This is a genomic window from Trebonia kvetii (genome assembly GCF_007827045.1).
In the GTDB taxonomy this organism is placed as follows: Bacteria; Actinomycetota; Actinomycetes; order Streptosporangiales; family Streptosporangiaceae; genus Trebonia; species Trebonia kvetii.
The window spans coordinates 229,753-286,510 of the sequence record NZ_RPFW01000001.1 but is presented as its reverse complement, the minus strand read 5'-3'; the positions used below and the strand labels follow the sequence as shown (position 1 = coordinate 286,510).

General features: G+C 70.1%; 40 protein-coding genes and 1 pseudogene (1 of these 41 cut by a window edge). 27 read left to right on the top strand and 14 right to left on the bottom strand.

Annotation, left to right across the window (positions count from 1 at the left end):
- Positions 1–132: 132 nt before the first annotated feature.
- The 3 genes from EAS64_RS01170 to EAS64_RS01160 all read left to right on the top strand — a co-directional run bounded on the left by EAS64_RS01170 (position 133) and on the right by EAS64_RS01160 (position 2,996).
- The gene (locus EAS64_RS01170; RefSeq protein WP_145850850.1) at positions 133–1,284 is read left to right on the top strand and encodes a reverse transcriptase/maturase family protein; all 1,152 of its coding nucleotides are present in this window, start codon (positions 133–135) and stop codon (positions 1,282–1,284) included.
- 599 nt (positions 1,285–1,883) lie between these two features.
- Complete coding sequence (locus tag EAS64_RS01165; protein WP_145850849.1) at positions 1,884–2,468, top strand: hypothetical protein; 585 nt, start codon at positions 1,884–1,886, stop codon at positions 2,466–2,468.
- A 66-nt stretch (positions 2,469–2,534) separates the two neighbouring features.
- Positions 2,535–2,996: a hypothetical protein gene (locus EAS64_RS01160; protein ID WP_187365605.1), complete on the top strand. Its 462-nt coding sequence runs from the start codon at positions 2,535–2,537 to the stop codon at positions 2,994–2,996.
- Between the two features lie 1,714 nt (positions 2,997–4,710).
- Here the strand turns inward: EAS64_RS01160 and EAS64_RS43175 are convergent.
- Entirely contained in the window at positions 4,711–5,364 is a 654-nt protein-coding gene (locus EAS64_RS43175) for a BON domain-containing protein (RefSeq protein ID WP_187365604.1), read from the bottom strand.
- Positions 5,365–5,668: 304 nt separating this feature from the next.
- Positions 5,669–6,259 (bottom strand): HdeD family acid-resistance protein, encoded by a 591-nt coding sequence (locus EAS64_RS01145; protein WP_145850847.1) that lies wholly within the window; start codon positions 6,257–6,259, stop codon positions 5,669–5,671.
- A gap of 251 nt (positions 6,260–6,510) precedes the next feature.
- On the opposite strand from EAS64_RS01145, the gene EAS64_RS01140 reads away from it, so the two are divergent.
- The 5 genes from EAS64_RS01140 (at position 6,511) to rny (ending at position 10,760) form a co-directional block, all read left to right on the top strand.
- Positions 6,511–7,089: a hypothetical protein gene (locus EAS64_RS01140; protein WP_145850846.1), complete on the top strand. Its 579-nt coding sequence runs from the start codon at positions 6,511–6,513 to the stop codon at positions 7,087–7,089.
- A 152-nt stretch (positions 7,090–7,241) separates the two neighbouring features.
- Positions 7,242–7,364, top strand: coding sequence for a hypothetical protein (locus EAS64_RS46620; RefSeq protein ID WP_281283168.1), 123 nt, complete (start codon positions 7,242–7,244; stop codon positions 7,362–7,364).
- 54 nt (positions 7,365–7,418) lie between these two features.
- Positions 7,419–7,817 carry a hypothetical protein gene (locus EAS64_RS01135; protein ID WP_145850845.1) on the top strand — a complete coding sequence of 133 codons (399 nt, stop codon included), beginning with the start codon at positions 7,419–7,421 and terminating at the stop codon, positions 7,815–7,817.
- Positions 7,818–7,985, top strand: a complete 168-nt coding sequence (locus EAS64_RS43170; RefSeq protein WP_187365603.1) for a hypothetical protein — start codon at positions 7,818–7,820, stop codon at positions 7,983–7,985.
- Between the two features lie 1,149 nt (positions 7,986–9,134).
- Positions 9,135–10,760, top strand: a complete 1,626-nt coding sequence (rny, locus tag EAS64_RS01130; RefSeq protein ID WP_145850844.1) for a ribonuclease Y — start codon at positions 9,135–9,137, stop codon at positions 10,758–10,760.
- Positions 10,761–10,837: 77 nt separating this feature from the next.
- On the opposite strand, the gene EAS64_RS01125 is transcribed toward rny, so the two are convergent.
- Complete coding sequence (locus tag EAS64_RS01125) at positions 10,838–11,893, bottom strand: methyltransferase domain-containing protein (protein WP_145850843.1); 1,056 nt, start codon at positions 11,891–11,893, stop codon at positions 10,838–10,840.
- Positions 11,894–12,139: 246 nt separating this feature from the next.
- Between EAS64_RS01125 and EAS64_RS01120 the strand changes: the two genes are divergently transcribed.
- Positions 12,140–12,445: a YdhR family protein gene (locus EAS64_RS01120; RefSeq protein ID WP_187365602.1), complete on the top strand. Its 306-nt coding sequence runs from the start codon at positions 12,140–12,142 to the stop codon at positions 12,443–12,445.
- A 29-nt stretch (positions 12,446–12,474) separates the two neighbouring features.
- Positions 12,475–14,448 carry a winged helix-turn-helix domain-containing protein gene (locus tag EAS64_RS01115; protein WP_145850841.1) on the top strand — a complete coding sequence of 658 codons (1,974 nt, stop codon included), beginning with the start codon at positions 12,475–12,477 and terminating at the stop codon, positions 14,446–14,448.
- Positions 14,449–14,461: 13 nt separating this feature from the next.
- Here EAS64_RS01115 and EAS64_RS01110 read toward each other — a convergent pair whose 3' ends face one another.
- Positions 14,462–15,796 carry a class II 3-deoxy-7-phosphoheptulonate synthase gene (locus EAS64_RS01110; protein WP_439333577.1) on the bottom strand — a complete coding sequence of 445 codons (1,335 nt, stop codon included), beginning with the start codon at positions 15,794–15,796 and terminating at the stop codon, positions 14,462–14,464.
- 149 nt (positions 15,797–15,945) lie between these two features.
- Here EAS64_RS01110 and EAS64_RS01105 point away from each other — a divergent pair, with 149 nt between their 5' ends.
- Positions 15,946–16,644, top strand: a complete 699-nt coding sequence (locus EAS64_RS01105) for an alpha/beta fold hydrolase (RefSeq protein WP_145850840.1) — start codon at positions 15,946–15,948, stop codon at positions 16,642–16,644.
- A gap of 123 nt (positions 16,645–16,767) precedes the next feature.
- Positions 16,768–19,506, top strand: a complete 2,739-nt coding sequence (locus EAS64_RS01100) for an ATP-binding protein (RefSeq protein ID WP_145850839.1) — start codon at positions 16,768–16,770, stop codon at positions 19,504–19,506.
- A 26-nt stretch (positions 19,507–19,532) separates the two neighbouring features.
- Here the strand turns inward: EAS64_RS01100 and EAS64_RS01095 are convergent, their stop codons facing one another.
- A complete protein-coding gene (locus tag EAS64_RS01095) occupies positions 19,533–21,584 on the bottom strand; it encodes a prolyl oligopeptidase family serine peptidase (RefSeq protein ID WP_145850838.1) in 2,052 nt (683 codons plus the stop codon).
- A 59-nt stretch (positions 21,585–21,643) separates the two neighbouring features.
- Here EAS64_RS01095 and miaB point away from each other — a divergent pair, with 59 nt between their 5' ends.
- The 3 genes from miaB (at position 21,644) to EAS64_RS43165 (ending at position 25,400) form a co-directional block, all read left to right on the top strand.
- Complete coding sequence (gene miaB / locus EAS64_RS01090; protein WP_281283167.1) at positions 21,644–23,104, top strand: tRNA (N6-isopentenyl adenosine(37)-C2)-methylthiotransferase MiaB; 1,461 nt, start codon at positions 21,644–21,646, stop codon at positions 23,102–23,104.
- Positions 23,105–23,115: 11 nt separating this feature from the next.
- A complete protein-coding gene (gene miaA, locus EAS64_RS01085; protein ID WP_145850836.1) occupies positions 23,116–24,018 on the top strand; it encodes a tRNA (adenosine(37)-N6)-dimethylallyltransferase MiaA in 903 nt (300 codons plus the stop codon).
- Between the two features lie 392 nt (positions 24,019–24,410).
- A complete protein-coding gene (locus EAS64_RS43165; RefSeq protein WP_187365601.1) occupies positions 24,411–25,400 on the top strand; it encodes a phage tail tip lysozyme in 990 nt (329 codons plus the stop codon).
- Between the two features lie 233 nt (positions 25,401–25,633).
- Here EAS64_RS43165 and EAS64_RS01075 read toward each other — a convergent pair whose 3' ends face one another.
- Positions 25,634–26,869, bottom strand: a complete 1,236-nt coding sequence (locus EAS64_RS01075) for an amidohydrolase family protein (RefSeq protein WP_145850835.1) — start codon at positions 26,867–26,869, stop codon at positions 25,634–25,636.
- Between the two features lie 375 nt (positions 26,870–27,244).
- On the opposite strand from EAS64_RS01075, the gene EAS64_RS01070 reads away from it, so the two are divergent.
- Complete coding sequence (locus EAS64_RS01070; protein ID WP_145850834.1) at positions 27,245–30,265, top strand: hypothetical protein; 3,021 nt, start codon at positions 27,245–27,247, stop codon at positions 30,263–30,265.
- Between the two features lie 253 nt (positions 30,266–30,518).
- Here EAS64_RS01070 and EAS64_RS01065 read toward each other — a convergent pair whose 3' ends face one another.
- The 4 genes from EAS64_RS01065 to aceB all read right to left on the bottom strand — a co-directional run bounded on the left by EAS64_RS01065 (position 30,519) and on the right by aceB (position 36,526).
- Complete coding sequence (locus EAS64_RS01065) at positions 30,519–31,976, bottom strand: (Fe-S)-binding protein (protein ID WP_145850833.1); 1,458 nt, start codon at positions 31,974–31,976, stop codon at positions 30,519–30,521.
- A gap of 94 nt (positions 31,977–32,070) precedes the next feature.
- The gene (locus EAS64_RS01060; RefSeq protein ID WP_222848911.1) at positions 32,071–33,351 is read right to left on the bottom strand and encodes an FAD-binding oxidoreductase; all 1,281 of its coding nucleotides are present in this window, start codon (positions 33,349–33,351) and stop codon (positions 32,071–32,073) included.
- 33 nt (positions 33,352–33,384) lie between these two features.
- Positions 33,385–34,812 (bottom strand): FAD-linked oxidase C-terminal domain-containing protein, encoded by a 1,428-nt coding sequence (locus tag EAS64_RS01055; protein WP_222849089.1) that lies wholly within the window; start codon positions 34,810–34,812, stop codon positions 33,385–33,387.
- A gap of 115 nt (positions 34,813–34,927) precedes the next feature.
- A complete protein-coding gene (aceB, locus tag EAS64_RS01050) occupies positions 34,928–36,526 on the bottom strand; it encodes a malate synthase A (protein WP_145850831.1) in 1,599 nt (532 codons plus the stop codon).
- Positions 36,527–36,775: 249 nt separating this feature from the next.
- Between aceB and EAS64_RS01045 the strand changes: the two genes are divergently transcribed.
- From EAS64_RS01045 to glmS, 6 genes are all read left to right on the top strand, one after another.
- The gene (locus tag EAS64_RS01045; RefSeq protein ID WP_342781996.1) at positions 36,776–39,151 is read left to right on the top strand and encodes a HelD family protein; all 2,376 of its coding nucleotides are present in this window, start codon (positions 36,776–36,778) and stop codon (positions 39,149–39,151) included.
- Positions 39,152–39,224: 73 nt separating this feature from the next.
- The gene (locus EAS64_RS01040) at positions 39,225–39,761 is read left to right on the top strand and encodes a hypothetical protein (RefSeq protein WP_145850830.1); all 537 of its coding nucleotides are present in this window, start codon (positions 39,225–39,227) and stop codon (positions 39,759–39,761) included.
- Between the two features lie 59 nt (positions 39,762–39,820).
- Complete coding sequence (locus EAS64_RS01035; RefSeq protein WP_145850829.1) at positions 39,821–40,774, top strand: patatin-like phospholipase family protein; 954 nt, start codon at positions 39,821–39,823, stop codon at positions 40,772–40,774.
- A gap of 120 nt (positions 40,775–40,894) precedes the next feature.
- Positions 40,895–41,293, top strand: coding sequence for a hypothetical protein (locus EAS64_RS01030; protein ID WP_145850828.1), 399 nt, complete (start codon positions 40,895–40,897; stop codon positions 41,291–41,293).
- A 451-nt stretch (positions 41,294–41,744) separates the two neighbouring features.
- Entirely contained in the window at positions 41,745–42,044 is a 300-nt protein-coding gene (locus EAS64_RS01025) for a hypothetical protein (RefSeq protein WP_145850827.1), read from the top strand.
- 50 nt (positions 42,045–42,094) lie between these two features.
- A complete protein-coding gene (glmS, locus tag EAS64_RS01020) occupies positions 42,095–43,945 on the top strand; it encodes a glutamine--fructose-6-phosphate transaminase (isomerizing) (protein ID WP_145850826.1) in 1,851 nt (616 codons plus the stop codon).
- Positions 43,946–44,039: 94 nt separating this feature from the next.
- Here glmS and EAS64_RS01015 read toward each other — a convergent pair whose 3' ends face one another.
- From EAS64_RS01015 to EAS64_RS01005, 3 genes are all read right to left on the bottom strand, one after another.
- Positions 44,040–46,031, bottom strand: a complete 1,992-nt coding sequence (locus EAS64_RS01015) for an ATP-binding SpoIIE family protein phosphatase (protein WP_246115482.1) — start codon at positions 46,029–46,031, stop codon at positions 44,040–44,042.
- A 356-nt stretch (positions 46,032–46,387) separates the two neighbouring features.
- Positions 46,388–47,251, bottom strand: a complete 864-nt coding sequence (locus EAS64_RS01010; RefSeq protein ID WP_145850825.1) for an LmeA family phospholipid-binding protein — start codon at positions 47,249–47,251, stop codon at positions 46,388–46,390.
- Positions 47,252–47,425: 174 nt separating this feature from the next.
- Positions 47,426–48,694: an LmeA family phospholipid-binding protein gene (locus EAS64_RS01005; RefSeq protein WP_145850824.1), complete on the bottom strand. Its 1,269-nt coding sequence runs from the start codon at positions 48,692–48,694 to the stop codon at positions 47,426–47,428.
- 301 nt (positions 48,695–48,995) lie between these two features.
- Here EAS64_RS01005 and EAS64_RS01000 point away from each other — a divergent pair, with 301 nt between their 5' ends.
- The 3 genes from EAS64_RS01000 to EAS64_RS00990 all read left to right on the top strand — a co-directional run bounded on the left by EAS64_RS01000 (position 48,996) and on the right by EAS64_RS00990 (position 54,140).
- Complete coding sequence (locus EAS64_RS01000; RefSeq protein WP_187365600.1) at positions 48,996–51,395, top strand: FHA domain-containing protein; 2,400 nt, start codon at positions 48,996–48,998, stop codon at positions 51,393–51,395.
- A 122-nt stretch (positions 51,396–51,517) separates the two neighbouring features.
- The gene (locus EAS64_RS00995; RefSeq protein ID WP_222848910.1) at positions 51,518–52,954 is read left to right on the top strand and encodes a DHA2 family efflux MFS transporter permease subunit; all 1,437 of its coding nucleotides are present in this window, start codon (positions 51,518–51,520) and stop codon (positions 52,952–52,954) included.
- Between the two features lie 34 nt (positions 52,955–52,988).
- Positions 52,989–54,140 (top strand): dipeptidase, encoded by a 1,152-nt coding sequence (locus EAS64_RS00990; protein WP_246115481.1) that lies wholly within the window; start codon positions 52,989–52,991, stop codon positions 54,138–54,140.
- Here the strand turns inward: EAS64_RS00990 and EAS64_RS00985 are convergent.
- Positions 54,138–55,268: pseudogene (locus tag EAS64_RS00985) on the bottom strand (ISAzo13 family transposase); the annotation flags it as partial. The gene EAS64_RS00990 and the pseudogene EAS64_RS00985 sit on opposite strands and share 3 nt — an antisense overlap.
- A 183-nt stretch (positions 55,269–55,451) precedes the next feature.
- On the opposite strand from EAS64_RS00985, the gene EAS64_RS00980 reads away from it, so the two are divergent.
- The gene (locus tag EAS64_RS00980) at positions 55,452–56,615 is read left to right on the top strand and encodes a glycerate kinase (RefSeq protein ID WP_145850821.1); all 1,164 of its coding nucleotides are present in this window, start codon (positions 55,452–55,454) and stop codon (positions 56,613–56,615) included.
- A gap of 119 nt (positions 56,616–56,734) precedes the next feature.
- A protein-coding gene (locus EAS64_RS00975; protein ID WP_145850820.1) for a MurL-like N-terminal domain-containing crosses the window boundary here: on the top strand, positions 56,735–56,758 show its 5' end (the start). Its footprint extends 1,347 nt past the window's final position; 24 of the gene's 1,371 nt are visible here — the first part of the coding sequence; it begins with the start codon at positions 56,735–56,737; its stop codon lies beyond the right edge, outside the window.

The window sequence follows — 56,758 nt, the reverse complement described above, 5'->3', positions numbered from 1 at the left end:
GCGCAGCCCGGCCCCTGCCGGGCCTCATGAACGGAGCATCGACGTTATGCTCAGCGTTCACCAGACCGCACGACCCTCACCAGCGACAACGCGCTGGCACTGCGCATAACCCAGCACTGCGCATAGGGCGGGATCGCGTCGCCCGTCCTCTCGAATGTCTACCTTGACCGGCTTGACCAGTGGATCGAGCATCGGCTGCTGCCCGAGTACAACCTCGGCCGCCGCCGTCGGCCCAACCCGGACTACGAGGCCGTGGAGAACGCGATCGCGCGGGCGAAGAGGCACGGGGACCGGGCGGAGGTGCGCAGGCTCAGCCTGCGCCGCCGCCAGCTTCCCAGCCAGGATCCCGCCGACCCGGGCTACCGGCGGCTCCGTTATGTCCGTTACGCCGACGACTGGCTGCTGGGGTTCGCCGGGCCCAGGCACGAGGCAGAGGAGATCAAGTCGAAGATAGCGGTGTTCCTGCGCGATGAGCTGAAGCTGGAACTGTCGCCGTCCAAGACCCTGATCACGCACGCCGCCAGCCAGGCAGCGCGCTTCCTCGGCTACGAGATCAAGGCCCAGCACTCCGACACCAAGATCACCCGCAACCGGCGGGCGGTCAACGGGGCGATCGGCCTGTTCGTGCCCAGGGACGTCATCAGGCAGAAGAGCGCGCTCTACATGAGCGGGGGAAGGCCAGCGCAGCGCGGCGCGCTGCTCCACGACGACGACTTCACGATCGTCGCGAAGTACCAGTCCGAGTACGCGGGCCTTGTCCAGTACTACCTGCTGGCCCAGGATGTCTTCCGCCTGGGCCGCCTGCACTGGGTCATGGAAACCTCGCTGCTCAAGACGCTCGCGGGCAAGCACCGCTCGACGGTCGGCAAGATGGCCAGGAAATACAGGGCCATTACTGTCACCCCCGCCGGGCCGCGCAAGGTCCTGCAAGTGACCATTGAGCGCGACAGAGGCAGGAAGCCACTGGTCACCCGCTTCGGCGGGATACCCCTGCGGAGAGTGCGCACGGCCGTTCTCACCGACCAGCGGCCCGTCATGGCCAGCGCCAAGCGGAACGAGCTGATCCACCGGCTCCTCGCCGGGCGCTGCGAACTCTGCGAGGGCACGGCGGGCCTTGAGGTCCACCACATCCGCAAGCTAGCAGATCTCGACAAGCCAGGACGACGGGAGAAACCCCCATGGATGCACCTCATGGCCAAGCGACGACGCAAGACCCTGGTCATCTGCCGCCGCTGCCACGAGGACATTCACGCTGGCCGGGCGACCACGCCCTACCCGAAATGACCACTGGAGAGCAGGGTGCGAGGAAACCCTACGTCAACGGTTGGGGAGAAAACGGTTGGGGAGAAATCGTGGGGGTCTGCGCCGGGCGGGGTTTGCGAGCGCCAGCCGGCGTCGTTATCATTCCGTTACCAAATTTCTGATCACGTAGAGCAACCATTCAGGCACTCCCTGGCGTCCTCACACATGACTGAGGCTCGCTAGGGGGTTGGGGCCCGTCCTGAAGTCCGGGGCCTCCCCCAAGATGCGGCTGCCCGTCAAAACCGGCACCCGGTTCGGCATGCGCCATTGTCCCGCACCCCGAACCAAAACTACAGCAAGACGCACGTCAGAAAACTAGCGAAACGGAAGGGGTTAGCAAAATGACGAGCTACTACTCCTACTACGATCCCTATTCGGGCTACTACTACTACTACGATCCCTATTCGGGCTACTACTACTACTACTAGGTCTAGTTCTTAGCCGCAGGATTGAGATTCGGCTGCGGCCTGGAGCGCTTCTCGGGACCGTTCGCCACGGCCACGGAGGTCGCGATTTGCTTAGGTGCTTTAGCTGCACCTGACAAAGCCCATTCAGCATCCATCCCGGGAGGAGGTTCTCAGGTGAGTAACGCGGGAGAAGGTTCTCAGGCGAGCAAGGCGGGAGAAGGTTCTCAGGCGAGCAAGGGAGGTGGGCAAGGCGGTCGCCAACAAGGCGGTCGCAAAGGAGAGCGGTCACCGTACGACGAGTACCGTGAAATGGCGCAGAGTGCGGCCACGCGCCAGCAGGAGCGTTTCGAAGCGTCCAAGCAGCGTTTCGAAGCCTCCACGGGCATTCGCCTCAAGTACGCCTTGAGCCTGCAGCAGATCGACGCGGAGCTCCAAGCCGCTCGGCGGCGAGCCACGACATCCTTCACACAGCGCCTCGAATCAGTGCATCAGCAGCGCCTTGATCAAGAGCGAAGGGCTTACGAGGAATACCTGAAAGAACTTGGAAGCGATGGTGATGACCGCGAGAAGCGGCTTTACGACGCATCGCTCAAGTTGCTACGCCACCAGGTGGATGCCGCTTACCAAGAGCAGTCGGGGTATGGCGATGCTCAGGCCGAATATCTGACAGCTCTCCGCGAAGCCGAAGCCCCTGCCCAGGAGAAAGCATGGCAAGAGGCGGCCGAGTGCTTTAAGCAACTACTCGAAGTCGAAGCGTAGGTCGTAGGTGTTACTCCTAGCGAACGAGTCGTAGGTGTTACTTCTAGCGAACGAGAGGTGATTTTCATGCCTTTTGGCACTCCGGGCTTCGGTCCCGGCGGCCCGGGCATGCTCGGCCCCGGTCCGTTCGGCCCCGGCCCCGGTCCGTTCGGCCCCGGTCCCGGTCCGTTCGGCCCGGGCATGCTCGGCCCCGGTCCGTTCGGCCCCGGCGGCCCCGGTCCGTTCGGTCCCGGTCCCGGCCCGTTCGGCCCGGGCATGCTCGGCCCCGGTCCGTTCGGCCCCGGTCCCGGCCCGTTCGGCCCGGGCATGCTCGGCCCCGGCCCGTTCGGTCCGTTCGGCCCCGGCGGCCCCGGCCCGTTCGGCCCCGGCGGCCCCGGCCCGTTCGGCCCGGGCATGCTCGGCCCCGGCCCGTTCGGTCCGTTCGGCCCCGGCGGCCCCGGCCCGTTCGGCCCCGGCGGCCCCAGTCCGTTCGGCCCGGGCATGCTCGGCCCGGGTCGTCCCGGCCCGTTCGGCCCCGGTCCGGCCTAGGAATCGCCACCATCCACCATGGCAACGCCCTCTGACCCGCTGTCTCTACCTCGGGAGGCGGGCCGGAATGGCTCGCGGAGGCCGTATCGAGTGCCAGAAGTGCCCCCAACCGGGGCACTTCTGGTGTGCGTCCGGCATGACCAGTCGCTCGGGGTGTAACCCCGGCTCGCGCCAGCGTGACCAAGAAGCTCGCCTGCGCCCTGTCAAACCCGTGATCGTGACCCCGAGGAAGCGGCGCGTCTGCTCGCCATGTGGGTCGATCACTTCGCGGCACGTGCAAGCCGAGCTCCGCCTGGTCCGCTCGCCGCCTCGTGCTCGTGTCTGTTCGCGAGCTCCACCGCTGGGCCGAGCACAACGCCGCCCGCACCCCCGAGCCGGCTCGGTGAAGCCGGTTATCCTGACCGGCTTCTTGTCCGCCAGGAAGTCCGAGCAGTCGAGGTCACCGACCCGCGGCAGGCATAGGCTGTAGGCCGGCTCACAGCTTCCCTCGGACCCAATCGTCGGTTGTGGGCGGTGTCTGCGGTGATGATGGTTATCGTGCCGCCGATCGGGACGGCGCCGTAGCCCGGGCAGACAGAGCCGGGCCAGTTGCGGCCGAGCTTGGTCAGCTCGGCGGCGAGCTGCCTGGCCTCGGCCGGGGTGAGCCGGGTCATCGCCGGGTCGGCCCACTCGCCGTCCGCCGCGGAGGTGGTCCAACACCCCGCCAGCGTCTGCCCCGCGTCCCCTGCGCGTTCTGCCTGGCGCTCAGCTCAGCTACGTTCCAGCAGGTAGAGACCAGGAGCGGGATTGCCCTCCGGAGCCGTGAGCGCAGCCCAGCTCCCCCTGCCGGCCCAGCTGCCAGGCCGGCTAATTTAGCCTGACCGGCACTCACCGGGCCCCTCCTTGATCAGCGCTGCGCACCGACGAAGCAGCGGCCCTTCCCATCACCGGCGGTTATGCTGTCCGCCCGGCTCAACCGGTACTACGGCCGCCTCCGACGCCCACCCGGCCAGCGATCCACTTCCCGGGGTCACCGGTTATAGGACGCCACGCTCCGGCAGCAAAATCCGCAGGCTGCCGGGCCGGGGAGGGCCTCCCCAGTTCCCGCCGCCACCATCGATACGTTCCGCGCCCCATACGCCGGGGAGTCCTTCGCGGCTGCGCTTCCAGGCTCTGCACCGCTTCCATGGCCTTCGCCCTGATTTCGGGGGCTCGGCACTCCCTGCTCCCGCCCTTGCGGGCGGGACCTCTAACGACGCCGCAGGCTTCGCGTCATGCTACGGACCGCATCATCGCTCCCCCTTACAGGGCTTTTGACGCTGGGCTCCGACCCGGCCCGTTTCCAGACCGAGCCGCCAGCCTGCTACCGGGCCTCCTGGCAGCTACCCGGACCGGACTTCCACCGGCAGGCGACGACGAGCTTACGAACAGCAAGATCCGCTGTTAAATCGCAGCTTCACCTCCCGCTCTGCTGGGCGCACGAAAGCCCGAGGCTACGGCACCCGTGCTCGCCGCAGCCGGCGGCAAGAACGGGCGCCGGATCCACCTCGTTCCCGTCCGGCCACGCCGCGTCGGCGTTCGCCTATGCCGTTGGCCGGCACCTGCCGCGGCTGGCTTGTAGGTCGCGGTGAAGTCGGCCTCGGTCACGCAGGCCGAAGAGGAAGCCGCCGGCGAAGCAGACGACAAGTAGCGGACCGGCCCGTACGGCCAGGGGCGCCGCCTTACCGAATTCCAGTCAGCCGGTGACTTGGAGCTCGTCGACGACGGCGGCGACGCCGTGTGCCATCCACGTGGCGCCGACCACGGCGTCCCGCTCGGCCCGGGTCCGGACATGGCCGGTAAGAATGACCGTGCTCCCGCTGGTGTCGACCAGCACGTCACTGTCATCAGGAACCATCGCGCTGCGGTCGAGGGCCTTCTCGACGACCTGCTTGATCTCGGCCCACTCGACGCCGGAGACGACGCCGATTTCATTCCTGACATTACGGACGCCGATCAGCCCGCTGACCACCTTCTCGACGGCGGTGCGCTGACTGAGGTACTGCACCGTGCCGGTCAGCGTGAGGTTGCCGTTCCTGGCGGTCGCCTCGACGCCCTCCGGCACCGTCGCATCGGCTGCGAGCGCGTTGTTCGCAGCGGTCGTCAGCATGGCGTCATCACGGGCGGCGCCAAGCGGCAGGACCACTTCCAGGTGGTTATGGACGGCGGTCACCCCGGCAACGCGCCAGGCCGCCTGAGCCGCACCCAGATACTGGGGATAACTCGGCACGGTGCCGGTAAGCGCCACCTCACCGTCGATGTTCTTGACAGAAATATCTGTGGCGTCGACGAGCGGATCGTAGCCGAGCTCCGTTTCCACGGCCTCGCGGACGTCCCTGGTCTTTCCCATGTGTGGCTCCCTTCTGTGCGGATGAAAGTACCGCGGCGCCCCGCCGGCCCACGAGAGGACCAAGTCCTTGCCGAACGTGACCTTAGTTCCATGCCGTCCACGCGACTCACGGGCTGGGGGGATGGTGTGCCGTAGCGGTGGCGGAAGGCAAGGTAGGCCGGCAGCCCGGCCAGGAGGGGAAGCCAGTACGAGGCGACCCGGTAGGCGAAGGTGGCGTGGAGGGTGGAGGGAGGGATGCGGGTGACGGCGCCGACGGCCTTGCCGTCGGCGCTCTGAGGATCCTCGTGCCGTGGCCGGTATCGGCTCAGGCCGCTTGCCTGTGTGAGTGCCTGAAGCTCCAGTGCTGGGCCTTCGTGGTCTCGTCCCGCTCGGTCTTTTCGTCATGGCGCAGATCGATGCCGGCCACCAGTCCCGCCGCCCCGTAGATCAGGCTGAACAGGCCGAACAGCAGGGCAAGGGTGAACGCGCCGATCCGCGGGTGGGCGAAGAGCACCACGCCGAACGCGATCGAGACCAGCCCGCCCAGGATGTACATCGCCCGGGTCCCGGCGCCCTCGCCGTAACGGAACCCGGCGAAGAACTCGAACAGGCCGGCGGCGACGGCCCAGGCGGCCACGACCAGCACGAGCACCAGCGCGGTGGGTCCCGGCCACACCAGGGCCAACAGCCCGGCCCCCGCACAGACCAGTCCGAGCAGCAGATGGCCGATGACCGGGCCCGCGCGGGTGCTGGTGAAGGCCACCACGACCTCCAGCCCAGCGGCCATGAACGCGTACACGGCGAAGAGGATGACCAGCGCGAGGATAGTAATGTTGGGCCAGGCCAGCGCCAGGATCCCGACGGCGATGGCCAGTATGCCCCGCACGATCAGGGAGGTGCTGAGTGACTTGAACATGACAGCGTTCCTTCCGTTCGTCCCTTTCCATTCCACGGGACAGCGATGCCGCATGATCCGGCAGAGGCTTTGGTCCCCTCCTCCGGTGACCTGCGGACTCTGGCGGCCTTTCTGTCCCGGGCTTGACAGGACTTTGTGCCCTTGATACGCCCCCGCGATACCGCCTGAAGTAAGCAGAAAGGCAGGAGCGACCGGAAGGAGCGCGCGTGCTGCACGTTGAGGTGGATCAGGTTACGGGAGACCCACTCCGGTTGGGTGAAGCGATCGGCTACATAACGAGCGAGGTCCGTCCGGTTCTGGAGCAGCAGCGAGGCAGCCTCGGGACGTTGCTGCTCATTGACCCGGAGGCGGGCGCCATGAGATTCGAGTCGTTCTGGGCATCGAACGGCGCGCTCGCTGACAGCGAGGACATGATCATCGCCAGCGTCCGCGAAGCCGCCCCGCGGGCCGGGGGGAAGGTCACCCGCGAACGCTATGAGGTCCAGGTGTTCGAGCGGGACGCGCCGTTGCGTGGCGGCCAGGGAGTGCGGGTGACACCGATGAAGGTCGTGCCGTCGAAGCTGGCTAACGTCGAAGACGCTGTCGCCTGGTACGGGGACACGGTGGTTCCCCAGCTCGCGGATACTGGCGGTTTCCGCGCCGCGCTGCTGTACGTCGACTGGGCTTCGGGCACTGTGATCAGCACAATCGTGTGGCAGGACCCGGATGCGCTGGCCACGAGCCGGAGCGCGGCGAGGGCGGGCGAGATCGCCGCCGCGGCGGCACTAGGCGGGGTGATCGGCGCCTCCGCGGAATACCGGCTGGTTTACGGCTCGGCGCGGGCAGCGTAACGGCCGCGCCATGGTGGACCTTTCGCAGTTCCGCCATGCGCCATGCCTGCGCCTGAGACTCGGCCGACACGCCTACCCACACGTTGGGCGGCCAAGGCAGGGCAAAACATCCGGGCCAGCCGGCGTGGCCTCTTGGTCACAACGCCGTGTCGGTGAAGAACAACAGCGGCAACACCGTCACGGCGGGCAGCGGGGCGAACAACCCGGTAGGCCTGGAGTCGGGACCGGCGGGTCATACCAGCATCAGCGAGGACTGGATGCTGACCGTCCCGTAGCTTCACCGGCTCGGGCGCGATGAACAACAGCTACAGCCTGAACGTGCAGCCCGCATGATCAGCATTCTCGTAGCGGGGGCGGCGGTGGTTACGGCCACCGCCGCGCCTCCCACGTTCGGCATCAGCGTCAGCCCGGCGGTCGTCACCGGCCCACCGTCCTCGGTGACCACGTACACCGTCAACGACGCGGGCAAGTCGCCCCTCACGGTGCGGGTGCAGGCCGTTGAGGAACGTCCGGTTAAGGGGGGCGGGTGGACGCCTTACGGGGAGTTCGACCAGGCGACGGTCTCACCGGAACGGTTCACCCTTGAGCCGGGCCGGTCGAAGGCCTTCAAGGTCACCGTCCGCGCGACGGACGGGTACGCGCACCACATCGCGGTCGCCGCTGAGGTCGAGGGGCAGGCGGTGAAGCGGGGTGCAGCGGTCCTGCCTACCGTGGCGGGGATCTACTAGGTGACCGGGAAGGCGAACCCGCTGTGGGCGACGCCGAAGGCGCTACCTGCACGGCAACCACCAGCACCGCCGTTCCCGTGGCTCTCCATCGGGCTCGGTGTCCTCGGTGCCGCTGTCCTCGCGGGGCTGGTGCAGGCGGCAAGGAAGCTACGCATCACCAGGAGGTAAGCACCATGGACGACTTCAAGGCACAGCAGGGCGCGCTTATCGACGCGGCAGCCGACCTGATCGAGCACACCAGCGGGCACGGTGCCTCCCGACGTGGCCGCTGCGGCGGGCCGCCCGGTGGAAGACCTGCTCGCGGAGGCAGCAGGTATGGACCGCGAGACGGTGTGCACCGTCATCGAGCGCAGCTCGCACCCGTAGACCGGGCCCGGTAGCTGCGCTGGCTCCCTGCTCCCCAGCTACCAGGCCCCCCCCGGACGCCCGGTTCGGTGCGCTGCTCGATCTCAGCCCAGATCGCGGGGTCAATCACGGGTTTACCTCGCGATCGTGATTTGGTCTGTCGTCTGACCCGGCGTGAATCCCAGAGGGACACGCCTAGGCTCTCGTGCGGCGGCGTTCCATGACTGCCATGACTGCCATGCGTCGTAGGCGTAGGCGTAATTATTCCAGGGGAACATGGCGGTTTCCTTCCGTTCAAAACTTGCAAGCGGGCGAACCGCTCGCTTGCAAGCATTTCACAGCGTCTCCTGGTTTCGTCGTGTATCAGCTACTAAGCCCCCGGACGCCCGGTTTGCCCCACCCGGCAGACCGGGCGTCCCCATTTCTGCGGCGCGCGTAGAGCCGTCATAGGCGGTCGGAGCCTGGTGTCCGGGTGTCCGTTACATCCCCCCGGAGGGTCGGCCCGCCACAGAGGCTTACAGGGCGACGGTTGATGCGGGCGGCCGGGGTGCGTGTGCGGCGGATCACCCCGGTTCGGTGTAACGAATAATCGGCACGTATGTCGTTAGATCACGGCAGAGGCACGCTCAGATCACGGCTGAGCTGCAAAGACTGTCCTACCAGGGGCTTTGCGCCCCAGCCCGTATGTTACGGGTTTGTCACGTACGTTGTAGACAAGGGGGTTAGTCAACGCTTAACCTCACGGCAGTAGGGCGTTATCTGGCGCCGGACGGATGACCCGCACCGCCCGACCCCCGAGACCAGTGCTGGCGAGTACCGTCGGCCACGCCGTGCCCGCCACGCACGGCGTCCGGCAGGCAATCGCGCGCGGCGAGTGCAGTGCCTGGCAAGCACTGTGCCCGCAGCACGGCACGGCCAGTCGCCCCACCTGACAACGCCAGGGTCCGCTGCGGCGGAACGGAAGGGGTGACCGTGAGCGGCGCAGACGCGCTGTTGGTGATCGGGCTGATTGCCTTGGCCCTCGCGTTCGGCGCGTTCGTCATCGTCCTACGGCGGATTCCGGCCCGCACCCAGCCTGCCGTCGAACCCAATCAGCTCGCGGACCAGCAGGCGGAACGGGCTACCGGGCAGGCCCAGGCGGAGGCCGAGCAGGTCAGGTCCCGCGCACAGGCCGACGCCGACAAGATCCTCAGCAGGGCCGCCGAGGCGGCCGAGCAACTGGCAAGGCAGGCCGAGGACGGCCGCCGCAAGGCGGAAGACGAAGTCAGCGCGATCAAGGACGAGATACGCCAGCTGCGCGGCGACCTGGAACGACGCGAGCAGCGGATCGGCGAGCGGGAACAGCGTCTCGACGACGAGAGCCGTCGCCTCGAGGCGCGTGGGCAGACCCTCGACGCGCGCAGGAACGAGATCGAGGAGCGGGCGAAGGCACTTACCGACGCCGACGCGAGGGCGAAGGCCGAGCTTGAGCGGGTCGCCGCCCTCACCGCCGACCAGGCCAGGGCAGAACTCGTCGCCGCGATAGAGAATCAGGCCAAGCGCGAGGCGGCGGTCTCCGTCAGGGACATCGAGGCCACCGCGCGGACCGAAGCGGACAAGCGGGCACGCAAGATCGTGACGCTTGCCATCCAGCGGGTCGCCGTGGAGCAGACCAGCGAGTCGGTCGTCTCGGTGATGCACCTGCCCGGCGAGGAGATGAAGGGCAGGATCATCGGCCGCGAGGGCCGCAACATCCGTGCCTTCGAGTCGGTGACCGGCGTCAACCTGATCATCGACGACACGCCGGAGGCGGTGCTGCTGTCCTGCTTTGATCCGGTGCGCAGGGAGATCGGCCGCCTCACCCTGGAGCGCCTGGTCGCCGACGGCAGGATCCACCCGCAGCGCATCGAGGAGGCCTACGAGCGCGGCAAGGCCGAGATCGAGCAGATCTGCCAGCGGGCCGGCGAGGACGCGATGACCGGCCTCGGCATCACCGACATGCACCCCGAGATGATCAGCCTGCTCGGCCGCCTGCGCTACCGCACCTCCTACGGCCAGAACGTCCTCGGCCACCTCATCGAGTCCGCGCACATCGCCGGCATGATGGCGAGCGAGCTAGGACTCAACCCGGTCCTGCTGCGCCGCTGCGCGGTCCTGCACGACATCGGCAAGGCGCTCACCCACGAGGTCGAGGGCAGCCACGCCCTGATCGGCGCCGAGATCGCCCGCAAGTACGGCGAGTCAGAAGACGTGGTGCACGCCATTGAGGCCCACCACAACGAGGTCGAGGTCCGCACCGTGGAAGCGGTCCTCACGCAGGCCGCGGACTCCATCAGCGGCGGCCGCCCTGGTGCCAGGCGCGAGTCCCTGGAGATGTACGTCAGGCGGCTTGAGCGCCTGGAGCAGATCGCGGCGGAAAAGGAAGGCGTGGAAAAGGTCTTCGCCATGCAGGCCGGCCGGGAGATCCGCGTCATGGTCAAGCCCGAGCAGGTCGACGACATCCAGGCCCAGGTAATCGCGCGCGACATCGCCAAGCAGGTCGAGGAAGAGCTCACCTACCCCGGCCAGATCCGCGTCACCGTCGTCCGCGAATCCCGCGCCACCGAATTCGCCCGCTGATCCCGTTTTGGGCCGAGCTATCGAGTGAGTGCCGTCGGGCCGGCCAGCGCCGGCCCGACGGCACTCACACGGCCGCGTTATGGCCGGAGCTCGAGGACGACGTTGACCGGCGTCTGGGTGACCTCACGGAACTGGCTGAAGCCAGCGTCCTCGGCCAGTTGCCGGACTACCGCGGGACCAGCTTGGGCGCCGAGTGCGACCCCGCCGGGCTGGGCAAGCGCGGCCGGCGTGCACTGGAACGTGGACGCGGCGTAGCTGAGCGCGGCCATCGGGCTGGCCAGGTTCGCCGCGTAGTCGTCGGCCGCGTTCGGTTCGACGACAAGGACGGCGCCGTCGGGCGCGATCGCCTTGCGTGCGTGGGCAAGCGCCGCGGCCGGGTCGCCGAGGTCGTGCAGGGTGTCGAGCAGGCAGATCAGGTCGAACCCGTCGGCCGGGTAGCTGGTCGCGTCGAGCGGCTCGAACCGGATGCGGCCGCCGAGGCCGGCCTGGTCGGCCCGCTGCCTGGCGACCTGGATGGACCGGTCGTGGAAGTCATAGCCGTGCACGGTCGCCTGCGGGTAGGCACGCGCCAGCAGGATGGCCGCCACGCCGTGCCCGCAGCCGACGTCGGCGATCCGGCCGCCGGCGGCCAGCGTGTCGGCCACGCCGGGCAGGGCGGGGACCCACTCGGTGGTCAGGCTGGCGGTGTAGCCGGGACGGAAGAACCGCTCGGTGCCCTCGAAGACGGCCGGGTGTTGCTCGTGCCACGGGATGCCCGCGCCGGTGCGGAACGCCTCGGCGAGGCGGTCGATGCCCGCGAACCAGCCGCGGGTGATGGTCGCGCCGCCCGCCAGGAAGGCCGGCGACGCCTCGTTCGCGAGCACCAGGGCGGCCTCGGCAGGCAGCACGTACCGGCCGTCGCCCTCCCGGTAGGTGAGGAATCCCGCGGCGGCCTGCTGAGACAGCCACTCCCTCACGTAGCGGGCCGCCGTGCCGGTGCGGGCGGCGAGTTCGTCCTGGGTGGCGGGCCCGCCGTCGGCGAGTGCCCGGTATAGCCCGAGCTGGTCGCCGACCGCCACCATGGCGGTGGTGGCCGCGCCGGTCATTGCGCCGAGCAGCCGCTGCACGTTCTGCTCGATCAGTTGAGTGTCCATCGGGAAACCTCCGCGACGTGGATAGATGATCATGCCTGCCGCCGACGCTAGGCCGCGGACGGCCAGCCCGGCTGAGCCGAACATGAGGCGAACCTGAGCCGCCCGGCTCAGGTTCGCCTCAGCTTGGGCTCACCGACGCCGCCCATGTCCTGCCTACGGTGGCCACGTCAACTGGTGACGGGGGCTGCGGGGAGGCGCACAGCGCCTCCCGGCACCCGCACGAACACGAACGAAAGGCAGCGCCACATGCATATCCAGGTGATCACCTTCAAGCTCGATGGCATCGACGAGGCGGCGTATCAGGCGCACGTGGAGCAGAGCGCTCCGGCGTTCGCCGCCATGCCCGGTCTGCGTGCGAAGATCTGGCTGGCCAACGAGCAGACCAACACCTACGGTGGTATTTACACGTGGGACGACGTCGCCGCGATGAAGGCTTACCAGAGCGGGAAGATCTTCCAGGGGTTGCAGGCGAACCCGCACATGATCGACGTGGCTGTGCGGGACTTCTCGGTTCTGGCCGGGCCTACGAGGGTGACCCGAGGCGGGTACTGACAGATGAGCGAAGCACGGCCGGACGGGCGATGAGCGGGACCCTGCGGACATTGCTTGGCGCCAGGGCGGCCGCCGTGGTCGGCCGGCAGGCGGAGCGGGCGGTGCTGCTCGAACTCCTCGACCGTGACCGCCCGCTGGTCGTGGCCGTGCATGGCATCGCGGGGACCGGGAAATCCGCGCTGCTCGCCGCCTTCGCCGAGGACGCGCGAGCATGCGGCGGCGCGGCCATCGTCAGCCTGGACTGCGGCGGCATCGAGCCGACCGAGCGCGGCTTCCTCGCCGCGCTCGACCGCGCGATCGGGGGGTTGCGGGCCGGATCGCCCCGGGAGGGGCGGCCGGTGGCGACGGTTGCCGACGCCGCCGCCGCGCTCGGCGGCCTCGGCGACCGGGTGGTGCTGGTTCTCGATACCTACGAGCAGCTCCGGTTGCTCGACACCTGGCTGCGGCAGGAATTCGTGCCCGGCCTTGGGGACAACACCAGGCTGGCGCTGGCCGGCCGTGAGCCGCCGGTCGCCGCCTGGATCAGTGATTTCGGGGACCTGCTGACCACGGTGGCGCTAGCGAACCTGGCACCCGCGGATGCCGAGGCGCTGCTGCGCCGCGAAGGGGTCAGCGCCGCCGCCGCCGCTCGGATCACGCGCTTCACCCATGGCCACCCGCTCGCGCTCAGGCTTGCCGCGTCGGCGCGGGGCGCGCGCCCGGATCTCACCGTCCCCGACGCCGCGGTCGCCACCGTTGTCACCGAGCTCGCGCGGGTCTATCTCTCCGGCCTGGACCAGCCGACCAGGGCCGTTCTCGACGCCGCCTGCACGCTGCGCCGGCCGACCCTGTCGCTCCTCGGTGCCCTGCTGCCGGATGTGCCACCGCACGAGGCCTACGACCTGCTGCGCCCGCTGCCGTTCGTGGAGTTCGGGCCGGACGGTCTTGTGCTGCATGACACCGTACGCGAAGTCGTCGCGGCGCTGCTGCGGGTCAACGATCCGCCGGCCTACCGCGCCCACCGGATCGCGGCCTGGCGCCAGCTGCGGCGCGAGTTGCGTACCGCTCCGCCGACGGACCTGTGGCGCTACACCGCCGACCTGCTCTACCTCATCGAGAACCCGGCCGTGCGGGAGGCGTTCTTCCCGACGGCCAGCCATCAGTACGCGGTCGAGCCAGCCCGGCCGGCCGATGCGGCCGAGATCACCGCCATCGCCCGTGTGCACCAGCCAGCCGGGGCAGTCGCCATGATGCGGTCCTGGTGGGACACGATGCCGTCCGCGTTCCGCGTCGCGCGGGACTCCGACGGGACCCCCGTCGCGTACCAGTGCCTGTGCGAGGCGACCTCTGTGCCGGCCTCGCTCCTCACAGCCGATCCGGTCGTCGTCGCATGGCGCGAGCACCTGCGCGCCAATCCGGTGCCGCGCGGCCAGCAGGTGCTCTTCCTCCGCCACATGCTGGCCGCCGACGGCGGCGAAGCCACGACGCCGGCCCTCGCCGCGCTGATTCTCGACCTCAAGCGGCGCTACCTCGAGATGCGGCCCAGGCTGCGGCGCATCTATTCGCTCGCCGCCGATCCCACCGCGCGGCTGGCCCAGTTCGCGCCGCTCGGCTTCGCGCAGCTCCCGGACGGCGCCGCCGAGATCGGCGGCACCACCTTCCATGCCCTCTACAACGACTTCGGGCCGTCCTCCATTGACGGCTGGCTGACCGACGTCGCCGCGCGGGAAATGCTCATCGAGGACGACGGCCTGCTCGATCCCGACCGCCGCCAGCTCATACTCGACGGCACCCGCGCCGATCTCACCAAGCTGGAATTCGACGTCCTGCAGTACCTGTATGAACGCGAAGGGCGGGTCGTCGACCGGGCGGCGCTGCTGCGCGATGTATGGGGCTACGACTGGAACGGCGGCAGCAACGTCGTCGAGGTCGTGATCAGCGCCCTGCGCCGCAAACTCGGCGCCAGCTCGGGAAGCCTGCAAACAGTGCGCGGCGCCGGCTACCGCTTCACCGCCCCGCCCTGACCCATGTAATTCATCATCCGTTTATGGGAAGTGCAGGGCTGAGGTGGTGGCGGTACAAGCCCGCGACGCGGAAGGCCAGGTCCAGGGACTGGCTGCGGTTGAGCCGGGGATCGCAGGTGGTCTCGTAGCGGTAGCTCAGGTCGCTCTCCGCGATGCGGTGGCCGCCGCCGACGCACTCGGTGACGTCGTCGCCGGTGAACTCGATGTGGATGCCGCCGGGGTGGGTCCCGAGCGCGCGGTGCACCTCGAAGAAGCCGGCGACCTCGTCGAGCACGTCGTCGAAGTTCCTTGTCTTCATGCCGCTAGCCGATTCCACCGTGTTGCCGTGCATCGGGTCGCACACCCAGACCACCGGCGCCCGGCTTGCGGACACCTTCTCGACCAGCGCGGGCAGCGCCTCGCGGATCCGCCGCGCGCCCATCCGGGTGGTCACGGTCAGCCTGCCCGGCTCTTCGTCCGGATCGAGGATCTCGGCCAGCTCGAGCACGTTCTGCGCGGTGGCGTTCGGGCCGACCTTGACGGCGATCGGATTGCGGATCCGGCTGGCGAACTCGACGTGCGCGCCGCGCGGGTCGCGGGTGCGCTCGCCGATCCACAGCAGGTGGGCCGACAGGTCGTAAACATGCCCGTTCCGAGAGTCGACCCTGGTCAGCGGTCGCTCATAGTCAAGCAGCAGCGCCTCGTGGCTGGAGTAGAACTCCACCGCGCGGAACTCCCTTGGGTCGGCACCGCAGGCGTGCATGAACGTGATCGCCCGCTCGATGTCGTCCGCGAGCTGCTCGTAGCGCTGTCCCGCCGGGCTGCCTGCCACGAAGTCCTGGTTCCACGCGTGCACCTGGCGCAGGTCGGCGAAGCCGCCGCTGGCGAGTGAGCGGCACAGGTTCAGCGTGGCCGACGCGCAGTGGTACGCCTCGAGAAGCCGGCCGGGGTCAGGCGTGCGGTCCGCACGAGTGAACTCGATGCCGTTGACCGCGTCGCCTCGGTAGACCGGAAGCTCTAGGCCGTCGCGCACCTCGGTCGCGGCCGACCGTGGCTTGCCGAACTGGCCCGCCATCCGCCCGATCTTCACCACGGGGACGCTTGCCGCATAGGTCAGCACGACCGCCATCTGCAGCAGCGTCTGGAACTTGCCCCGGATGCTGTCCGCCGTCGACCCGGCGAACGTCTCCGCGCAGTCACCGCCCTGCAGCAGGAAAGCCTCGCCGCGCGCGACCGCGGCCAGCCGGCCTTTCAGCTGGTCGCACTCGGCGGCGAGCACGAGCGGCGGCAGGGCCTCCAGGCTGCGCGCCACCGCGTCCAGGCGGTCACGGTCGGGCCACTGGGGTTGCTGAAGCGCGGGCAGGCTCACGAAGTTCAGGGTATGTGGACCGACAACGCTCTTCCGGCTATTGGCGCCCGGCGCGTCGCCAACTGAGTCATCCGACTTATGCGATGTCCCGGTGCGGCGGCTTACCGTTCTGGCATTCGCCCAGGTCACCGACAGAAAGAAGGATCGGAATGGGTAGCTCAGCAGCACGGAATGTCGTACTTGTGCACGGCGGATTCGTTGATGGTTCCGGCTGGCAGGGCGTGTACGACGCGCTCAGCCGTGACGGGTTCCGGGTCGCCGTCGTGCAGAACCCCACGTTGTCACTGGACGGCGACGTGGCAGCCACCAAGCGGATTCTCGACGCCCTGGACGGGCCGGCCGTGCTCGTCGGCCACTCCTACGGCGGCGCCATCATCACCGAGGCCGGCACCCACCCGAACGTGGCGGCGCTGGCCTACATCTGCGCGTTCGCGCCGGACGCGAACGAGTCGGTCAACACGCTCATCGCGGGCTTCCCCACCGACGGGCCGCAGCCGCCGATCCTGCCGCCCAAGGACGGGTTCCTGCTCCTTGACCGGGAGAAGTTCCACGGATCGTTCGCCGGCGACCTGCCCGACGACCTGGCCGCCTTCATGGCCGACTCCCAGGTCCCGTGGGGCGTGGACGCCCTCGGCGGGGTGGTAACCGACCCGGGCTGGCGCGCCAAGCCCAGCTGGTACCTGGTCACTGCCGAGGACCGGATGATCCCGCCGTCGGCGCAGCACGCCATGGCCTCGCGGATCGGGGCGACCGTCTCCGAGGTAGCGGCGAGCCACGCCGTCTACGTGTCACAGCCAGACGCGGTGGCCAAGGTCATCGTGGAGGCCGCGGCCGGCACCACGCACTAGCCGGGACCGCGCCGGATGCCCTGCCGCCCCTGACCGTGACCGTGGCCTCCTGGCCCGTCACGGCCAGGGGCGGTAACCTCCCGGACGTCGTCAGTTAACCTGAAGTTCGTTATATTGGCGGACGTGCGTACTCCTGCCTTGCCGCTCTACGGGCGGGATGACGAACTGGCCCGGCTGCGCGACTTGATCGACCACGTGCCAGAACGCGGCGGCGCGCTCGTGCTGCGCGGCGAGGCTGGCATCGGGAAGTCGGCGCTGATCTCGCAGGCCGCCGTGCGGGCGCGCGAGCGCGGGCTTACCGTCCGGACTGCCACGGGAGTGCAGTCCGAGGCGCGCTTCGCCTTCGCCGGCCTGCATCAGCTGCTGCTCCCCTTCCTCAATGCGCTTGACCGGCTCCCCGCACCCCAGCGCCGGGCATTGGAGATGGCCTTCGGCATGCGGGACGCACCAGACGACAGAGCACCTGACGTCTTCCTGATCGCGCTCGGCGCGCTCGGAGTGATCACCGAGGTGGTCGACACCGCTCCGCTGCTGCTCGCGGTGGATGACGCGCAGTGGCTTGACCAGCCGTCCTGCGAGGTGCTCGGGTTCATCGGGCGCAGGCTCGACGTGGAACCGGTGATCGTCCTGCTCGGCGTGCGGGAGGGAGTGGGCGGTTCGGCCGACGTGATCGGCCTGCCCGAGCTGCGGGTACCCCCGCTGGCCGGAGCGGCGGCGGACGCACTGCTCAGCTCGCACGCCGAACACCTCCCAGCCGATCTGCGCGCCAGGCTGCTGCGCGAGGCGGCGGGGAACCCGCTCGCCCTGATCGAGCTGCCCAAGGCGTTCGCCGGTCAGGACGGCAAGCGGCCATCCCCGCAGAACCCGCTGCCGCTGACCGCCCGGCTTGAAGAGGTATTCGCGGCGCGGCTCTCCGACTTCCCGCCCGGTACCAGGACGCTTGTGCTCCTCGCGTCCCTCGACGACAGCGGCGAGACGAGCGATCTGCTGCGGGCGGCGGAACTGATACTTGAGCATTCCCTGGGCGCCGAGGCCTTCCACCCGGCGGTGGCCGGGGGCCTTGGCGTTGCTGAGTCCGGCCGCTTTCGCTTCAGGCACCCGCTGATGCGCTCCGCCGTCCAGCAGGCCGTGACCGCGGCGGAGCGCCGCCGGGGACATGCCGCGCTCGCCGAGATACTGGCCGGCCGGCCGGACCGGAGCATCTGGCACCGGGCCGCCGCGGCGGACCGGACCGACGAGACCGTGGCGGCCGACCTGGCCGCGCTGGCCAGGCGCGCTGAACTACGCGGCGGCGGCGACGTGGCGGTCTCGGCCCTAGACCTGGCCGCCAGCCTCAGTGACCAGCCCAGGCAGGGACAGCGACGGATTCAGGCCGCGTGGCTGGCATTCCAACTCGGCCGCCGGGAGGACAGCCTGCGGCTAGCACGCCAGGCCCAGCAGCTTCCGCTTGCCGCGTACGAGCGGACGCTGGTCGCGTACCTGCTTGAGCTCCTTGGCGGCAGCTGGTCGGGGCCGGACAGCATCCGGAGCTTTCTCGCGGTCGCGGAAGACCTGGCCGCCGCCGGCGACAAGGCGCGGGCACTGCGAATGATCGGCATGGTGTCGCTGCGGCTCTACTTCGCCAACCCCGACGATGAGACGCGGCGGCGCGCGGTTGCCGTCGCGGGCCAGGTCACGGCGTCACGGGATGATCCGTTCTTCCTGGAAATCCTTGCCTATGCCGACCCGGTAGGCCAGGGCTGCGAGATCATCGGCCGCCTCGCCGCGCTCTCGCCCGCGAGCATGACCGACCCCGATGAACTGATGGCCGCGGGCGGCGCGGCCTCAGCGGCCTGGGCAGACGACCTGGCCGTGCCGTTCCTGCGCGAGGCGAGTGAGGCGAGCCGTGCCGCCGGACAGCTCGCCAGCCTCACCAACGCACTCGCGCTCGAGGCCTGGGCGTACCTGCGCCGCGGCGACCTGCGGGCGGTCGCCCCTGCCGCCGCCGAGGGGGTGCGGATGGCCACGGAGACCAGGCAGCCGCGCTACCTGGCAGTGGCCAAGACGGCGCTTGCGATCGTGGCGGGTGAGCGGGGCGATCCCGCCGCGGCCGACCTGGTCGCCGAGGCGGAAGCTGTGCTGCTGCCGATGGGCGCCGGCCCGATGCTGTCCCTTGTCGAGCTGGCACGTGGCAGGATAGCCCTGGCCGGCGAGCGCTTCGCCGAGGCGTGCGACCATTTCGCCCGCGTCTTCGACCCCGGTGACTTCGTGCATCATCCCTTCATCTGCGGCTGGGTGCTCGCGGACATCGTCGAAGCGGCCGTCTACGCCGAACGCGACCCGGGTGAGGTACGAGGAATCGTCGCGGAGTGGGAGAAGATCGCGGCCGTGACCGGGGCCGGGCACCTGCGCGTTCAGCTCGGCTACGCGCGAGCGCTGCTGGCCGACGAGGCCGATGCCCCGCGGCGGTTCGCCGCCGCCCTGGCGGGGACGCACGACTGGCCGTACTACCGCGCGCGGACCCAGCTCGCCTATGGGACGTGGCTGCGCCGCAGAAGGCACAATGCCGAGTCGCGCTCGCCGCTGCGCGAGGCGGCGGACACGTTCACCGCGCTCGGCTCCATGCGTTTCGCCGACCGTGCCCACCGGGAGCTCCGTGCCTCCGGTGAGACGGTGCGCAAGCGCCAGCCGGAGGCGTGGGACGAGCTGACCCCGCAGGAACTCCAGATCGCGCAGCTGGCGGCCGACGGCCTGACCAACAGGGAGATCGGGGAGCGGCTCTACATCTCGCACCGCACCGTCGGAACCCACCTCTACCAGCTCTTCCCGAAGCTCGGCGTGACCTCGCGCACCGAACTCCGCGCGGTGCTCCAGCCCAGCTAGAACCAGCGGGGCCCGCTAGCCCCCAGCTAGGAAAGCTCGACAGGCGGCACGCCCGGCGGGGTGAAGCCGAAGATCTCGCCGTAGAACGCCAACTCCGCCTCAAGCGACTCGATCAGCGTTTCCGTTTTGCGGAACCCATGCGACTCGGCCTCGAACGCGATGTAGGCGTGCCTGATTCCGTGGGCAGCCAGGTCGGCGGCCATGGCCTCCGACTGCGCGGGCGGGACGACGGGGTCGTCAAGCCCCTGGAGCAGCAGGATCGGGCAGGTCAGCTCGTTGACATGGCCGACAGGCGCCCGCTCGACGTAGAGCTGATCCGCCTCGGGAAGCGGGCCGATCAGCCCGTCCATGTACCGGGACTCGAAGTCGTGCGTGTCCGTCGCGAACGGGCGCAGGTCCGCGACGCCGTAGTAGGACGTGACGGCCGCGAACACCGCCTCCTTCGTGCCGGTGAGGTAGGGGCCGCTGGTGACCGCCGCCAGGGCCGTCCAGCCGCCGGCGGAGCCGCCCCTGATGCCGAGCCGGTCCCTGTCTGCCTCTCCGGCCGAGGCGAGGCCGAGCGCCGCGGTGTAGGCGTCGGCGACGTCCACGATGCCCCACTGGCCGCGCAGCCGGTTGCGGTACTCGCGCCCGTAGCCGGTGGAGCCGCCGTAGTTGATGTCGATGACGCCAATGCCCCGGCTGGTGAAATACGCCTTCTCCATCGACACGACGGGCACCGAGTTTGACGTCGGACCGCCATGCACGTGCACGATGTACGGCGGCAGTTCACCCGCCGGCCCCGTCAGCAGGGGATGGGAAGGCGCGTACACCAGGGCGTGCACCACCTCCCCGTTCGGACCGGCTGGGAGCCGCACCGGGCGCGCGTCCGGCAGGTAGGCAGGGTCGGGAGCGGCGATCGGCTGGCTCTTCATGACCTCGAACCCGTCGTCCGCGGTAATCCGCAGCACGCTCCACGGGGTGCGCGGCCCGCCCGCGATCGCGGCGATCGTGGTGCCGGCGACCGCGATCTCAGCGTCGGCGTTCCGGTAGCCGGGCAGGTCGAGGTCGGTCAGCGCGCCGGAGTCCGGGTCGAGCAGGCCGAGGCGGTGCTCGCCAAGACCGTGCAGGACGACCAGCCGCCCGTCGCCGAGCACGTCGAACGGGCGGCCGCCGAGCTGCCACATCGGCCCGGCGAACTCCTCGGCCAGCGGGTGCAGCGCGCGCGGCGAACCGCCCTCCGCGGGCACCTCGTACAGGTTCCACCATCCGGAGGCATCGGAGATCGCGTACAGCGCGGCATCATCGCGCCACACCGGAGCAAGCACCGACTCAGCGGCGCCGCCCATGACCAGCGTCGCGTCCGCGACCTGGACGGTGTCGCCGGTGACAGCGCAGACCCGCAACTCCGTGCCGTCCCACGGCATGTTCGGGTGGTTCCAGCTGATCCAGGCCAGCCGGGTGCCGTCCGGCGACGGCGTGGGAAAGGCGAAGAACTGCGCCCCGGACACGAGCACGCGAATCGCGGCGGGATCAGTGGCAGCGGAACCGTCAAGCGGCACCGCGACGATGTCCCGCCGCACCGCCATGCCGCCGCCCAGGTGGAAGCCGTCGGGCAGCGCCTCTCCGGCCGGGGGAGCGGGTAGCGAGATCTCCCGCACGCACCAGATCTCCTCGCCGTCGGGCGACAGCACCATGTCGGCGAAGCGGAAGCCAAGATCGGAAGGCGTCAGCGGCACCGGCGAAATGCCCGCGTCGACCGCACCCCCCGCCGCGTAGAGCCGCTGGTCGGCGAAGTTGGCGAAGACCAGGTCGAAGCCGCCGGCCAGCGACAGCGACGGCACGGGCAGGTACGACTTGCCGCCGTACTCGTGCACCCGGGTGCGCGCGTTCCACGGCGCGGGCAGCAGCTCCCGTGGCGCCGCACCAGGCGAAGCGCAGGCGACAATCGTCGACCGCCCGCCCTCGGACGGCCGCCGTTCCATCCACCACACCTCGCCGCCGGCGATCGACGGATAGGAGACCGCCACGGCCCCGCGGGCCACGTCGGCCGCGCTGATCGGTGATTCCCAGGTTCCGTAGGCAGCGATCGATGTCATGCGTCCATCCAATACCACGACCCGCCCTGACGGTGCGCATCCGCCCCTATCCTGGTCAGGTGGGAGAAGGACGGACGTACGAGATCCGCACCTACGGGTGCCAGATGAACGTGCATGACTCCGAGCGCGTCGCGGGGCTGCTCGAGGATGCCGGATATGTGAAGGTCAGCGAGGGCAGCACGCCGGACCTGGTGGTTTTCAACACCTGTGCGGTGCGCGAGAACGCGGCCGACCGGCTGTACGGCAACCTCGGACACCTGCTCCCCACGAAGAAGGCGCACAAGGGCATGCAGATCGCCGTCGGCGGCTGCCTCGCCCAGATGGAGCGGCAGAAGATCACCGACCGTGCCCCCTGGGTCGACGTCGTGTACGGCACGCACAACATCGGCGCCCTGCCCAAGCTCCTCGAGCGCGCCCGCGAGCGTGAGCAGGCGCAGGTCGAGTTCGAGGAAACGCTGACCACGTTCCCGTCCCTGCTGCCGGCCCGCCGTCAGTCCGCCTACTCCGCGTGGGTGTCGATCTCCGTCGGCTGCAACAACACCTGCACCTTCTGCATCGTCCCTTCGCTGCGCGGCAAGGAGAAGGACCGCCGCCCAGGCGACATCCTCGACGAGATCGGCGCCCTGGTCGACGACGGGGTCATCGAGGTCACCCTGCTCGGCCAGAACGTGAACTCCTACGGCGCCGAGTTCGGCGACAAACTGGCCTTCAGCAAGCTGCTCAAGGCCTGCGGCGAGATCGACGGGCTGGAGCGGGTCCGGTTCACCTCGCCGCACCCGAGGGACTTCACCGACGACGTGATCGAGGCCATGCGCGACACGCCGAACGTGATGCCCAGCCTGCACATGCCGCTGCAGTCGGGTTCCGACACGGTGCTGAAGGCGATGCGCCGCGCCTACCGCCGCGACCGCTACCTGGCGATCCTGGACAACGTTCGCACGCACATCCCGCACGCGGCGATCACCACCGACATCATCGTCGGCTTCCCCGGCGAGACGGCGGAAGACTTCGCCCAGACCCTTGACCTGGTGAGCCAGGCCAGGTTCTCCTCCGCCTTCACCTTCCAGTACTCGATCCGCGAGGGCACCCCGGCCGCGACGATGCCGGACCAGGTGCCGCGCGACGTCGTGCAGGAGCGCTACGACCGGCTCGCCGCGCTGGTCGGGCAGATCGCGGAGGAAGAGAACATCAAGCAGGACGGCACCGTGGTGGAGGTCCTCGTTGCCGAGGGTGAGGGCCGCAAGGACGCCGCCACGCACCGGCTGTCCGGCCGCGCCAGGGACAACAGGCTCGTCCACTTCGCGCCTGCGGGCACGACACCGCGCCCCGGCGACATCGTGACCACGACCGTCACCCGCGGCGCGCCGCACTATCTCGTCGCGGACGGCGCGCCGCTCAGCGTGCGTCGCACCCGGGCGGGCGACGCGTGGGAGGCCCGCCAGTTCGCCGCGCAGGCCGCGACGGTTCCGCAGGACGCCGCAGTTCCGGTCCTGCTCGGCATGCCGACCCTCCGGGGCTAAGGAAGCCAGACATGCTCATCGCCGTCGTCGGCCCCACGGCCGCCGGCAAGTCCGACCTAGGCGTGGAGCTCGCGCTCGCCATGAACGGCGAGGTCATCAACGCCGACTCGATGCAGCTCTACCGCGGCATGGACATCGGCACGGCCAAGCTCACCGCCGAAGAGCGCAAGGGCGTACCCCATCACCTGCTCGACGTCTGGGACGTCACCACGCCCGCCAGCGTCGCCGAGTACCAGGAGCTCGCGGACGCGGCCATCGCGGACATCGAGGCCCGCGGCAAGGTCCCCGTCCTGGTGGGCGGCTCCGGCCTCTATATCAGGGCCGCGCTCGGCGACCTGGAGTTCCCCGGCACCGACGAGGGGATCCGCGAGCGGCTCGAAGCCGAGCTCGCGGTCACCGGTCCGGCACCGCTCTATGCCCGCCTGAAAGAAGCGGACCCGCTCGCGGCGCAGGCCATCCTGCCGACCAACGGCCGCAGGATCGTCCGCGCCCTGGAGGTCATCGAGCTGTCCGGCCGTCCGTTCAGCGCGACGATGCCCGGCTACGACGCGGGCCGTCCCGCGATACAGATCGGCGTCCAGGTGGACCGCCCCGAGCTCGACCGCAGGATCGACGCACGCGTCGACCGCATGTGGGCGGCCGGCTTCGATGATGAGGTCAGGCACCTGGCCGCGCACGGCCTGCGCGACGGCAGGACCGCCAGCCGCGCGCTCGGCTACCAGCAGATGCTCCGCCACCTCGACGGCGAGTGGACCCTGGACCAGGCACGCGACGAGACGGCCCGCACCACCAGGCGCTTCGCCCGTCGCCAGGAATCCTGGTTCAGGAGAGACCCGCGCGTCCGCTGGCTGGCGTCGGGCGACGGACTGGCCGTCCGCGCCCTATCAGAAATAGCACTCGGAACGGGTTCGTAACTTCGCGTTTTCCCTCCCAATTCCCTGAAGGTCGCCTTCACCAGAATGACATCGTCTCATTACCTGCTGTAACTTACCCACCGTGAGTAAATAGCGTCTCACCATTCGTTGACTAGTCCTTTCGGGTGGTTCGCCCCCGCACCTGACCGCCGTTGTCATGACGCCGGGCCGTCGCGCGCAATCCCCGTCACTGTCTGTGTTCTGCGCTGGTCAGCGGCGCTCCGGAGACCCTCTTACCGGCCAGTAGCCAGTCCGGGCTATATGGCCGCAAACGTGCTCTTCCGCGTTTGGCCGCTGTAACGCTTCATGAGAGCCATTTTGGCTGGAAGGCCTGGTGAGAGGTTGCCGTTCGAGGACCGAGTAGCCAGGCGCGGAGCGACGTAAGGCTTTTTTTGAGCGCAGGCAGCAGGCGAAACGGCAGCAGCAAATTCGGCCCGTTCAACCGGTCCACGCCCACTCTTCGTGACCGATCAGGCTACGAGGAGCCCACCGAGCCGCAGGCAGCGGACGGTCGCGCTCAGGAGTACACCGGGCGGCATGCGATCTCCCGGGGCAAGGCGACCCGCAAGCGGGTCGGCAAGGTCGTTCCGGTCGCGGTGGCAGCCGCAGCCGTCGTGGCCGGGGCGGCCTCCTACAGCCTGGCCGGGACAGGCAAGCCCAGCGCGGCACAGCTCAACGACGCGCTGACGATCCCCGCGTCGAACATCTCGCCGAGCATCGGCGCGGGCCACGCCAAGGCCGCGAGCTCCTCCCTGATCCAGGCCACGAAGAAGGCCGTCGGCCACGCCGCCAAGCCGGCCGCCAAGCACACCGCCGCCGCCAAGCACACGGCGAGCGCGCCGGCGACGCACACCGCGGCCGCCAAGCCCGCCTCCGCTCCGGCCGCCAACACCGCGACCGCGACCGCGACCGCGAGTGCCACCCAGGCGACCGCCACCCAGGCGACCGCCACCCAGGCGGCTGGCACGACGGTGAGCTGCAATGGCGGCGGCCTGCTCCCGGTGAACGTCACCGCGATCGTCAGCTTCCTGCTGGCCAACGGCTATAGCCACAACGCCGCCGCGGGCATCGCCGGCAATATCTACCAGGAGTCCAAGGGCAACCCCGAGTCGGTGGGGATGGGCGGCGGCGGCCTGATCGGCTGGACCCCGCTCCAGTCCGGCATGGTCACCGGCAACTACAGCGCCGACCTGCAGACGCAGCTCAAGGCCCTGCTGACCTACAACCAGATCTGGTCCGGGTACATCCCGGCGCTGAACTCGGCGTCGTCCCCGGCGTCGGCCGCGTACATCTACGTCACGGACTTCGAGCGCGCCGGCATCCCCGCCGCCTCGACCCGCGAGCAGGCCGCCACCGACGTGGCCGCCGCCTGCGGCCTCTAGGCCGCCCCGCTCCCGGCGACATCTGGAAACGGGCCCGGCCCACGCGCATGACGCGTAGGCCGGGCCCGTCTCCGTGTGCGCCCGCTCCCCGCCCGCTCCCCGCCCGCACGCCACCAAGCCCCGCTCACGCGCCACCCGGTCGCACGGCCCGACCGCGCATCTTCGCTTAGCCGGCGACCATGATCATGTCCGGTTTACGGCTTATGTCGCACGCTCCGTTAAGCAATGCGAACCTATCCGTCCAGCCGGTACGCCCGCAGGGCGTTCTCCGCGCCGATCAGCCGCGTGACGCGCTCGGCGTCGGCGAGGCCCATGTCCCCGTCGTCGAGCCTGCCGGCCAGAAAGGACGAGAGCGCGCGGCGGAAGAGCAGCGTCCCCAGGTAGTACAGCTCGGGCAGCCCGAACGCGTCGGACGAGAACAGGAACTTCCGCAGCGGCACCATCTCGAGCGCCTCGGCGAGCAGCGCGGTCGCCCGCGCGCCCGCGTTGTGCGTGGCAAGGCCCAGGTCCGCATATACCAGCGGGAAGACCTGGGCCAGGTACCCGGCCTCCCGGTGATACGGGTAGTTGTGCAGCAGCATCACCGGGGCCCCGGTCGGCTCCAGCGCCCGCAGCAGCCCGGTCAGCAGCAGCGGATTGCACCGGTGCAGGTCCACGTCCCTGTCGCCGTAGCCGACGTGGAACTGGATCGGCAGTCCAAGGTCCGCACCGCACCAGATGACGAACCGGTGCAGCACCTCGTCGGCCAGCCGCGGCACTCTGCCCCCTTCACCGGTGCCGCCGTCGCCGCCCTCGTCGCCGCCGTCCCCCTTGTAGCCGCCATGGCCGTCGTCGCCCGCGTCGTAGCGACCGCCGAGCCACCGCGACACGGCCGCGACGACCTCCGCGTCCGCTGGCCGCCGCCCGTCGAGGTCGAGGCCGACGCGGTACGCCGCGATCGACTTCAGGCCGGCGACGCTGACCCCGGACCCGCCGTGCCCGGCGACGCGCTCGCTCAGCGCCGCCCGGTAGGCGTCGGGGAAGGCCGCGGCGCTCACCCCGGTGCCGGCGAGCGACTCAGCGACCTGCTCGAGGCGGACGATCTCGAACGCCGCCGCCCCGGCGAACCCCGCCGTCTCCGCGGGGGACAGCAGCCCGCCCGGCGCGTACCCGGTGTCCACGCACAGCGCGCGCAGCCCGCAGGCGTCAAGGAACCGCCGGTTGACCTCCGCGGGGTCGAGCCCGGCGCGCCGCTCGGCATAGTCCTCGATGCTCGCGTGCGACTCGAGCCCGAGCAACGGCGGGCACCAGCGCCGGAAGGCGAGCCCGGCCAGCGAGTCGAATGCCATCCCGTCCGCCACCGCGGCGCCGTCGGCCTCGTTGAGCAGCCCGGCCAGGTCGCCGCCTGCTCGCAGCACCCCGTGGCAGTGATGGTCGACGAGCGGCTGCGCGGCGACAAAGGGAAGCACGGACGGCTGCGCGACGGACATGCTGCTCATCGTACGACGGGGGAGTTTCGCGATGGAATTCCCGTGATTCTCGCTGACGCGGGTGACGATGCCGCATTCCTGATAAAGGCGAGAGTCCCGGCGCGATGAAATGCCTTCCGTGGGATTACTGATGAAAGCATCGCCTCAAGAATCTCTTGTGACATGCAATATCCCTGCCGCCAGCGAGCCCAGCAGCCAATATCACATAGAGTGAGCACTGCTGAACTATTTGTGATTTTTTTGCCCGCAAGGTCTGGGTATTTCGGGCATCGGTCGTTATATTCAAAGCAAGAGACAGCCGATGAAAGATCGAAGCGCAATCTCCGCGCCAAGGTCTGTTACGGAGAGTAATTCCAGACGGACTCGGAGTAACTGATGACCGACGCAAATCACCTCGCGAACGGCCACAAGCTCGATGCGCAGTCCGCGGGCATTACTCCCGCTATCTCTAACGGAACGTCCGGAATCGGTGCGCCGGCCGGGGATGAGACCCGGCAGGCACCCGATTCCGGCGGGGCCGGCGCCAGGCAGCGGCCGCCTGGCGCGGCAAGTCCGGCGGGCTGGTTCCCGTCGCCGGCCGGGGAAGCGGCCCCCCCGGTCCGGAACAGGGAACCAGTCCGCTCGGGTGAGACCGTGCCCGACGCGGAACCGGACCCACGGCCGACCTCCTGGTACCGGATACCTGGCCCGCTGTCTCCCGGAGCGCGGCGCCTGTTCATCACCCCACCGAGCTCGGCGAGCCCCGCTCCCCAGGCCGGGACGGACAGCCCCGAGGCGAATGCGGACGCCCCGGCGCCACACTGGCCGCTGATCGCCAAGCGGGACCCGCGAAACATCCCCGTGGTCGGCCCGACAGAAGCCCTGCGCGCCCGGTCCGGCGCCCCGAGCGTCGACGCGTCACAGAGCCCCGTCCCCGTCCCGGCCAACCCGGAGCGCGTTGTGTCGGCCGGCCTGGAGCGCCCAGTCCCGGCCGGCCAGGATGCCCCCGTCCCGGCCGGCCAGGATGCCCCCGTCCCGGCCGGCCAGGACCGCGAGTCCGGCTGGCAGCTGGCGCAGCGCGCCTGGCGGGATTCCGGTCGCGACTGGGAGACCGTCCCCGGCCGCCCGCCGGTTCCCGGCCCTCGGTACCCGGATACCTTGGCCCGCAGCCCCTACGGATCCGGCCCGTATGCGCCCGACGCCTACCGGCCCGACCCGTACGCTCCCGGCGCCTATGACGCCCCGCCGTACGCGCCCGACATCTTCGCGCCCGATCCGTACGCCATCGACCCGTACGCGGCGGACGATTACCCAGCGGACGGTTACCCCGCCGACCAGCACGCTCCCAGCATGTATGCCCCGGCGCCGCCCGCTTCCGACACGTACGCCGCTGGCCGCGAGGACGCCGGTGCCGAGGACGCGGTGCCGTATCGCCCCGGTTCCGGTGCGTCGCGGTTCGACCGGAAGGACCGGGACGCGACGCGCATCGACTTCGGGATGCCGTACCGGCCACCAGCCGCCCCTCCGGTCCGGCACCCTGTCACCCCGCTCGCTCCGCGCTTCTATCCAGCAGACCCGCCCGCCGCGAACGACGGTCCGCGCACCCGCGGTTCATCCGCTTACGGCTTCCAGCTAGGGGATCAGGACGCAGCAGACGCAGGAGCAGAAGACGCCTACGCGGACGATCGGTATGCCGACAACCCGGATGACCCAGCGGCCGCGCTCGGCGCGGACCCCCATTGGGCAGGCGAACCGCTGGACTCGCGCTACGCGGCGGCACCGGTCCTCGAAGACTCCAGGACCGGGGTAGGGCCCTGGCCGGTCCAGCCGTTCACGGGCGACCCAGAGCACCGCGCGGCCGGCGGGCCCGCGGACGCGATGGCAGCAGGCGGCGGCCAGGCATCGCCGACTCTGAGGTACGCGCGGCAGCCACCGCCGCTGCCCAGGCGCACGCCGCAGCGCGACCCGGGCTGGAATGCCGAGACGCCAGACAGCCTTCCCGGCCGCCCGGCGCAGGACGACCGAGGCGGCGAGCAGGCGCAGCCTCACCGCAGCGGCCAGGTGCGGCTGCCGTCGGCACCTGCCCCGGCGCCGCTGAGCGCGACACAGTTCACCGCTCCCGGCGCGCAGTTCACCGGTCCCGCCGCGCTCAGCGAGTCGGACGAACTTTTCCGCGCGTGGCAGGGATCGGTGCGCGACGCCGCTGGCCCGCGCACCCGCCGCCCGGCCGGCGCGGCACGGCGTGGCCGCGCCTGGCAGGTGGCGAAGATCGGGGTGCCTGCCGTGGTCATCGTGACCGTGGGCGCCGGCGCCCTGCTGATGCTGACTGGGCGCGCCAACGAGATGCTGGCCGAGCGGTCAAGCACCGGGACGGCCCGCACGGGCCAGGCGACGAGCACCACCGCGAGCATGATCCTGGCCGGCTACCCGGGCAGGCGAGGCGGCGTGACGGTGGCCGCGATGTGGTCGGCGTCGGGCACCATCGTCGCCGTCGGCATGGCGGACGGGCACCCCGCCATCTGGCGGCGTGCGCTCAACGGCGGCTGGCCCCTGGTATCGGCCGCCGACCTCGGCACCATGTCCGGGCACCTGACCTCGGTTGCCCACGGGCCATCCGGCTGGATCGCGGTCGGCTCCGTGACCGCCAACGGGGTGGCACAACCCATGGTGTACACGTCGGCAGACGGCGTGACATGGCGGACCGTGCCTTCCCTCACCGCGATGGCCCGCAGCGACGCCCAGTTCCTCGGCGTCGCCGCGGGCCCCGGCGGCTACCTGGTGGTGGGCAGGGAGGGCACGGGCAGGCAGAAGTTCGCCCAGTTGTGGTGGTCAGCCGACCTGGCCAACTGGACGGCGGGCGGCAGCAGCGGCTACCACAACTCGCTCGCCATCGCCGCCGTCGCCGACGGCGACGGCTTCGTGGCGGCGGGCTCGCAGGCGGACTGCCACACGATCTGGACCTCGTCTGACGGCATGCACTGGACCACGCACGACGTCACCAGGCCGGCCGGCGCGCGGACCGCGACACTGCGCTACGCGGCGGCGGGCCGGGGCGGACGCGTGGTGGCGGCGGGCTTCGCCACCAACGACGCCGGCGGCATCCCCATCGTGGTGACGACCGACCGGGGCGGCGCCCACATCACCCAGATCGTGCTGCCGACCGGCGGCGTTCCCGGCGTGGTCACCGGGGTGACCGCCACCGGCAGCGGCTTCGTGGCCGCGGGCATGATCGGGCCGGCCAAGGCGCAGCGCGCGGTCACCTGGACCTCCGCGGACGGGCTGACCTGGTCCGCCGCCACTCCGCTCAGCCCCGCGACGGGTACCACGATCACCGCGCTGACCACCTCAGGCGGTAACGTCACCGGCACCCTGCAGCGCGGCATGGACCCCGCGGTGCTGACGCTGCCCGCCCCGTAGCCCCGCCCAGCACCGCCGCCGCGGAACGGTCCGCGCAGCGATACGGGCAGTGCCACCCGCGAAGCCTGACCGTCCGCCGCAATAACCCGGCAAATTTCACAAATCAGTCATTCATACGGGACTCATGGTCTGAAACTTTTCTCCTGGTGGAAACAAAAACCCCGATCTGGGGGAAAAGTTTCCGTTGTAAACCGAATTTCCATAATCATGTTCGACAGTCTGAGGTGGCCGTGATCCGCGGGACGCATGGGAGTCAGGTGAGTGGGACTCCGTTGATCGAGGCGTCCAGAATCTCGGCGGTGTGGGCCGTCCGCAGTTCGATGCCGCGGGCCGCGAGCGAGGAAGAGATCTGCAGCGTGCAGCCGGGGTTGGCCGAGATGAGCAGGGAGGCGCCCGAGGCCTCCACCGAGTCGGCCTTCCGCGCGCCGAGCTCCCGCGCCGCTTCCGGCTGGAGCAGGTTGTAGACGCCCGCCGAGCCGCAGCAGAGCCCGGCGTCACGCAGTTCCACCAGTTCAAGCTCGGGGATGGCGCGCAGCAGCGCGCGCGGCGCCGCGGTGATCCGCTGCGCGTGCCCCAGGTGGCAGGCGTCGTGGTACGCGGCGCGGGCGGGCACCGGATGCCGCCGCGCGACTGGGCCCAGCGCGTCGAGGAACTCCGCGAGGTCGCGGACCTTGGCCGACAGCGCGGCCGCCCGTCGCGCCCAGTCCGGTGAGTCCGCGAACAACCGCTCGTACTCCTTCATCGCCGACCCGCAGCCGGCCGAGTTGACGACGATCGTGTCGACGCGCGCCGCCTCGAACGTCTCGATCGTCTGCTGGGCGAACCTGATCGCCTCGGCTGCCCGCCCGGAGTGCAGCGAAAGCGCGCCGCAGCATCCTTGCGAGCGCGGAATGATCACGTCGCAGCCCTCGGCGGCGAGCACCCGTGCGGTCGCCGCGTTGACCCGCGGGAAGAACACCGACTGCACGCACCCGGTGAGCATGCCGACCACGGCGCGCCGCTCGCCGCGGGCCGCGACTCTGGACGGGAGCCGCCCGGCCGGCATCGCACCCGACGCAGGCGGCGCCAGCCGCAGCGCCTGCTCGGCGGCGGGGGAGAGCCGCCCCATCAGTCCGGTCCGCGCGATTGCCTTGTCAAGACGGGTCCGCTGCAGCACGCGCAGCGGCGCCATCGCCGCCCGCAGCCGAGCCGGGTACGGGAACAGCGCGAAGATCGCCTCCCGCGTCGCCCGGTCGCGCAGCGAACGGCGCGCCTCGGGCACCGAACCGCCGGGTGCGCGCCCCGCAGGCCCAAGTCCGCCCGCCACCTCCGCCGAGCCGCCCGCGGCGGAACCCCCGGCGGACAAGGCGGACGAGGCATCGGCAGCCGAGCCCTCGGCACCCGCCGCCTCGGTCCACTCCCGGGCCGCCTCGATGATCTGGTCGTACTGCACACCCGACGGGCACGCGGTCATGCAGGCCATGCAGCCGAGGCACCGGTCGAAGTGCTCGCCCGCTGCCGCGGTCAGCGGTGCGCCGTCGAGCAACTGGCCGACCAGGTGAATCCGCCCGCGCGGCGAGTCCATCTCCTCCCCCCACAACTCGTAGGTGGGGCAGACGGGCAGGCAGAACCCGCAGTGCACGCAGTCCTGCACCGCCGAACGGATGCGCTGCTCCGCCCCGGAAGCCCCGCCGTTGCTGTCCGCAACCGGACCCGCCACGTCGTCACTCATGCAACATCCCTCACAGACCCTCGGAAGACCGGACGCAAGTCAAGAAGCAAGACCGGAAGAAAGACCGGGAAGACGACCGGATGACCGGCATCGGTCAGACCCCGTCAGGGAACCGCCCGGGCGCCAGCCGGTGCCCGGGGTCGAACTGGCCCTTGACGGATCGCATCAGCGCCAAGGCCGGCAGCGCCGGGTACATCCCGCCCCGCTCGGCGAGCGCCTCGCGCACGGATGCCGGCGCGGCGAGCGCCGTCACCGCGCCGCGCTCCTCGGCGAGCAAAGCCCGCAGCGCGGCGACGAACCCGGCCGCCGCCCCGGCCTCGGCCGACGCGCCGATCCTGATGTGCAGCACACCCGCGCCCGCGGATCCCGCGGTCAACGGCGACACGCCCGCCAGGGCAGCCGCGTCGTTCAGGGCGTCGAGCACCCGGCCGAGCGCCGATACCCAGAACGACACCTGGACGAGGGTCTCCCCGGTGCCGGCCGCCGGGGCGCCCGGCCACCAGTCCGGCGGTTCCGCCTGGACCGAGCCGGTGCCGAGCAGATCGGACAGCCGTGCCGACCGTGCGGCCACTCCCTCTGCCGAGCCCTCGATGAGCACGCCGACCGTGATCGGCCCGCCGGGCTCGGCCCGGGACAGCTCCACCGCGGAGGCGACGAGCGTCGAGTTCGCCGCGGCCGCGACCGCGTCGCACGCGACGGACACCGCGACGTACTCTGCCGTGACGTACGCTCGCGCGGCAGGCAGCGGATGCAGCCGGAAGATCGCCTCGCTGATGAGCCCGAGCGTCCCCGCGGAGCCCGCGAACAGCTTCCCGAGGTCGTAGCCCGCGACGTTCTTGACGACCTTCCCGCCGGACTTGGCCACGGTCCCGTCCGCGCGCACGATCGTGATCCCGATCAGCAGGTCGCGGGGGGTCCCGTAACGCAGCCGGCGCGGCCCGGCGAGACCGGACCCGATCACTCCGCCGATGGTCGCCTCGGCCGGCACGTCGAGCGCGATCTCCTGCCCGGCCCTGGCAAGCTCGGTCGCGACATCGCCCATCCTGGCGCCGGCCTGCACGCGAGCGACGAGGTCGCCCGACGCGTGCTCCACCACGGCGGACATGCCCGCCATGTCGATCATGAGGTCGCACCGCGACGGCGGCACCCCCCAGCCGAGCCGCGACCCCCCGCCGCGCACCAGCACCGCGAGCTCGTGCTCGGCCGCCACCCGCAGCAGGGCAGACGCCTCCGCGGTGGAAGCAGGCGAGGCAACGAACGCGGGCCGCAAGCCCTCAGCGTCACCAGCGAGGATGGCGTCGCCAGCCGCGCCGTCGCGCACCTGTCCGCACACCGCGACCAGGGCTTTGCGCTGCACCTCAAGCTCGGCGCTCACGGAAACCTCCCCGTCCCAAGCGGTCACGCCGCATCAAAAGATCTCCGCGCCGCGCGCAGTGGCCGGATGCGGACCCCGGCGATGACCGGGCACCTCGCCGCACAGCCGCGGGGTCGGGAACACCTTGCCCGGGTTGCACAGCGACGCCGGGTCGAACGCGCACCGGAGAAGCTGCATGGTGTCCAGGTCCTCCGCGGTAAACATCTTCGGCATGTAGCGAGACTTGTCCACCCCGACGCCGTGCTCGCCGGTGATGGAACCGCCGTAGGAAATGCACGCGTCGAGGATGGCACCCGACACCACCTCGGCTCGCTCCGCCTCGCCGGGCACCGCGTCGTTGTAGAGCACGAGCGGGTGCAGGTTCCCGTCGCCGGCGTGGAACACGTTCGCCACCCGGATGCCCGACTCCTCCGACAGCGCGGAGATCCGCGCGAGGACGTCGCCGAGCGCGGTGCGCGGCACCACGCCGTCCTGGACGATGTAGGCGGGGGAGAGCCGGCCGACCGCGGCGAACGCTGACTTGCGGCCGGCCCAGATCCCGGCCCGCTGCACCGGGTCGTCGGCCGCACGGATCTCCCGCGCCCCTGCCGCCTCACACAGCTCCCGAACGGTGGAGAGCTCCGCCTCCACCTCGGCCGATGGACCATCGAGTTCCACGAGCAGCACCGCGGAGGCGCCCTCGGGGTAACCGCAGTGCACCGCCGCCTCCGCCGCCTCGATGGACAGCGCGTCCATCATCTCGATCGCGGCCGGCACGATGCCCGCGGCGATGATGTCGGTGACCGCGCGCCCGCCCGCCTCGAGCGAGTCGTAGGCGGCGAGCACCAGGTGCACCGCCTCGGGGACCGGGGTCAGCTTGACGATGATCTTGGTGACGATGCCGAGCGTGCCCTCGGACCCGGTGAACGCGCCGAGCAGGTCATAGCCGGCCAGCACGCCGGTGCCGTCGCCGAGCCAGGTCAGCTCGCCTGCGGGCGTGACGATCTCCAGGCCGAGCACGTGGTTGACCGTGAACCCGTGCTTGAGGCAGTGCGCTCCGCCGGAGTTCTCCGCGACGTTACCGCCGACTGAGCAAACCACCTGCGACGACGGGTCGGGCGCGTAGAACAGCCCGTGCGGGGACGCCGCCTGGGTCACGGAAAGGTTCGTCACCCCCGGCTCGACGACCGCGCGCCGCGCCACCGGGTCGACCTCAAGGATCCGGCGCATGCGCGACATCACGATCAGCACGCCGGAGGCATGCGGAACGGCGCCGCCGGACAGTCCGGTGCCGCTGCCGCGCGCCACGAAAGGCACGCCGGCCGACGCGCACAAGCGCACGACCGCCGCGACCTCCTCGGCGGTTTCCGGCAGCACGACAAGGGCCGGGACAGTGCGGTGCGATGTCAGCCCGTCGCATTCGTAGGTGCGCAGCTCGAGCGGGTCGGTGAGCACGTCAGCGGCACCGCAGATCTTCCGCATGGCCGGAGCGAGCGACGCGGCGAGCGCGACGGACGGCGCGGCGGCAGGCGCCCCTGCCGAGGCACCCGCCCCGGTCGACGTGGAAGCCGTGCTGGTCATGGGCCGGACCCCTTTCCTACGGCATGCGTTCGTACGCGGGCAGCGTGAGGAACATCGTGTAGGCATCCATGAGCGCCACCTCGGTGAACAGCGCGACCGCCTGGCCGTACCTGGCGGCGTCGAAGCTCTCGCCGGTGAGCTCGCGGATCTTCATGAGCTCCTCATCGATCATGCGCTCCACCACGTCCCTTGTCACCAGCGGGCCGTCGTCGAGGATGACCTCGTTGTGTATCCACTGCCAGATCTGGGACCTGGAGATCTCCGCGGTCGCCGCGTCCTCCATCAGGTTGAAGATCGCCACTGCCCCGCTGCCAGAGAGCCAGGAGGCCAGGTACTGCAGCGCGACGGAGATGTTGTTCCGCAGCCCCGCCTCGGTGATGCCGCCGGGTGTCTTGTCGATGGCGAGCAGGTCGGCGGGGGTCACCGAGACCTCGGGCCGTTGTCTGCCGACCTGGTTCGGCGATGTGCCGAGCACGGAATCAAAGACCGCGCGGCACACCGGCACCAGGTCCGGGTGCGCCACCCAGGAACCGTCGAATCCGTCCTCCGCCTCGCGGGTCTTGTCCTCGCGGACCATCGCGAACGCGATCTCGTTCACCGCGGCATCGCGGCGCGACGGTATGAACGCGGCCATGCCGCCCATGGCGAACGCGCCCCGCTTGTGGCAGGTCTGCACGAGCAGTTCGGTGTAGGCGCGCATGAACGGCGCGGTCATCGTGACGGCGTTCCGCTCGGGCAGCTCGAACTCCCTGCCCCGGTTGCGGAACTTTTTGATGATCGAGAACAGGTAGTCCCAGCGCCCCGCGTTCAGCCCCGCGCAGTGATGGCGCAGCTCGTAGAGGATCTCGTCCATCTCGAAGGCGGCGGTGATCGTCTCGATCAGCACCGTCGCGCGGATCGTGCCGCGCGGTATGCCTAGATGGTCCTGCGCGATGTTGAACGCGTCGTTCCATAGCCGGGCCTCACGGTGGCTTTCCAGCTTCGGCAGGTAGAAGTACGGTCCCTTCCCCTTGTCGAGCTGGCGCTGCGCGCAGCCGGCCATGTAGAGCGCGAAGTCCGTCAGGCTGGCAGAGGAACGCCGCCCGTCGATGAGGATGTGCTTCTCGTCCAGGTGCCAGCCGCGCGGCCGGACGACCATCGTGGCCAGTTCCGCGTCCGGCCGCAGCGCATAGGCCTTGCCCTCGGGCGAGGTGAAGTCGATCGTCCTGTCGAGCGCGTCCTTCAGGTTGAGCTGGCCCTCGATCATGTTCGACCAGAGCGGGGTGTTGGCGTCCTCGAAGTCGGCGAGCCAGACGTTGGCGCCGGAGTTGAGGGCGTTGAGCGTCATCTTCCTGTCGGTCGGCCCGGTGATCTCCACCCGCCGGTCGACGAGCCCGGGTGCCGGCGGCGCCACCTGCCAGATGGGGTCGGCGCGGATGATCGCGGTCTCCGGGAGGAAGTCGAGCGTGCCGCCGCGGGTCAGTTCGGCCTGTCGGTGCCGCCGGGCGGCGAGGGCCTCGAACCGCCGGTCCGCCAGCGCGTCGTGCAGCCGGACGAGCAGCTCAAGTGCCCGCGGTGAAAGGATCTCGACGTACCGTTCCTCGACGGGGCCGGTGATCTCTACGCGCTCGCGCATGGTCAGCTCCTTCCCCCCACGGCGTCCATCCTAGGCAAGGCCTGCGGGGATCACACGGAACGGTCCTCCGGCCGTGGGCGCGCGCCGAATTGGCGAGTGAGCTGACGAAAAGCGAACGTGGTAGGATTGTTAATCCTGCCAGGGCATTAAAAAAGCCAGTTCACACCGGCTCTCAGGAGTATATCAGCCATTATGGTAATTCGTCAATCGGATTCCGGCTCACCTCTCGCGGAAACTGTAACGGAAAACGTGGCGGAAAATAAAGGGGAAGGTACAGGGGAAAGCGCGGCGGAAACCCCCAGCTCCGGAGAAATTACCGAGACCGGCTACGCCGTCGCCCTGCGGGCCGAGCAGGAATACGTGTCGATGTTGTACGGCCTTCTCGACCAGGCGCGAGAGCGCAGCGTGCGCGAGCTGTCGAGCGTCCGCGCCCAGGGCGGCCCGGGCGGCACGCATCAGGCGCGACTCGAGCGGGACATTTCCGCGTCCGAGCAGGCGAGGCGCCTAGCGCAACTCGACCGTACCGAGCGCGGCCTATGCTTCGGCCGCACCGACGACGAAAAGCAGGCCACTCTTTACATTGGCAGAATTGGCCTGCGCGACGACAATTACGAGCTGAAGCTGATCGACTGGCGTGCTCCCGCCGCGCGGCCCTTTTATGCCGCCACGCCGCGCAATCCGGTCGGCCTTGTCCGCCGCCGCCACATCTACACGCGGCGCCGTCAGGTCACCGGCGTCGACGACGAGGTCTTCGACCTGGACAAGCTGTCGGACGAGGACAGGAGCACGCTGTCCGGCGAGGCCGCGCTCATCGCCGCGGTGAGCAGCGCGCGCACGGGGCGCATGGCGGATGTGGTCGCGACCATCCAGGCCGAGCAGGACCGGGTTATCCGCGCCGACCTGCCAGGCGTCCTCGTGGTACAGGGCGGCCCGGGCACCGGCAAGACCGTCGCCGCGCTGCACCGCGCCGCCTACCTGCTCTACACCCACCGCCGCATCCTTGAGCGCCGCGGCGTGCTCGTCATCGGCCCGAACGCCACGTTCCTGCGCTATATCGGCCAGGTGCTCCCGTCGCTCGGCGAGACCGACGTGGTGCTGCACACCCTCGGCGACCTGTTCCCCGGCGTGCACGCGACAGACACCCGCGACCCGGCCGCGGTGATCAAGGGCGACGAGCGGATGGTCCGCGTGCTGCAGCAGGCGGTCCGCGACCGGCAGACCGTGCCGAAGCAGGACGTCACCGTGAACGCCGACGGCGTGGAGATCCCGCTGCGGCGCGAGGCGATCCTGCGCGCGCGCGACCGCGCGAGGTCCACCCGCAGGCCGCACAACGTGGCGCGCAGGCTCTTCGTCACCGAGCTGCTCACCGAGCTCGCCAGGTCCGAGGCCAAGGTGCTGAACCGCCCGCTCGACGAGGAAGACCTCCCCGACGTGCGCGCCCGCCTCTGGGACACCAATGGCGTCAACGCGGCACTGGACGCGTTCTGGCCCCTGCTCACCCCGGAAATGCTGCTCTCCGCCCTGCTCGGGTCGCGGCAAGCGATCAGGTCCGCCGCCGGCTCCGTCTTGGATCATCCCGAACGGGAGCGGCTTACTCGCACCGCCCACCCGTCTCGCTGGACGGTGGCGGACGTCCCGCTGCTCGATGAGGCCGCGGAACTGCTCGGTGTGGACGACTCGGCGCAGAAGGCGGCGCGGCGCGCCGCGGAACGCGCCCGCCGCGCCGAGCAGGAGTACGCGCAGGAGGTCATCGACTCGGCCATCGTCCAGGGAATGGAGGTCTCCATGACGGTGGGCCAGCTTGGCATGCTGGACGCCGAGCAGCTGTCGGACTGGAACACCACGGGCGGGGTGGCGTTTTCCACCGCGGAGCGCGCCGCGGCCGACCGGACCTGGGCCTACGGCCACGTGATCATCGACGAGGCGCAGGAGCTGTCGGGGATGGCGTGGCGGATGGTGCTGCGCCGCAACCCGGCCCGCTCCATGACCGTGGTCGGCGACGTGGCGCAGACCGGCTCGCCTGCCGGGGCGACCTCCTGGAAGGAGATGCTCAACCCGCTGGTCGGCCGCCGCTGGCGCGAGGAGCGCCTCACGGTCAACTACCGCACCCCGGCGGAGATCATGGCGGTCGCGGCGGCGGTACTCGCCACGGTGTCGGACGAGCGCCCGCCGGAGTCGGTCCGCTCCGAGGGCGTCGGCCCCCGGGTGATCCGCGTCCCGTCGGCGTCCGGTGCCGGAGCGGATGCGGGGCAGGGCGCGCAGGCCCTGGCCGCGTGCGTGGCCGAGGCGGTCCGCGCGGACCTGGCCGAGATCGGCGGTCCGGACAACGGCCGGCTGGCTGTCATCGCCCCTGACGCGGTGATCGGCGTCCTGGCCGCGGCTGTCCCCGAGGCGATACCCGGCGACCAGCCGGAGTCCCTTGACTCGGCGGCGGCGCTGCTCACCGTCTCCCAGGCCAAGGGCCTCGAGTTCGACAGGGTGATCGTGACCGACCCGTCGGGCATCCTGTCCCAGTCGCAGAACGGCGCGCACGACCTGTACGTGGCCATCACCCGGGCGACCCACCGCCTGACCGTCGTCCACGAGGGTGACCTGCCCGCACCGCTGGCCACTCTGGACGCCTAACTCCCCGCCACGCGATGAATGTGCAATAGGAGGGCTCTACCGCGCACGCTTTCGCTTGCCTACGCTGGGTTACGTGGTTGAACGAAGTTTCCCGCGGACCGTCGCGCTGATCGGACTTGTGGGCACCCTGGGAGGGGCCGCGCTAACCGGCTTCTTCACGCTGGCTGCCAACGACCATACGTCCCCGCCGCCCCAGCCCCCGGTGACCACACCGGTCAGCTCTTCGGCGGCCAACCCCGTCGTCACCGGCAGCCTGGTCGCCAGCCAGACGCCGGCAGCGGGTTCCGCGACGCCGTCAGCCGCGCCGACCGCCGCCACCCAAGGGGCGACGGTGACCGGCGTGCCAAAGCGGATAGCGTCCGGCCAGCAGGTGACGCTGCACGGATCCGGTTTCCCGAGGGGCGGCGCGGTCCGGGTGACCTTCGCTACCTACCCCGGGGAGGACTACCAGGTGTCCTCCGCGCAGGCCGATGCACAGGGCACCTTCACCGTCACCATCAGCTCCGTTCTCCTTTCTACCGTCTGCGGGTACGACGGGCACCTCAACACGTGGGACGACAGCGGCGACCAGGGGCTGCTCACCAGCACCCCGCTCACCGTGGCCTGCTGACCCGCGACGCGAGCCGCCCGCGAGGCCTCGTCGCCCGGCCAGCGGGGTACGGTGCCAGGATGCACGAAGTCCTGAAGCTGATCGGGGAGCGCGGGCGGACCGGGAGCCAGCCAGGGCACCGTGCCGACGAGCACCGGATCGTGCTTTCCGTCGAGGGCGGCGGCATGCGCGGCACCGTGTCGGCCGGCATGGCGCTGGCGCTGCACGAGCTCGGCCTGGTTTCCGCGTTTGACGCGGTCTACGGCTCGTCGGCCGGCGCGATCACCGGAGCCTGGCTGGTCAGCTCGGAACCTGACCGGCTGCGCGGCTGGGCCGACCCGGACTACGCCAAGACGCTGATCCGCTGGTCGGCGCTGCTGCGCGGCCGCCCGGTCGTCGACGTGCGCGCGCTGGTCGAGGACGTGTACCAGACGGAGTTCCCGATGGACTTCGCCTCGATCCTCGCCAGCCCCGTCGAGTACCACCCGCTCGGCACGGACGCGGAGACGGGGGAGTCGACCGACCTGCGCCCGCTCATCGCCAGCCCGGCAGAGCTCCGGCTCGCGCTGCGGGCGAGCGCGTCGCTGCCGTTCCTGGCCGGACCGCCCGTGCAACTGCGCGGCCAGCGCTTCTACGACGCGGGCGTGGCGGAGTCGATCCCGTTCCGCACGCCGCACGCGCAGGGCGCGACGCACATCCTGATACTCCGCTCCCGCCGCCCGCTGGCGCTCGGCATTCCGGTGCCGCATGCAACTGGATCTCCAGCACCGCGCCCGGCCCGCTCGATCCGGCTGCTTGCCAGGACAACCCTGCGCAACGAGTCGCTGGCGCTGAAGACCGCCCTGCTCACCCGGCCCGCCAGGACCGCCGCTGACGTGGCCCGCATCGCCCTGCTCGAGGCCGAGGGAAAGGCGTTCATGATCTTCCCGCCCGCCTCGGTGCCCAAGGTAAGCCGTCTGACCACGGACGCCCGCCTGCTCGCGGCGGCCCTGGAATCCGGCCGCGAGTCCGTCCGCGAGGTGCTCGCGCCGTGACCACGGCGGCGACACGAGCAGCGCACAGATCCGCGCGGTGCTGGTGAAAAGGAAAGGCCGTACCCCGCCGGCGTGAAACCGGCGGGGTACGGCCTGGGACATTGTTAACCCGGTGATCTGGTGGACGAGGTTCCGCAGGTACGTGGCGACCTCGTGGACCACGTGCAGGTCCAGGATCACGCTGAACACGATGAGCGCCGCGACGATCAGCATGAGCGCGAATCCAGTGAGCACTATTCGCCAGAACCTGATGAGCACTGCCACGGCGATTGCGCCGAGGAAAATGATTGCCTGTTCGTTGCCGGAATGAAGAAGATGGGTGGGCACGACGCCCTCCCGCTTTCGGTCGATGACTTGACGACCGGGTCGTGCGCAGGCAGACAAGAGCCTGGAAGAAATGCCGCGCTTGATTGGCAGCTGCCGCTACCAGAAGCGGTGACGAGCCTCCATGCACGAGTCCGGTGTCCGGGTCCGGTGTCGGAGCTGGCGCTCCGGCCGCGCCTTACTGTCGGGCAGTAATGGCGCCACGGTCACCAGCAGTCATGCGGGCCGGCCATGGTTTCCCCCTCTGCCCCCTACGGCGGTGCACCGGGCGGAGTATCCGCACCTGTGCTGCCTCAGGGGACTCATTGGTCCCAGCAGCAGTATTCCCGTAACTTTCGTGATCAGTCGTCCAGTTTCTGATCGGTTCGGGAAGGGCGGCTGGGCCTGGCTTTCAGTCGGGCAACCGGGCCGTAAGAACCTTACGTCGGGGCGAGCGTAACGTTTTCGGGGCCGCTGACGGTTTTGTACGTGAGGCCGGCCGTCGCATGCTCCCCCGCCCACTCAGCGACGGCCGGCCTCATGCATGCCCGCCAGGCCCGCAAGCCGGGTACGTGCCGTGCGAGGCGCGTGAATCTCCCAATTCCTGCCCGGAATCGGGCAGGAATTTGCCACTAACGCCAAGCGCCTGGCAGAATGACCCGCGTCTATGGATGATGCGCACCCGCGGAGCTCACCGTACCCGCAAGACCTGGTCCGCCACGTCGCGATAAGCACGGGGCTGGATGAGGCGACCGCGGCGCGGGTCGTGGCCGACGTGCTCGCCTACTTCGGCCAGACGGTCGACGAGTACGTCGTCCGGCGCCACCAGGAGCTCAAGGACCGCAATCGCAAGAACGACGCGATCTGGCCGCAGCTCGTGAACGAGCTCAAGAGCCGGAGGTTCAAGGCGGACGCGGTGTCTGAGCGCCAGCTGCGCCGCATGGTGTATCCGGACCGGCCTCGGTAAGCGAACGCATGACCTGCCCAAGGCAGGATGGCAAGGAGGAGAACGAATCGATGTGCGGGATCGTTGGCTACATCGGCAAGCGGGACGCGACCCCGGTGCTGCTCGAGGGGCTGCACCGGCTCGAGTACCGGGGTTACGACTCGGCGGGCCTCGCCCTCGTGCGCCGTGGCCGCCTCCAGATCACCAAGACCGCCGGCCGGGTCCAGGACCTGCGCGACAAGATCGACGACGGGCGGCAGACGACCAAGGCGACGATCGGCATCGGCCACACGCGGTGGGCCACCCACGGCGAGCCGAACGAGCGGAACGCCCACCCGCACACCGACACCGCGCAGCGCATCGCGCTGGTGCACAACGGCATCATCGAGAACGCCGACCAGCTCCGTGACCAGCTCACCGGCGCCGGCGTCACGCTGGTGAGCGACACCGACACCGAGGCACTCGCGCACATGATCGCCGCTGAGCTCGCGGCGATCGAGTCCGCGAGCCTCTCGGACGCGGTCGTCCGCACCCTGCGCCGCGTCGAGGGCGCCTACGGCCTCGTCGTGCTCGACCTGAAGAACCCCGACGAGCTTGTGGTCGCGCGCAAGGGCTCGCCGATCGTGCTCGGCCTCGGCGAGAACGAGATGTTCGTCGCCTCCGATGTGGCCGCCCTTGTCAGGTACACGCGCCAGGTCATTTACCTGGAAGACGGCGAGGTCGCGACGATCAGCGCGACCGATTACCGCACGACGACGCTGTCCGGGCCGTCGGTCAGCGGCGACGGGCACCGCACGCCCACCACGGTTGACGCGCAGGCCGAGGACTACGAGCTCGGCCCGTACAGCGACTACATGCGCAAGGAGATCCACGAGCAGCCGGACGCGATCCGGCGGGCGGTCATGGGCCGCCTGGACGAGCGGTTCGCCACCGCGAAGCTCGGCGGCCTCAACTTCGACCCGCGCGAGCTGCGCAACATCAAGCGGGTCAAGTTCCTCGGCTGCGGCAGCGCCTACTACGCGGGCCAGATGGGCGCCGCGCTCGTCGAGGAACTCGCGCGCATCCCCGCCGACGCCGAGCCCGCGAGCGAGTTCAGGTACCGCAGCCCGGTCGTGGACCCGGACGCGCTCTACGTTGCCGTCTCCCAGTCGGGCGAGACCAGCGACACGCTGATGGCCGTGCAGGAGCTCAAGCGCAAGGGCGGCCAGGTGATGGGCGCCGTGAACGTCGTCGGCAGCGCCATCGGGCGCGAGTGCGGCCATGGCATCTTCCTGCACGCCGGGCCGGAGGTCGCGGTGGCCTCCACCAAGGCGCTGACCAACATGGCGGTCAACTTCGCGCTGCTCGCGCTGCTTCTCGGCCGGGTCAGGGACCTGTCGGCCGCCCAGGGCGAACGCGTCGTCAGGGGCCTGCGCGGCCTGCCGTCCCAGGTGACCGCGATGCTCAACGCGGAAGACGAGATCGCCGCCATCGCCAGCGAGTTCGCCGACGCCGACCACATGTTCTTCATCGGCCGGGTACGCGGCTGGCCGGTGGCCCGTGAGGGCGCGCAGAAGCTCAAGGAGATCTCCTACGTGCACGCCGAGGCCTACCAGGCGGGAGAGCTCAAGCACGGCCCGCTTGCGCTCATCGCCCCCGACATGCCGAGCGTGGTGGTCATCCCGTCCGACGACCTGGTCGCCAAGAACATCTCCACGATCGAGCAGATCAAGGCGCGCGGCGGCCCCGTCATCGCGGTGACAAGCACCGACATCCCCGCGGGCCTGGCGGACGCGTTGATCAGAGTGCCCCGGACAGAGCCCGAGCTCGAGCCGATCCTGTTCAACATCCCGCTGCAGCTGCTCGCCTACCACACCGCCGCGAAGCTCGGCCGCGACATCGACAAGCCCCGCAACCTCGCCAAGAGCGTCACCGTGGAGTAGGGCGGCGGATCGCGGAGCACACGCAACCGTTCGGGAAAATCCGCCTTCGGTACTTCACAAGGGCCGATACCGAACGATTGCGTGGCTGCGCAGTCTAGGAAACCGGGACCGCATCCGGGGTGACCTCGTCGGGGTTCTCAAGCGCCGCGCGCATCGCCTCGGTGATCTCGGCGGGCACCAGCTGCTCGCACCAGACGACCTTGCCGCCAGGCGTGCGGCGCACGCCCCAGCGGGACGCCATCTGGGACACCACGTGCAGGCCGCGGCCGTTCTCCGCGTCCTTGTCGACCTGGAGCACCCGGGGCAGCGCGGGGGAGGAGTCGTGCACCTCGCAGACCAGGCTTTCCGGCTCGAGGATGAGCCGGAGCGTCACCTCGCCGTTGGCGTACTTGATCGCGTTGGTGACCAGCTCGGAGACGAGCAGCTCGCTGCTGTCGATCAGGTCCTCGAGGCCCCAGCGCTTGAGCGGGTCGCGGATCAGCGACCGCGCGTGCCGCACCGCGGAGTGCTCCGGCTCGAGCTGGAAGATGACCCGGTGATCCTCGGGGATGCGCCGCAGCTTGGCGATGAGGACAGCGATGTCGTCGCGCTTGGCGTCGGAGTAGACGCCGTCGAGCGCAGTCTTGCACAGGTCCTCGAGGTCCGCTTCCGGCGCGCCCTCGCCGAAGGCGGCCTGCAGCCTGTCGAGCCCCTCCGAGATGTCGCGGTCGCGCGACTCCACGAGGCCGTCGGTGTACAGCACGAAGAGCGAGCCGTCCTCGACCCCGATGACCTTGGTGTCCACCACGCCGTTGCCGACGCCGAGCGGCGGGCTCGGGATGACCTCGAGGTACTCGTTGCGGCCGTCCGGGTGGACGAGCAGCGGCGGCAGGTGGCCCGCCACGGACAGCTCGATCTCGCCGGTCACCGCGTCGTACACCGCGTAGGCGCAGGTGGCGAAGTGCGGCTCGCGCTCGCCGATGGTCCGCATCAGCTCGTCGAGCTGCTGCAGCGACTCGGCGGGCGGCAGCTCGAGCATGGCGAGGGTCTGGATGGCGGTGCGCAGCCGTCCCATAGTGACCGCGGCCCGGACTCCGTGTCCGGCGACGTCCCCGACGACAAGCGCTACCCGCGCGCCAGGCAGCCTGATCGACTCATACCAGTCGCCGCCGACCTCGACGAGCTCACTGCCCGGCAGGTAGCGGTGCTTGACCTCGACGGACGACGGCATGGACAGCCCGGTGGGCAGCATCGCGCGCTGCAGAGTCAGCGCGGTGGCGTGCTCCCTGTTGTACCGGGTGGCGTGGTTGAAGAACACCGCCGACCTGGTGGCGAACTCCATGCCCATTTCCATGTCGTAGCGGTCGAACCTGCGCGCGCCCGCCTCGCGGAAACAGCAGAAGAGACCGAGCACGGTCCCCTTGGAGACCGCGGGGATGACCAGCATCGACACGTCGGTGAACAGGCCGCCGACCGGCTTGCGGCGCCAGGACTTGGCCAGCTTCTTCGCCGAGTCGGCGGAGACGGAGTGCTCGAGCACCGCCGCACCGGTCTCGATGCTCTTGGTGTAGGCGGAGCCGGGCGGGAAGCGCAGGATCTCGCCGATGGGGAAGGCGGACTGCCAGGCAGGGTGCTCCCTGTCGTGCCTGACGTGCAGACGGCGCAGCGGGATGTTCCCGTCGGGCAGGTGCGAGGGCACCTCGTTGTCGCCGATGAGCGACTCGATGACGAGGACCTCGGCGGTGGAGCAGAAGGCGGGCACCAGCTGGGCGGTCATCTTCTTCGCCAGCTCGCTGAAGTCGAGCGTGTCCTCTTCGACCGGGCTCGCGTCGCGCAGCAGGATGTCCCGCATCAGGGCGGGGTCGACGAACCGCTCCGCCGACGGGATCGGGATCTGCATGATCACGAAGGCCGCGACGTCACTCGATCCGGTTTGCATCGGCTTAGCGGTAACGATTGCATCGGCGCTCAGGCCGCCCGCGAGTGCGATGGTGAGAACGGCGTTGCCCTCGCGATCCGCGCGCACCGCGTCGAGCATCATCGCGATCGAAAGAACGGTGACGCTATCCGACGGATTCGCCGTGATGTCGCTGAGGTGAACACCCAACAGATCGTCCGTGGAACGTGCGAGAACCTTTGGAGCCGTGCGATCGTGCTGGACAATGCGCCCGTTACGTTCGATTCCGAGAATAAGGGTTCGCACCGACGTGTTGGTCTCGATGGATTCCACGCTCGCCGGCGGTGCCTTTCGGCTGACCCTCTTGCCGGTTGTCACGGGCGACTCCTGAAAAGTATGTGCACGGCGCGCTCTCGCTCATTATGGGCCAACGAACGCTACAACTGAGAGCGCTTCCGATTCTTCCCTTTTGTCCTGTATGTACCAATATGGCCAGGTTGACAGTGCCCGCAGCGCTTCCTGGGACGAAGGACGCCTCCAGTGGCGAAATCGGATGCCTTGGGGAATTACTGGCTCAAGGTCGTGTTCGTGGCCGAGGCGGTGGCAACGATGCCCTGGGGTTCCACCGCGACGGACCTGACGACAAGGCCGGCGGGCAGCGGCGGGATGGTGATGACCTGATCCTGGATCGTGCCCGCGCCGCCAAGCAGTGAGGCGATGCCGCCGAGCGCGCCGAAGTGGATGGTGATCTTGTTCGGTGCGGTCTGCTTCACGGTCGCGTCGACGCTCGCCAGGCCGCCAAGGTCCACCTTGACCGCGTCCGGTCCGGCCGACGGATCGGGGGCGATGCTGCCGATGGAGCTCACGCCCGGCAGGTTGATCGCGTTGCCCAGGTCGTTGGCAAGCGACTGGTAGGAGATGGTCGCGGTGCCGTTGATCTGGTCGATCCTGGCGCTCGCGTTGGCCGACAGGCTGCTCAGGTGCACGCCGGTGGCCCGTGCCTTGATGCTGGTGATCTCGAACTGGCCCGTCTTGACATTGCTGGCGTTGATGTCGATCGCCTTGATGTCCTTGGCGGCGAGCTGGGTGAGGAACGGCCAGCCCTCGATGCCGACCGACGGCTTGGTGTTGAGGCCGGACGTCTCGATCTTCTGCGCGATCTGGTTCTCCGCGATCCCCTTGGCGATCTGGTCGCCGATGGCGAGGATGGCGACGATCATCACGAGGATCACCGTCAGGACGACCCAGCCGCGGCGGCGCCGCCGCGGCCGCGCGACCCGCCCCCTGGAGCCGTACCCGCCCTGCTGGCCGTACCCGCCGCCCTGCTGGCCGTAGCCCGGCTGGGCGAACCCGTCACCCTGGCCGCCGCCGCTGCTCTGCGGCGGCTGCGCGGGCCACCCGCCCGGTGGGCGCGGCTGGTAATCGCTCACCCGTGAGGCTCCCATCGACTCGTGTTCCGGCCTGTGCCGTCTTCGGGGGCGACCCCCGTGCCCGCCAGACCCGGGCACGGAATGCCTTGTCATCGTTTATACCCGCACCGCGCAAAGGCCGGCCCCCGCGCCGCACGGGGCGGAGGGGCCGGCCTGCAAGTCCGCGGCGCGGGATTACTTGCTGAACGTGGCGTTGGAGGCGGCCGCCGAGAGCGTGAGGCCCTGGGAGTTGACGACGACGCTGGTGATCCGCAGGGTGGCCGGCACGCCCTTGGGCAGGGTGAACGAGAACGAACCGAAGGAGCTGAGCAACGACCCGACCGCGCCTCCTGTGTTGAGCACCTGGATGCTGATGCTCTGCGGCCCGGTCTGGACGATCTTGGCCTTCTCCGTGTCGGAGAAGACGCCGCCGACACCCGCGGTGATTTTCAGCGTGTTCGGCCCGTCCTGCGACACGGTGATCCCGCTGCCGTCGCCGAGACCGCCCGCGGCCGCGAGCGCGCCGAACGAGATGAACGCCGTCGCGGTGACGTGATCGACCTTGGCGCTCGCGTTGCCTGACAGGGAACTGATGTGCATCCCGTTGATCGTCGCGTGGACGCTGGTGATCGTCACTGGGCCGGCGGGCACGTTGGCCGCCGAGATGTTGACCGTCTTGAAGTCCTTGGCGACAAGCTGGGTGAGGAACGGGAAGCCCTCGATCGACACATTCGGCTTGACGGGAAAGCCGTTGGATACGAATTGGCTGGCCATCTCGTTCTCCGCGATCGCGTTGGCGACCCGGTCGCCGATTACGAGCAGAATCGCGAGCACGATGATGGTGAACACCGCCATGAACGAGCGCCGCACGCGGCGCCGCCTGCGGTTCCTGCCGAACCGCAGCGGCGGCTGCTGCGGAGGCTGCTGCTGCGGCGGCCACTGCTGCCCGGGCTGCTGTGGAGACCACTGCTGCCCCGGCTGCTGCGGCGCCCACGGCTGCTGCGGCGTGTCCTGCGGCTGCGACTGGGGCTGCGGCGGCCAGGCGGCCGGGGCCGCGGCGCCCGCCTGGGGCGTGTCCTGCGGCTGCCGCTGCTCGGTCGGTGTCTCCTGCGGCGTCCACCGGGCCGTCGGCGCGTTCTGCCACTGCCCGGCTCCGGCGCCCGGTGCGGGGCCGGCGGGCTGGGCGGGGCCGGCGGGCTGGGCGGGCCCGGCCTGCTGGTCGGCCGGCGGAGCCTGGGCGGGCTGAGGCTGGGCGGGTGCGTCCTGCTTCGCGGGGCCGGCGGGCGTGAAGGAGGGCTTCGCGGGCGGCGGCGGTGGCGGTGGTGGCGGCGTCCACTGCGGCGCGGCCTGCGTCGCCGCCTCTTGCCCCCACGACGATGCCGTGGGCGACTGCACCGTCGGCGCAGCCGGTTTCGTGGGCGGGTCGTCCGAGGACGGCGCCGGCTGGGTCGGATCGGTACTCATGGCTAGCCCCCAAGTTCGCTGCCGAATTCAAGTATCGACAGATATCGACGCAGAACGAGAAATCGTCTCGTCGTAGTTATAGTTCACCAGATTCCGGATTTCACGCGCGAGCCCTAGACTCATCTGAAGCGAGGCTCGTGGCGGCGGGGCGCGTCCGGTCTTCACCTGATAACCGGGACGCTACAGGTGCGCGACGGAAACATAAAGCTGCCGATGAGGCGGATTGAGCGGGAGGAATTCGTCGGTGGGGAATCAAGTGGCGCAAAGTTCGCATGCCGCACCTCCCCTACTGGTACGCACGGTGCGTAACACCCACCGGCTGGACAGTGGGCAGGAATACCGCATCGGGCGAGACGAACAGGCGGACATCCCGTTGATCGACGCGCGGGTGTCGTGGGAGCACGCGGTGCTGCGCGCGGAAGGGCCGACCTGGGTCCTTGAGGACCGCAACAGCCGCAACGGCACGTTCCTCGGCGCGGAGCGGGTCGGCCGCCTGGAGATCAACGGCCCTTACGTGCTCCACTTCGGGCACCCCGAGGACGGCCCGGTGCTCCGTTTCGAGCTCGCCGCGCCTGAACGCCCGCAGGAGCCGCCACGGCTGCCGCCGCGGGAGTCCGTCGAGGGCGACACCACGTTCCTGCCGGGCGTCATCCGCGACCCCACGACGCGCGTGCAGTTGCAGGCGAAGGTGATGCACATCGGCCGCCGGCCGGACAACGACATCGTTGTCTCCGACCTCGGCGTGTCCAAGCAGCACGCGGAGCTGCGCAAGTCGGCGACCGGGACATACCAGATCATCGACCTGGGCAGCCACAACGGCACGTTCGTCAACGGCGCCCGGGTCAACCAGGCGGAGCTGTCCGACAACGACATCATCGCGATCGGCCACGCCACGTTCCGGCTGACCGGCGGCGAGCTGATCGAGTACGTCGACGACGGTCGTGCCACCTTCGAGGCGCACGAGCTGCGGGTCACGGTGGGCGACGGCGGCAAGCAGAAGGTCCTGCTCGACGGGATCACCTTCCCGCTCGCCGAGCGCTCCATGCTGGCGGTCATCGGCCCGGCGGGCGCGGGCAAGTCCACGCTGCTGAACGCGCTGACCGGCAAGCGTCCGGCGAACAGTGGCGGCGTCTACTACGACTTCCGTGACCTGTACGACAACTACGACGAGCTGCGGCACCGCATCGGCCTGGTGCCGCAGGAGTCGGTGACCCACGACCAGCTCACGGCGCGCACGGCGCTCGGCTACGCGGCCGAACTGCGCTTCCCGTCCGACACCGGCGAGGACGAGCGGAACCAGCGGGTCGGCGAGGTGCTCGACGAGCTGTCGATGACGCCGCACGCCAACACCAGGATCGAGCGGCTGTCCGGCGGGCAGAAGAAGCGGGTGAACATCGGCCTCGAGCTGCTGACCAGGCCGACCCTGCTGTTCCTCGACGAGCCGACCTCGCCGCTCGACCCGCACCTCAAGCGCGAGATGTTCCTGCAGATGCGCAAGATGGCCGACCCGCACGGCGCCACCGGCCAGTCGGTCGTCGTCATCACGCACGACGTGGAGTCGAAGCTGCTCGACATGTGCGACCGGATCATCGTGCTCCAGCCCGGCGGCAAGATGGCCTACTTCGGGCCGCCCGCCGACGGGCTGAAGTACTTCGGCAAGGACGACTGGGCGGACGTCTTCCAGCGGTTCGCCGACGAGCCGGCCCGCGACTGGTCGGGCGAGTACCGGAGCTCGACGGACTTCGTGAAGTACGTCGCCACCCCGATCTCGGTGCGCCAGCGGACACCCGAACGGCCGGCGCCCACCGGAGCGTCGCCGAAGCAGCAGCCGCTGCTCAGCCAGATCTCCACCATGGCCCGCCGGTACCGCAAGGTGATGTGGGCGGACCGCGCCTTCCTGTACACCACGCTGCTGATGCCGGTGCTGCTGGGCGTGCTGATCCGCGCGATGCCCGACAAGCTCGGCCTGACCGGCGACGCCCGCCACCCCAACACCAACGCTCTCCAGCTGCTGATGATCCTGGTGATGTCGGCGGTCCTCACCGGGACCGCCCTGTCCATCCGCGAGTTCATCAAGGAACGCGACATCTTCGAACGGGAACGGATGGCGGGCCTGTCGGCCACCGCCTACCTGTTCTCCAAGATCCTGGTGCTCAGCGTGATCTGCGTGCTGCAAGTGCTGCTGATCGTCATGGTCGGCCTCGCGGGGCAGAAGATGCCGTCGAGCGGAGTGGTGATCCCGGGGCCGGCGCTCATCGAGATCTTCATCGCGATGGCCGTGCTCTGCGTGGTGTCCATGCTGCTCGGCCTCGCGGTCTCCACGCTGGTGACCAAGAGCGACCAGACCATGCCCATCCTCGTCGGCATCACCATGGTGCAGGTGGCGCTGTCCGGCGGCATGTTCCCGCTGCAATCCCCGGTGACGTTCGTCTCCATGATCGCGCCGGCCCGCTGGGGCATGGGCGCGCTCGCCGGGACGGTCAACCTGAACGTCATCAACCCGCAGAACCCGCTCCAGCCGTCACCGCCCGACGCGCTGTGGGCGCAAAGCGCCAAGCAGTGGATCATCAACATCGTCGTGCTGCTGCTGATCGGCGTGATCTGGGTGATCATCGCCCGCCTCCGGCTCGCCACGATCGGCCCGCGCAGGCGCAAGCACGGCTCGGCGCCCGCCGGAGCGACCCCGCCCTCCGGGGTCTAGCCCTCCGCGGTCTAGCCCCCGGGGCCGGCGGCGGCACCGGGACAGGCCCGCGACGCGCGTGATCTGCGTCGCGGGCCGCTTTCTCGGGAAGATGCGGGACATCGGCGGTCTTGTAGTAGTTCGTGACGTTTTCCCTCCCGGTCCGCCAGGTCAACCAGAAGGTCATTGTCAGCGCGGTGTTCGTGGCCGCGATGTTCATGAACATCATGGACGGCACCGTGGTCAACGTCGCGCTGCCTACGCTGAGCAGGCACTTCGCCGTGCCGATCGGCTCGGTGAGCGGCGTCGTCACCGCCTACCTGGTGACGCTGGCGGTGGCGATGCCCGCGTCGGGCTGGGTGGGCGACCGCTTCGGCGGCAGGAACGTGCTGCTCGCCGCGATCACCGTGTTCACCGCGGCGTCGGCGCTGTGCGGAGTGGCGCAGTCGCTGCCGGAACTCGTCGCGTTCCGCGCGCTGCAGGGCCTCGGCGGCGGAATGCTCGTCCCCGTCGGTATGACGCTGATCACGAGGGCGTTCCCGCCGGCCGAGCGGATCAAGGCCAACCAGATACTGATCGTGCCGACGCTGCTCGCCCCGGCGCTCGGGCCGGTGATCGGCGGCGCCCTGGTGGACGGCCTGTCCTGGCGCTGGATCTTCTACATCAACCTGCCGGTAGGCGTCGCCGCCATCGTGGTCGGCTTGCTCTTCCTGCCCGCGGGCTCCGAGCACCCGGCCGGCCGGTTCGACGTGCCCGGCTTCCTGCTGGCGGGCGCCGGGTTCCCGCTGTTCATGTACGCGCTGTCGACCGGCGCGACTGACGGCTGGGGATCTGCCGTGGTGCTCGCCACCGGCCTGGCCGGCTTGGCTCTGCTCGCTGTCTTCCTTGTCGTGGAGCGGCGAGCCGCCGAGCCGTTGTTGCGGCTGGGCCTGTACCGCGACGGGCTGTTCCGCATCACCAGCCTCCAGGCCACCGCGGCGTCGGGCGGCTTCCTCGGCACGCTGTTCCTTGTCCCGCTTTTCCTGCAGAACGGCCTCGGCTTCTCCGCGGTCCACTCCGGCCTGTCCACCTTCACCGAGGCGCTCGGCGGCATGACCGGCGTGCAGATCACCACCCGCCTGTACAAGCGGACCGGTCCGCGCCGCCTGATGATCGCCGGCATGAGCGGCGCCATCGCCTCGATCGGCCTGATGGCCCTGGCCGGCCCGTCTGACGCCAACTGGCTGATCCCGCTGCTGATGTACTGCACCGGCTTCTCGTTCGGCTTCGCGATATCCCCCTCGCAGGCCGCCAACATGGCCACGATCACCGCGGCGGAGACCGGGCACGCCTCCACCTTGGTCAACACCTTCAGGCAGGCGGGCGCGGCGGCCGGCGTCGCCCTGCTCGGCACGGTGGTCGCCGCGACCGAAGCGGGCGCGGCCGACCTTGCCGGCTACCGGCTCGCGTTCCTCACCGCTGCCGCCCTGATGGCCGTTGGCCTGGTGTTCTGCTTCTTCGTCGACGACGCGGCGGCCGCACCGACGATGGCGGGCAAGACGACGACGGCGACGCCTCCGGTCCTCCCAGAAGCTGCCTGACCAGGGCACATGGCGCCTGTGTAACCTAATGCCCGTGGTTACTGCTGATGGCGCTGCCCTCTCCCTGTCCCTGACCCGCGCGATGCTCAGCCGCTTCCCGCTGATCGACGGCCACAATGACCTGCCGTGGGAGATCAGGGAGAAGTTCGCGCTTGACCCCGCCGCCGCGGGCCTGACCGGTCGGGTGGCGAACACCCACACCGACATACCGCGCCTGGTGGAGGGCGGTGTCGCCGGCCAGTTCTGGTCGGTCTACGTCCCGTCCTCGCTGGCCGGCGACACCGCGGTAACCGCGGTGTTCGAGCAGGTCGACCTGGTGCACCGGATGATCGCCGCCTACCCGAACCGCTTCCAGCTCGCGCTCACCGCCGACGACGTGGACGCGGCCTTCCAGGCGGGCAAGATCGCCTCGCTGCTCGGCGCCGAGGGCGGCCACTCCATCAACAGCTCGCTCGGCGTGCTCCGCTCCCTGTACGCCCTCGGCGTCCGTTACATGACGCTGACCCACAACGACAACGTCGGCTGGGCCGACTCGGCGACCGATGAGCCCGACTGCGGCGGACTCTCGGCCTTCGGCCGGGAGGTGGTGACCGAGATGCAGCGCCTCGGCATGCTCGTCGACCTGTCGCACGTGGCCGTCACCACGATGAACCAGGCGCTGGACATCGCCACGGCCCCGGTGATCTTCTCCCACTCGAGCGCCAGGGCAATCACCGAGAACCCGCGCAACGTGCCAGACGAGGTTCTGGCCAGGCTCGCGGGCAACGGCGGCGTCTGCATGGTCGCCTTCGTCCCGTTCTTCGTCTCCCAGGCCTGCACCGACTGGTTCAACGGCATGCGCGCCTGCGCGGGGAGCCGCGGCCTCGACCCGGACAACCCGTCGCAGGTCTTCGGCATCCTGCCGGACTGGGAGAAGGACAACCCGCTGCCGCCCGCGACCATCGCCCAGGTGGCGGACCACATCGAGCATGTCCGCGAGGTGGCTGGTGTCGCCAACGTGGGCATCGGCGCCGACTTCGACGGCACCCCGATCCTCCCCGAGGGCCTGCACGACGTCTCCAGGTACCCCGCCCTGTTCGCCGAGCTGCGCGACCGCCGCTGGTCAGAAGCCGACCTGCAGGCCCTGGCCGGCGGCAACATCCTGCGCGCCCTCCGCGGCGCCGAGTCCGCCGCCAACTCCCATTAGGGGGAGGGCGTCCATCTCGGCGTCGCTGACCTTGACCCCGGTGGGGTAGCTGCCGGGGTCGAGCTCGGCGTGGACGGTCAGCCCGGTGCGGGTGGTGGTGGCGGCGATGGACTCGACTACGACTTCGTGGCTGGTCAGGGGCCGGCCGCGCCAGTTCATGGTGATGCAGGAGAACAGGCGGTGCTCGATCTTGTTCCACTTGGAGGTGCCGGGCGGGAAGTGGCAGACGGTGATCTCCAGGCCCGTTTCCAGGGCGAGGGCGGCCAGGCCCGTCTTCCAGGCCCGCGACCGGTAGCCGTTGGCGCCGCCGGCGTCAGCGGTGATCAGCAGCCGCCCGGCGGCGGGGTAGTCCGCCCGGCCGCGGGTGTTCCACCAGCGGCGGATGGTCTCCACGGCGAACGCGGCGGTGTCATGGTCGGTGCCGACGCTGACCCAGCCGGCGTTCGCGGCAAGGTCGTATATGCCGTAGGGGATCGCCTTGCCGTCGCCCTCGGAGGCGAAGTCGTGGTCGCGGACCCGCGCCGGGGAGCCGGCGGGCCGCCACTGGCGGCCGGCGTTGCCGAACTCCCCGACCAGCTCCTTCTTCTTGGCGTCCACGCTGACCACCGGGTCGCCGGCCGCCTGGAACACCGCGGCCTGGCCGTTGATGTAGCGGAACTGGGCGTCCCGGTCCGGGTGCGAGCTTCCCTCGATGACCTTGGCGTTGCCCTGCAGGCTGAACCCCTGCCCGCGCAGCAGGTCTCCGACCGTGCCCGGCGACACCTTGTGACCCTGCGCGGACAGCTCGGCCGCCAGGGTGCGGGTCGACTTGACCGTCCACCGCAGCGGCGAGGCGGGATCGCCGCGCTCTTCCGGCTCGACCAGGGCCAGCAGCGCCGGGACGAGGCCAGGGTCCAGGTCGGCGGACCGCTTGCGCCCGCCGCCCGGACGGCGGGCCCGCCCCGGGGGCAGCGCTTCGCCTTCCAGATCGCTGACGCCCAGCGACACCGTCGCCTCGCGGACGCCGGCGGCCCGGGCCACCATCCGGATCCCCCCGTGCCCCAGCGCCCGCGCCTCGACTCCCAGCAGCAGCCGCCGCTGTCGCTCGTCCAGCTGCGGCAAGATCGACCCGAACTTCGCCGCCAGCATCTCCACCGTGATCATCTTCGGAGCCACGGAACACAGCATGCCAGACCCGGAAACCCACGGGTTATTGTTACGCAGTCCCAAAGACGCGTTCCTGGGTGCGCCGGGCGCCCGGCCAAGCCGGGCCGCCCAGCCGGCCGCGCGGCCGGAAGGGCGGTGGCGTAGTCACTCCAGTACGCTCGCCCTATGGCCGTCCCTGAGACCCCTCCGGTAGCGGGTGCAGAGACCCGTGGTCATGTCGTGATCGCCCCGGACAAGTTCAAGGGGAGCCTGACCGGGGCGGAGGTGGCCGCCCGGGTCGCCGCGGGCCTCAAGCGCGGCGGCTTCGCCGGCGAGACCGTGTGGGTGCCCGTCGCGGACGGCGGCGACGGCACGGTTGACGCGGCCGTGGCCGCCGGGTACCAGCGGGTCGAGGAGCAGGTGACGGGACCCGTCGGCGAGCCGGTGCTTGCGTCCTTCGCGATCCGCGGCGAGACCGCGGTCGTCGAGGCGGCGGCGGCCAACGGGCTCGCACTGCTCCCGCCAGGGACCCTGGCTCCGCTGACCGCGACCACCAGGGGCGTGGGGGAGCTGATCCTGGGGGCCGCGGGAATGGGCGCGAGAAGGATCGTGCTCGGCGTGGGCGGAAGCGCCACCACAGACGGCGGCGCCGGCCTGCTCCAGGCGCTGGGCGCCCGGCTCACCGACGCGTCCGGCCACGAGCTTCCGCCGGGCGGCGCCGCGCTCGGCCGCCTGGCGGCTCTTGACCTCTCCGCGTTGCGCGATCTGGACGGCATCGAGTTCGTGCTTGCCTCGGACGTGGACAACCCGCTGCTCGGCCCGGCAGGCGCTGCCGCGGTCTACGGACCGCAGAAGGGCGCGTCGCCCGCCGACGTGCCACTGCTCGACGCCGCCCTGGAACGCTGGGCCGACGTCGCGGAGGCCGCCGCAGGCGGATACCGGGACGCGCCAGGCGCCGGGGCGGCGGGCGGGCTCGGCTTCGCCGCGCTCGCTTTCCTCGGTGCGCGGATGCGTCCCGGCATCGATTACCTTCTCGACCTGGTGTCTTTCGGCACCCGGCTGCGCGGGGCACGGCTGGTGATCACCGGCGAGGGTTCGCTCGATGCCCAGACGCTGCGCGGCAAGACGCCGGCCGGCGTGGCCCGCGCCGTGGCCGCGCGCGACCCGAGCATCCCGGTGGTCGCGGTGGCGGGCCGCTGCGCGCTGACCAGGGACGAACTGCGCGCCGCGGGGATCGCCGCCGCCTACGCGCTGACCGAGATCGAGCCAGACATGGCCAGGTGCTTCGCCGACGCAGGACCGCTGGTCGAGAGGCTCGGCGAGCGCATCGCCGCCGACTGGCTCACCTGACGGAGCCGGCCGGGCCAGTGGGCCAGCCGGGCCAGCCGAGGCACCGGCGGCCGGCCGGGCAGGGCGGGTGGCCCGCATCGGTGAACCACAGGCCTGCGGCCTCGCTAGACTCGCTGGCGATGACTCCGCCAGATGTTTCTCCG

Excerpts from the sequence above, each read along its gene's own strand:
- EAS64_RS01005 (WP_145850824.1), bottom strand. The coding sequence starts at position 48,694 with ATGAGTACCGATCCGACCCAGCCGGCGCCGTCCTCGGACGACCCGCCC.
- EAS64_RS01120 (WP_187365602.1), top strand. The coding sequence starts at position 12,140 with ATGCATATCCAGGTGATCACCTTCAAGCTCGATGGCATCGACGAGGCG.
- EAS64_RS00980 (WP_145850821.1), top strand. The coding sequence starts at position 55,452 with ATGGCCGTCCCTGAGACCCCTCCGGTAGCGGGTGCAGAGACCCGTGGT.
- EAS64_RS01035 (WP_145850829.1), top strand. The coding sequence starts at position 39,821 with ATGCACGAAGTCCTGAAGCTGATCGGGGAGCGCGGGCGGACCGGGAGC.
- EAS64_RS43175 (WP_187365604.1), bottom strand. The coding sequence starts at position 5,364 with ATGGGAAAGACCAGGGACGTCCGCGAGGCCGTGGAAACGGAGCTCGGC.
- miaA (WP_145850836.1), top strand. The coding sequence starts at position 23,116 with ATGCTCATCGCCGTCGTCGGCCCCACGGCCGCCGGCAAGTCCGACCTA.
- EAS64_RS01115 (WP_145850841.1), top strand. The coding sequence starts at position 12,475 with ATGAGCGGGACCCTGCGGACATTGCTTGGCGCCAGGGCGGCCGCCGTG.
- EAS64_RS01105 (WP_145850840.1), top strand. The coding sequence starts at position 15,946 with ATGGGTAGCTCAGCAGCACGGAATGTCGTACTTGTGCACGGCGGATTC.
- EAS64_RS01075 (WP_145850835.1), bottom strand. The coding sequence starts at position 26,869 with ATGTCCGTCGCGCAGCCGTCCGTGCTTCCCTTTGTCGCCGCGCAGCCG.
- aceB (WP_145850831.1), bottom strand. The coding sequence starts at position 36,526 with ATGCGCGAGCGCGTAGAGATCACCGGCCCCGTCGAGGAACGGTACGTC.
- EAS64_RS01055 (WP_222849089.1), bottom strand. The coding sequence starts at position 34,812 with ATGCGGAAGATCTGCGGTGCCGCTGACGTGCTCACCGACCCGCTCGAG.
- EAS64_RS01145 (WP_145850847.1), bottom strand. The coding sequence starts at position 6,259 with ATGTTCAAGTCACTCAGCACCTCCCTGATCGTGCGGGGCATACTGGCC.
- EAS64_RS01160 (WP_187365605.1), top strand. The coding sequence starts at position 2,535 with ATGCCTTTTGGCACTCCGGGCTTCGGTCCCGGCGGCCCGGGCATGCTC.
- glmS (WP_145850826.1), top strand. The coding sequence starts at position 42,095 with ATGTGCGGGATCGTTGGCTACATCGGCAAGCGGGACGCGACCCCGGTG.
- EAS64_RS01070 (WP_145850834.1), top strand. The coding sequence starts at position 27,245 with ATGACCGACGCAAATCACCTCGCGAACGGCCACAAGCTCGATGCGCAG.
- EAS64_RS01025 (WP_145850827.1), top strand. The coding sequence starts at position 41,745 with ATGGATGATGCGCACCCGCGGAGCTCACCGTACCCGCAAGACCTGGTC.
- EAS64_RS01095 (WP_145850838.1), bottom strand. The coding sequence starts at position 21,584 with ATGACATCGATCGCTGCCTACGGAACCTGGGAATCACCGATCAGCGCG.
- EAS64_RS01125 (WP_145850843.1), bottom strand. The coding sequence starts at position 11,893 with ATGGACACTCAACTGATCGAGCAGAACGTGCAGCGGCTGCTCGGCGCA.
- EAS64_RS01135 (WP_145850845.1), top strand. The coding sequence starts at position 7,419 with ATGATCAGCATTCTCGTAGCGGGGGCGGCGGTGGTTACGGCCACCGCC.
- EAS64_RS01065 (WP_145850833.1), bottom strand. The coding sequence starts at position 31,976 with ATGAGTGACGACGTGGCGGGTCCGGTTGCGGACAGCAACGGCGGGGCT.